We start from the raw sequence: 57,671 nt of genomic DNA on the forward strand, positions 1-57,671 counted from the left end.
GTTCAGCTGGGGCGGGATCTTCTGTGACCGTGAGGCCGCCCGCTTCCGCCGGGTCACCGACGCGGCCCCGCCCCCTTCCGTATGCCTGGCGGGCACTACTCGCCCATGGACTCCACCAGGCTCTTCGGCCGCATGTCGGTCCAGTTGGCCTCTATGTGGTCCAGGCAGGACTGCCGGTCGCCGGGGCCGTGCGCGACCTCCCAGCCCGCCGGCACCTCGGCGAAGCCGGGCCACAGGCTGTGCTGGCCCTCGTCGTTGACCAGCACCGAGTAGACGCCCTCGGGGTCTTCGAACGGATTGCTCATCGTGCGTTCTCCTCCTGTACGGGCCCGGTGCCGGGTCGTCCCGGCACCGGGTTTCTCTCCTGCCGCAGCGGCCGGCTACGGCACGTCGTTCCCACGTTCCCTTGTCGCGGCCCGGTCCACCAGGGCCTCCAGCGCCCGGAACCAGGTCTCGGCCAGGGCCTGGACCGCCTCCCGGGACAGCACGCCCTCCGGCCAGGACCAGTGGGCGGCCAGGACAGGGCCGTCCGGACGGTCCTCGGTCACGACGTTGACACTCAGCGCGTGGCCCTCCCGCATCGCCTCCTCCGAGCCGATGTCCGCGACGTCCTCCTCGGGAGCGTAGGACCAGTCGGTGGCCTCCGGGATGCCGAAGCGGCCCAGATAGTTGAACTCGATCTGCGGTGCGTCGAACGCCGCGAGCACCGGCGCCGTACGCGGGTTGAGATGCCGCAGCAGGCCGTAGCCGACGCCGTTCGCGGGCAGGGACCGCAGATGGCTCCGGACGCGGTCCACCGCCTCGTCGACGGCGGGACCGCCGGCCAGAGCGTCGTCCAGGTCGACCGCGCCCGGGTCCAGCCGGACCGGGAAGACGCTGGTGAACCAGCCGACCGTACGGGACAGATCGGCGTCCCCGGCCAGTTCCTCCTCACGGCCGTGCCCCTCCAGGTCCACCAGCACCGAGGAGTCCGCGTCCGAGCCGTCGCGGCGCCGCCAGTCGGCCACGGCCAGGCCGAGCCCCGCCAGCAGCACGTCGTTGACGGTCGCCCCGAAGGAGGCGGGTACGGCGGACAGCAGTGGCCCTGTGCGTTCCGTCGGCAGCCGCAGGGCCAGTTCCCGCATCGTGCCCGCCGTGTCATGGGCCGGGTCCAGGGGCCGGTCCAGGGGCAGCGGCGCGGCGCCTTCGAGCACCGAGGTCCAGACGGGCAGTTCCGCCTCCCGCGCCGGGTCCCGCGCCAGCTCGGTCAGCAGCCGCGACCAGCGGGCGAACGACGTCTCCACCGGGGCGAGGACAGCGGGCCTTCCGGCCGCCACGTCGTGCCAGGCGGCGGCCAGGTCCGGCAGCAGCACACGCCAGGAGACACCGTCGGTGACCAGGTGATGGCCCATCAGCAGCAGCCGCCCCGGCAGACCGCCGGCGTCGAACCACACCGCCCTGACCATGGCGCCGGTGTCCGGGTCCAGCGCGCTCCGGGCGGCGCGCGCCCGTGCCGCGATCGTCTCGCGCAGGGCGTCCCCGTCCAGTCCCGCGACATCGACCCGTTCGATCCAGGCGTCGGTGTCCACCGCGCCGACGGGCGGTACCTCCAGGGTCCAGTCGGCGGGATCCGTCCGGACGAGCCGGGCTCGCAGCATGTCGTGGCGGTCGGCCAGCGCCCGCAGTACGGCGGCCAGTCCGGGCCGGTCGAGTGCGGCCGGGGTCTGGACGAGCGCCGCCTGGTGGTAGCCGCCGAACGGCCCGCCGAGTTCCCGCAGCCAGTGCATGACCGGCGTCAGCGGGACGGTGCCGGTGCCGTCGTCCGGTGTACGCGGCGCCTTGGGGACCCCGGCCGTCTCCGCCACGACGGCGCTCAGCCCCGCCACCGTACGGTGCCTGAAGACCATGCGGGGCGTGATCCGTACATCCGCCGCCCGCGCCCTGCTGACCAGTTGCATCGCCACGATGCTGTCGCCGCCGAGGGTGAAGAAGTCGTCGTCGGCACCGACCCGCTCCAGACCCAGCACCTCGGCGAAGACCCCGCAGAGGGTCTTCTCTAGTGGTGTCCGGGGCGCGCGGGCCGAGGAGACCGCGGTGAAGTCGGGAGCGGGCAGAGCGTTGCGGTCGAGCTTGCCGTTGGCCAGCTCCGGCAGCCGGTCCAGCAGGACGACCGCCGCCGGCACCATGTAGTCCGGCAGGTGCTGGGCCACATGGTCCCGCAGCCGCGCCGCGTCGGGCGAACGGCCGGGAGCCGGTACGACATAGCCCACGAGCTGCTTGCGCGAGCCGTCCTGACGGACCGTCACCACGGTGTGCCCGGCGTCCGGATGGGCGGCCAGTGCCGTCTCGATCTCGGCGAGTTCGATACGGAAGCCACGGATCTTGACCTGGTCGTCGGCCCGGCCCAGATAGTCCAGCCGGCCGTCGGCGGTCCAGCGCGCCAGGTCGCCGGTCCGGTACAGGCGCGAGCCCGGCGCTCCGAACGGGTCGGCGACAAACCGCTCCGCGGTCAGAGCCGGGCGGCCGAGATAGCCGCGGGCCAGTCCGCCGCCCGCCAGATACAGCTCGCCCGTCACGCCGGGCGGCACGGGCCGCAGCCGGTCGTCGAGGACATAGGCCCGGGTGCCCGCGACCGGACGGCCGACCAGGGGGCGTTCGCTGTCACGTACTCGGGCCACCAGGGCGTCGACGGTCGACTCGGTCGGCCCGTACAGGTTGTACGCCTCGGTGCCGCGCAGCCGGCCGAGCCGCTCCCAGAGCGCCTGCGGGACGGCCTCGCCGCCGACTCCCACCACGGCCAGCGGGCTGCGGCCGTCCCGGACGAGTCCCGTCTCGGCCATCTGGGCGAAGAACGACGGCGTCACTTCGAGGAAGTCGAAGCCGTGCTCGACGACGGCCGCCGCCAGGAGTTCCGGATCACGCCTGGTCTCCTCGGACACCACATGCACACAGTGTCCGTCCAGCAGCCACAACTGAGGCTGCCAGGAGGCGTCGAAGGAGAACGACCAGGCGTGCCCCGCGCGCAGATGGCGTCTGCCCGTGGCCGCGACAGCCGGTTCGTACAGCGTCTCGCGATGGCTGTGGAAGAGATTGCCCACGGTCTCATGGGTGATCACCACGCCCTTGGGCCTGCCGGTGGAACCGGAGGTGTAGATCACATAGGCGGGATGGCGCGGAGTCAGCGCGGCCGTCCGGTCGCGGTCCGTGAGGGCGCGCGCTTCCGTCCCGGCCAGCCGGTCCGCCGTCTCGGCGGTGTCCGTCAGCAGGACCGGCACCGATGATCCGGGCAGCAGCGGAGCGAGGTCCCGGGTGGTGAGGATCAGTACCGGCCGGGCGTCGTCGAGCATCTCCGCGGTACGCCCCGCAGGGCCCTCGGGATCGACCGGGAGATAGGCGGCGCCCGCCTTCTGCACCGCGAGGATGGCCAGCAGGGTCCGTGCGGTACGCGGCAGTGCCAGGGCGACGATGCGCTCGGGTCCCGCGCCGTGTTCCACCAGCAGCCGGGCCAGCCGGTTGGACTCCGCGTCGAGTTCGGCGAAGGTCAGCTCCAGGGAGTCGGAGGCCACGGCCGGTGCCCCGGGCGACAGCCGTGCCTGGCGCTCGAACAGCGCGGGCACGGTGGCCGGCGCGGCCGTCAGCGGCCGGGAGTTCCACTCACGCAGAACTCGGCGGCGCTCCTCCTCGCCGAGGATCTCGATCCGGCCGATGGGCAGGTCCGGATCGGCGGCCACGGCACGCAGCACGCGCCGCAGGCGCCCGGCGATCGCCTCCGCCGTCGCCCGGTCGTACAGATCGGTGCTGTACTCCAGAACGCCGTGCACCCCGCCGCCGTCCGGCTCCTCCACGAAGTCGAAGGACAGGTCGAACTTGGCCGTGTCCTGGCCGAGTTCCTCCTGTCGGGACGTCAGTCCGGTCAGCACCGGGCCCGCCGGTCCGGCGGCCAGATAGACGACCATCACCTGGAACAGCGGGTGCCTGGCGAGCGAGCGCGGTGGGTTCAGCACCTCCACGAGCCGCTCGAAGGGCACGTCCTGGTGGTCGTAGGCGGCGAGATCGGTCTCCCTGACCCGGGCCAGCAGCTCACGGAAGGAGGGATCGCCCGAGGTGTCGGTGCGCAGCACCAGTGTGTTGAGGAAGAAACCGACCATGTCCTCCAGCGCCTCGTCGCCGCGCCCGGCGATGGGACTGCCGAGGGGGATGTCGGCGCCGGCGCCCAGCCTGGTCAGCAGCGTCGCCACGGCGGCCTGGACCAGCATGAACATGCTGACCTCGCCGCTTCGGGCCAGCTCGCGCAGGGACCGTGCCAGCTCCGGGTCCAGGGAGAGGTCGACGGTGCCGCCCCGGTAGCTGCTCTCCATCGGGCGCGGCCGGTCGGTGGGCAGCGCCAGTTCCTCGGGAAGGCCGGCCAGCGCCCCCCGCCAGAAGGCGATCTGCCGGGACACCGGGCTCCGCGGGTCCTTCTCGTCGCCCAGGACGTCGCGCTGCCACAGCGTGTAGTCGGCGTACTGCACGGGCAGCGGCGCCCAGTCCGGCGCGTGGCCCGCGACCCGCGCCGCGTAGGCGGTCGTCAGATCGCGCGTGAGCGGCAGGTCCGACCACTCGTCACCGGCGATGTGGTGCACCAGGACCACCAGTACGTGCTCGTCCTCGGCGAGCCGGAACACGGTGACCCGCAGCGGCGGTTCGCGGTCGAGGGCGAAGCCGTGGGCGGCGGCGCCGGCCAGCAGCCCGGCGAGGCTCTCCTCGTCGGCGGGCACGACCTCGACCGTGAGGTCGTACTCGGCCGGATCGAGCACCTTCTGGTAGGCCCGGCCCTCCTCCTCGGGGAAGACCGTGCGCAGCGTCTCGTGCCGCTCCGCCAGGTCACGCACGGCGGCGCGCAGCGCCTCCGGGTCGAGGGCGCCGGAGAGCCGCCAGACGGACGGGATGTTGTACGTGGCGCTCGGGCCCTCCACCTGGTGGAGCACCCAGAGCCGCTGCTGGGCCGAGGAGAGCGGGAGCCGTCGCGGCCTCGGCCGTGCCACCAGCGCGGGCCTCGGTTCCCCGGTCGCCTCCAGCCTGGTCACCAGCCGGGCCACGGTCGGCGCGTCGAACACCGCGCGCAGCGACACCTGCGCGCCAAGCGCGGAGCGGACCTTGGCGACCAGGCGCATGGCCAGCAGCGAGTGGCCGCCGAGCGCGAAGAAGTCGTCGTCGATGCCGACCCGTTCCACGCCGAGCACGTCGGCGAACTGCTCGCAGAGGATTTCCTCACGCGGGGTGCGTGGCCGCCTCCCGGACAGCGCGGCGGAGAAGTCCGGCGCCGGCAGCGCGGCCCGGTCCAGCTTGCCGCTGATGGTGCGGGGCAGCGACTCCACCGTCACAAAGGCCGCCGGGACCATGTGCTCCGGCAGCGCCGCCGCGGCGTGGGCCCGCAGCGCGGCCGGATCCGGGGTGTGTCCCGGCGCCGGCACGGCGTAGGCCACCAGCCGTGGGATCCCCGGCGTGTCCTCCCGTATGACGACGGCGGCGGCCGCCACCTCGGGACGTCCGGCCACCAGTGACTCGATCTCGCCCAGCTCGATACGGAAGCCGCGCAGCTTGACCTGGTCGTCCGCCCGGCCCAGGAACCGGAGGGTCCCGTCGGCGTTGCGGCGGGCCAGGTCGCCGGTACGGTACATCCGGCTGCCCGGAGCACCGAACGGGTCCGCGGTGAACCGCTGCGCGGTCAGTCCCGGCCGGTTGAGGTAGCCACGGGCGAGGCCCTCACCCGCGAGGTACAGCTCACCGGCCACCCCCACCGGGACCGGGCGGAGCGAGCCGTCCAGCACATGGGCGCGGATATTGCCGACGGGAGCCGCCCACCCGGGGTCGCCGCCGTGCCAGCCGTAGGCGTCCACGGCGCACTCGGTCGGTCCGTACAGGTCGTGCACCACCGTGTCCGGCAGGGCGCACAGCCGCTCCCACAGCGGCGCCGGAGTGGCCTCGCCGCCCACGGTGAGTACACCGGGCCGGTGGTGGCCGGGGTCCAGGAAGCCGTGGTGGATCAGTTCCCGCAGGTAGGTCGGGGTGAGGTCGACGTAGTCGATCCGGTGCTCGTCGAGATGGCCGAGCAGGGCCGCCGGGTCGGTCATGGTGGCCTCGTCGACCACATGCAGCTCATGGCCGGCGAGCAGCCACAGCAGCGGGTCCCAGGAGCCGTCGAAGCTGAACGACGCGGCGTGGACGGCGCGCAGCGCGGCGCCTCCCGCGGCCCGCTCGGCCGGTTCGATCAGGTCTTCCCGGTGGGAGGCGAACAGGTTGCTCAGGCCGCGGTGGGTGCCGACCACGCCCTTGGGCCTGCCCGTGGAGCCCGAGGTGAAGATGATGTAAGCGGCCGCGGCGGGGTTCGGCGCGGCCGGTGCGACGGGGACATGGTCGCCGGCCGGGTCCGTGAGGAGTGCCGGATCGTCCAGCAGCAGCGTCTCGTGGCCGGTGCTCGGCAGTTTCGCCGCGAGGCCGGTGGTGGTGAGCACGCACAGCGGCGCCGCGTCGGTGAGCATGAACTCCAGCCGGTCCGCCGGGTATTCCGGGTCGAGCGGCAGATAGGCCGCCCCCGAGGCTAGGACGCCGAGGATGGCGGGGACCATCTCGTGGCGGGGCAGCGCCAGGCCGACCACCGTCTCCGGCGCGGCGCCGCGCCGGCGCAGCAGCCCGGCGACGGCGTCCGCACGCGCGGACAGCTCGGCGAAGGTCAGCCGGGCACCGCCGGTGACCAGGGCGACCTGGTCGGGCCGGGCACGTACGGTCTCCGCGAACAGCTCGGGCACAGTGCGCCGTTCGACCGGGCGGTCCGTGTCGTTCCAGGTGGTCACGGCCGCTGTGGCCTCGGCGTCGGTGAGCACGCGCAGGGACCCCACCGGCCGGTCCGGTGCGGCGGCGACCTGTTCGAGCAGCGCCACCAGGCGCTCCACGAGCAGTCCGGCCGTCTCGGGGTCGGCCAGGTCCTCGGCGTACTCCAGGACCAGGGCGATGGGCCGGCCGGCGCCGTGGTCGACAAAGGTGAAGTCGAGGTCGAACTTGGCCGTGCCGGTGTCCATGTCGAACCACTCGGTCTCCAGCCCCAGCAGGTCGGGATCGCCGTCCGGCCGGTAGTGGTAGCCGAGCATCACCTGGAAGAGCGGGTTGCGGTCGGCCACCCGCGTGGGATTGACGGCTTCGACGACATGGTCGAAGGGCAGGTCCTGGTGCTCGAAGGCGGCCAGCGCGGCCTCCCGTACCCGGCCGAGCAGGTCGCCGAAGGTCGGATCGCCCGACAGATCGGTGCGCAGCACCAGAGTGTTGACGAAGAAACCGACCAGGTCGTCCGCCGCCGCGTCGGTGCGTCCCGCGATGGGCGCGCCCAGCGGGATGTCGTCCCCCGCGCCGAGCCGGTGCAGCAGGGTGGCGGTCGCGGCCTGGAACAGCATGAACATGCTGACGCCGCGCTCGCCGGACAGCTCGCGCAGGGCGCCGCCGGTCTCCGCCGGGAGTTCCACACGCACCGTGCCGCCACGGCCGGTGGCCCGCGCCGGGCGCGGCCGGTCCAGCGGCAGTGCCAGATCCTCGGGCATCCCGGCGAGGGTCTCGGTCCAGTAGGCGGCCTGGCGTTCGCCGACGTCCGCCAGCAGCCTCTCCTGCCAGAGCGTGTAGTCCGCGTACTGCACCGGCAGCGGCGTCCAGTCGGGCGCCCGGCCCGCCGAGCGCGCCGCGTAGGCGGCGTCGAGATCGGCGAGGAAGGGCCGGTCGGACCATTCGTCGGTGGTGATGTGGTGCAGCATCACGGCCACCACATGGTCGGTGGCGCCGATCCGCAGCACCTCGGCCCGCAGCGGGAGTTCGGCGCCGAGGTCGAACGGGCGCCGCTTGGCGGCCTCGATACGCTCCGGCAGCTCCTCTTCGGAGCAGTCCGTCACGGTGAACTCCGGATCGGCCTGGCCGGCCGGGACGATCCACTGGTACGGCTCGCCCTGGTGCTCCCGGAACCGGGTGCGCAGGGACTCGTGCCGTCCCGCCACGTCGCGCAGCGCGGTCCGCAGGGCTCCCAGGTCCAGCTCGCCGCGCAGCCGGAAGACCAGCGGGAAGTTGTAGGCGGCTCCGCCGCCGCTGAGCCGCTCCACCAGCCACAGCCGCCGCTGCGCCGCGGAGAGCGGAATCCGCTCGGGACGGACGGCGGCGGTCTCCAGCGCGGGCCGGGCGGTCCTGCCGCTGTCGGCCCTGAGCGCGAGCAGTGCCGGGGTCGGCGCCTCGAACAGGTCCCGGATGGCCAGCTCGGCGCCCAGCTCGGTGCGGGCGCGGCTGATCAGCCTGGTGGCGAGCAGCGAGTGCCCACCGAGGTCGAAGAAGCTGTCCTCGGCGCCGGCCCCGGGCAGCCCGAGCACCTCGGCGAAGAGCCGGCAGAGGGTCTCCTCCGTGGGCGTCTCGGGGCCGCGTCCGCTGCTGAGGGCGACGGCCGGTTCCGCGTCGGGGAGGGCGCGGACATCGAGCTTGCCGTTGTCGTTCATCGGCAGTCCCGGCAGCACCACGAAGGCGGCGGGCACCATGTAGTCGGGCAGGCGCCGGCCGAGGTCCTCGCGCAGGCGCTGGATCAGGGTGCTGGTGCCGCGTGTCGTCGCCGGCGTGTTGGCATGGCGGACGGGCGCCGCGCCGGTGTCGCCCGGCAGGTGGAGGCCCGCGGTGACGCGGAATCCGGAGCGGGGCGCGTCGCCGATGAACACGGCGTCATAGCCGCCGGGTTCGTCGGACCAGGTGGTGAGTACCCGGTAGCCGAGGCTCGCTCCCAGCTCACGCAGCGTGTCGGGCTCCACTCCCGAGGGCGCCGCGCCGGGTGCGCGGCCCGCGTCCAGGGCGCGCATGGCGGCCAGTTCGCGCGCCGTACGGGCGTCGGGGACACGCCGGAGGCGCAGCCGTTCCGTGCGCCGTTCGCGCAGGTGTGCGGTGGCGGCCTCGATCCCGGGCCAGTCGAGGGCCGGGACCTCGTCGAGGCGCGGCGCGTCGGCCGCCTCGCGGTAGAGCACGGCGTCGTACCGGTAGCGGGTCAGTTCGTTCTGGTGGCGCCCGGTCTTGGTGCGGAGATCGACACCGAAGCCCAGGGTGCTGAAGTAGTCCGGGTCGACGAGGAGTTCCTTCTCCAGGGCGAGGCCCCGGTCCACGGCCCGCCGGACGGTCTCCGGGTCCGCGCCGTCACCGGCCCTGGCAAGCTGGATGGCGGCCTGGAAGGGCCTGGCCAGGCGCAGGTTGCGGACGTCTCCGACGAACAGCGCGCCGCCGGGGACGAGCAGGTCCATCGCCCCGTTGATGACGTCGGTCAGATAACCGGCGCTGGGGAAGTACTGGATGACGGAGTTGATGACGACGGTGTCGAAGAATCCCTCGGGAAGTCCTGCGAGGTCATGGGCGGGCCGGGCGCGCAGTTCCACCTTGGCCGCCAGCTCCGGAGCGCGCTTCAGATCCTCGCCGATCTTGCGGATGACGGGCTCCGCGAAGTCGGTGGCCCAGTAGGCCTCGGCGTCCGGAGCCAGTTGGGCGAGCAGCAGGCCGGAGCCGACACCGATCTCCAGGATCCGGCGCGGGCGCAGCTCACGGATGCGTTCGACGGTCGCGGCCCGCCACTCGCGCATGTGCTCCAGCGGGATGGGGGCGCCGTCGTACGAGCTGTCCCACCCGGCGAAGTCCTCGGTGAAGACGGCGGTGCTGATCTCGGTGTACTCGGCGGAGTAGATCTCCTGCCACTCGCCGATCTGGTCGCGCTCGGCCGCCTCCCGCGCGGCGTCGGTGAGTTCGGCCGGGACGACATATCCGATCAGCCGGCGGGTGCCGGGCGCCCTCTGGTCCTCCCTGGCCAGCACGGCGGCCTGGGAGATCTCGGGGTGCTGGACGAGCGCGTTCTCGATCTCGCCGAGTTCGACGCGGTATCCACGCACCTTGACCTGGTCGTCGGTACGGCCGAGGAAGTCGAGATTGCCGTCGCCGCGCCGCCGTACCAGGTCCCCGGTGCGGTACATGCGCTCGCCGGGCTCTCCGAACGGGTCGGCCACAAACCGCTCCGCGGTGAGGCCCGGCCGGTCGAGGTAGCCGCGTGCGAGGCCGGTGCCGGAGATGTAGAGCTCGCCGGGGACGCCGTCGGGGACGGGGCGCAGCCAGGCGTCCAGGACGTGGGCCCTGGTGGCGCGGATCGGGCGGCCCACGGTCGGTGTCGGGCTGTCGTCCGTGCCGCCGCCGAGGGTGTTGATGGTGTATTCGGTGGGGCCGTAGAGGTTGTAGCCGTAGGTGCCCTCGGTGTCCCGCAGCCGGTTCCAGACGGTCTCGGTGACCGCTTCGCCGCCGAGCAGGACCAGGGGCGGACGGTGGCCCTCCAGCAGTCCTTCCTCGATGAGCAGATGGGCGTAGGTCGGCGTGACATTGACGACGTCGATGCGGTGGTCCTCGCAGTACGCCACCAGCGCCTCGGCGTCCCGGCGCAGCTCCTCGTCGCAGATGTGGACCTCATGGCCCTCGACGAGCCAGAGCAGCTCCTCCCAGGACATGTCGAAGGCGAAGGACACGGTGTGCGCGATGCGCAGCCGGCGGCCTCCGGCCGAGGCTATGGCGGGGGCGAAGATCTCCCTCTGGTGGTTGAGCTGCATGTTGGTCAGGCCGCGGTAGGGGGTGACGACCCCCTTGGGGCGGCCGGTGGAACCTGAGGTGTAGATGACGTACGCCGGGTGTTCCAGGCTGAACCGGAGGTCGGGCGGCCCGGCCGGCAGCCCGGCCAGTTCGGCGGCGGTCTCCGGGTCGTCCAGCAGGACGCGCGGGACCTCGCCCCGCAGGGTCCTCGACACCTCGGCCGTCGACACCAGCAGCAGCGGCCGGGCGTCCGCCAGCATCAGCGCGAGGCGGTCGGCCGGATAGTCGAGCTCCAGCGGCAGATAGGCGGCTCCTGTGCGCAGGACGGCGAAGAGCGCCACGACCATGTCGACGGAGCGCGGCAGTCCGAGCGCCACCACGCGCTCGGGACCGGCGCCGCGCGCGAGCAGCAGCCGGGCCAGGCGGTCGCAGCGGGCGTCGAGCTCCGCGTAGGTCAGCGACTGCGCGCCGAAGACGATCGCGGTCGCTTCCGGGGTACGGGACGCCTGGGCCGCCAGCATGTCGGCGACGGTCTCGTGCGGTACGGGCTCGCGGCTCGCCGCGTGTTCCCGTGCCAGGGCGCCGCGTTCGGCGGGCAGCATCGCGTCGAGACCGCCGACCGGGGCGGCCGGGTCCTCGGTGAGCCGGTCCAGCAGCAGGGTGAAGCGGGCCAGCAGTCCTTCGGCGTAGTCCCGGGCGATCAGATCGGGCCGGTGGGCGAGGGTGACCCGCACCTGGTGGCCGGGCGTGACGACGAGGTTGACCGGGTAGTGGGTGGCGTCGACATTGGCGACGGCCGTGGCGCCGTGCCGGTCGCGCAACTCGGCGAGCCGGTCCTCGGTGTCGGCGTTGCGCAGCACGAAGAGGGTGTCGAAGAGGCGGCGGTGGCCGGTCTCGGCCTGGAGGACACCGAGCCCGAGGTATTCGTGCGGCATCAGTTCGAGGCGTTCCGCCTGGATCCGGCGCAGCAGGGCCAGGACCGGCTCCGCCGGGTCGAAGTCGATGCGCGCGGGCACGGTGTTGAGGAACATGCCGATGACGTTCTCGACGTCGGGCACCTCGCTCGGCCGTCCTGCCACGGTGGTGCCGAAGACCACGTCGGTGCGGCCGGTCGCGCTCGCCAGGGCCAGCCCCCAGGCGGCGTTGAGCAGTGTGTTCAGGGTCAGGCCGTGCCGGCGCGCGGTGTCGCGCAGCCGTTCGCTCGCTGCGGCGGGGAGAGCGATGTCGAGGCTTTCCGGGATGACGGGTTCGAGGCCCCGGTCGGCGGCGGTCGGGACGAGCAGCGTGGGCTCGTCGAGACCGCTGAGCGCGACCCGCCAGGCGCTGGTGGCCTGCTCGGTGTCCTGTCGGTCCAGCCAGTCGAGGTAGCCGCGGTACGAGCCGGGGCGCGGCAGTCCCGCCGGGTCTCCGCCGCTCTCGTACAGGGCGAAGAGCTGGTCGAGGAAGAGCCAGGCCGACCAGCCGTCCCAGAGGATGAGGTGGCGGCCGATGACCAGCCGGTCGCCCCGCTCCTCGCCGAGGCGGACCAGCAGCATCCGGAAGAGCAGCGGCCGGGCGAGGTCGAACCGGCGGGTGCGTTCGGCGTCCATCAACGCCCGCAGCCGCTCGTCCTGTTCGTCGTCCGGCAGACCGGACAGGTCGACCTCGTCGAGCGGGATCTCGGGGTCGCGGACGATGAACTGGACGGGCTGGTGCAGTCCTTCGCTGGTGAATCCGGCGCGCAGGCTGGGGTTGCGGGCGAGCAGCGCCCGCGTGGCCGCGCGCAGCCGGCCGGCGTCGACCCGGGTGGCGAAATCGAAGGACTCATGGACGGTGTAGACGTCCAGTGCGCTGTTGTCGTACGTGGAGTGGAAGAACAGACCTTCCTGGAGCGGCGCGAGGGGCCAGATGTCCTCGACCGCGCCGGGGACGAGCCGTTCCACCCGGGCCGTCTCCTCGGGGGTGAGCCGGAAGGAGGAGGTCCCGGCGTCCTGCGGCTCCCGCTCCTGGTGCGTGGTCGCGACGGCGGCGAGCGCGGCGGGGCTGCGGTGCTCGAAGATGTCACGTGGGCTCAGGCCGAGGCCCGCGCGGCGGGCGCGGCTGGAGACACCGATGGAGCTGATGCTGTCGCCGCCGAGCAGGAAGAAGTCGTCGTCGACGGAGACGTCCGCCAGTTTCAGCACGGCCGCGAAGATCTCGGTCATCGTCTGTTCGCGGGCGTCGCGCGGGGCGCGGGCGGCGGCGCGTACGGCCTCCGGCGCGGGGAGCGCGTTCCGGTCCAGCTTGCCGCTGGGGGTGAGCGGCAGGGCGTCGAGGACGACATACGCGGCGGGCACCATGGGCGCGGGCAGGCCCTGGTCGAGCGCGGCCCGGAGCGTGGTGGCGTCGGGGTGCGCGTCCTTCGCGGGCACGACGTACGCCACGAGCGCGTTGTCCCGTACCGTGACGGCCGCCTGGGCGACGGACGCCTCGCGCACCAGCGCGGCCTCGATCTCGCCGGGCTCGATCCGGTTGCCGCGCAGCTTGATCTGCCGGTCCGTACGGCCCAGGTACTCGATCACCCCGTCGGCGCGGCGCCGCACCAGGTCACCGGTGCGGTACATCCGGCTGCCCGCCGGGCCGTACGGGTCGGCGGTGAACCGTGCCGCGGTCAGTGACGGGCGGGCGTGGTAGCCGCGGGCCAACTGGACACCGGCCAGGTACAGCTCGCCGGGGGTCCCGGCGGGGACGGGCCGCAGGCAGTCGTCGAGCACCCGGAGTTCCGTGTTCCACACCGGCCGCCCGATGGGCACGGTGGCGCCGGTCTCCCCGTCGTACGTGTGGTGGGTGACATCGACGGCGGCCTCGGTCGGACCGTACAGATTGTGCAGCGGCACACCGGTGAGCGCCTGCCAGCGGGCCGCCGCCGAGCCGGTCAGGGCCTCGCCGCTGCTGAAGACGTGGCGCAGGCTGGCTGCCCAGCGGGGATCGGCGGTGACCTCGTCGGCCGCCAGGAAGGCTTCGAGCATGGAGGGCACGAAGTGCATGGCGGTGACGCGCTGTTCGCGGACGAGGGCGGCGAGGTAGGACGGGTCCCGGTGGCCGTCGGGCTTGGCGAGGACGACGGCGGCGCCCTCGGTGAGCGGCCAGAAGAACTCCCAGACGGACACGTCGAAGCTGGCGGGTGTCTTCTGGAGCACGCGGTCGCCGGCCGTCAGGCCGTACTCGTCCCGCATCCACGCCAGCCTGTTGACGATGGCGCGGTGGGTGACGAGGACGCCCTTGGGGAGGCCGGTGGACCCGGAGGTGTAGATCAGGTACGCGGGGTCGTCGGGGTGCGGGGCGCGGCGGGTCCGTGCCTCGGGCCGGTGCCCGGCGGCGGGGGCTTCCCCGGCGCCGAGGACGAGTGTGCCGAGGCCCGCCACGGCGGGCAGCCCCGGGGCGGTATCCGCGGTGGTGACCACGACGGTGGCGCCGGAGTCGGTGAGCATATGGGTCACCCGGTCGGCCGGGTAGTCCATGTCGACCGGGAGGTAGGCGGCGCCGGACTTGAGGACGCCGAGCAGGGCGGTCATCAGCTCCGCCGAGCGCGGGACGGCGACCGCGACGATCCGCTCGGGACCGGCGCCGCGGTCGCGCAGCCGCGCGGCCAGGGACTCCGCGCGGGCGTCGAGTTCCGCGTAGGTGAGGCGCTCGTCGCCGAAGACCACGGCCGTGGCGTCCGGCGTACGGGCCACCCTTTCCTCGAAGGCGGCGGCGAGTGTGGTCCCGGGGACCTCACGCACGGCACCGGCGAGCCGGGCCTGCGTGAGCTCCGGCGGCGAGAGCAGCTCGATCCGGCCGGCCGGCCGCGCGGGGTCCTCGGCCAGTGCTTCCAGGATCCGGGTGAGACGGTCGGCGACCGCGCGTACGGCGGTGCCGTCCAGCCGGTCGGCGTGGTGCTTCAGACGCAGGTCGAGCCGTCGGCCCGGCTTCACGATCAGGGCCAGCGGATAGTGGACCGCGTCGTGGAACTCGTGTCCGGAGATCCGGACGGTGCCCGAGGGGTCGCGCAGGTCGGTGTCCGCCGGGTAGTTCTCGAACACGAGGAGTGTGTCGAAGAGTTCGCCGCTGCCCGCGAGTCCGGCGATCCGCTGGATCTCGGCCAGGCCGAGATGCTGGTGGCTGAGGAGCTGGGCCTGCTCGTCCTGGAGGCGGCCGAGCAGCGCCGAGAGCGGGTCGGCGGGGGCCCAGCGGAAACGGGTCGGCAGGGTGTTGATGAACAGGCCGACCATGGACTCGATGCCGTCGACCTCGCCGTCACGGCCGGAGACGGTGGTACCGAACACCACGTCCTCCCGGCCGGTCAGCCGTCCGAGCAGCAGGCCCCAGGCGGCCTGGACGACCGTGCCGAGGGTGACACCGTGCTCGCGCGCCCTGGCGGCGAGCCGGGCGGTGGTCCGCTCGGAGAGTTCGACCCGGATCTGCTCGGGGACGGGCGCGCCGGCTCCGGGCGGGCCGGCCAGCCGGGTCGGTTCGTCGAGACCGGCGAGGGCGGTCCGCCAGGCCGTGCGGGCGGCCTCGCGGTCCAGTCCGGACAGGTGCCGCAGATGGGCGCGGTACGGGGCGACCTCGGGCAGCGGCGCCGCCTGTCCTCCGTACAGGGCCATCAGCTCGCGGTGGAGCACGGGCAACGACCAGCCGTCCGCCACGATGTGATGGAACGTCAGCACGAGGACGGCGCTCTCGGCGCCCAGCCGCACGAACGCGCAGCGCAGCAGTGGCGGCCGGGCCAGGTCGAAGCGGTGGGCGCGCTCCTCGGCGGCGACGGCCTCGGCCTCCATGCCCCGCGCGGGCTCGTCCCGCGCGGACAGGTCGACCTCGCGCCAGGGCAGTGCCGTGGGGCCGGTGATGATCTGCACGGGCCGGCCGTCCGGGCGCTGCCGGAAGGCCGCGCGCAGCGGGGCATGCCGGTCGAGCAGTCCCTGCGCGGCGCGGCGCAGGGCTTCGCCGTCGACGGGTCCTGTCAGTTCGATGACCTGCTGGACCACATAGGCGTCGCCGTCCTGGCCGCCGACGAGGGCATGGAAGAAGAACCCTTCCTGGAGCGGGCTGAGCGGCAGCGTCTCCTCGACCGTGAGCGGGTCCGTGCCCTGGATCTCGGCGAGTTCGTCCGCCGTGAGCGCGATGAGCGGGGTGTCGCCCGTCGTGGCGGCGGCCCCGTCGCCGTCCATGGCGACGGCCGCGAGCGCGGCGACCGTGCGGTGCCGGAAGACATCGCGCGGAGTGAGCCTGATCCCGGCCCTGCGCGCCCTGACCAGCAGTTGGATCGCGGTGATGCTGTCGCCGCCGAGGGCGAGGAAGTCGTCGTCGATGGTGACCGACCGCAGCCCGAGCACGTTGGCGTAGAGGCCGCAGAGCAGTTCCTCGCGCGGGTCACGCGGAGCCCGGCCGGAGCTGAGCGCCCCGTAGTCGGGTGCGGGGAGCGCCCTCTCGTCGAGCTTGCCGCTGGGGGTGACCGGCAGCCGGTCCACGGGCACGAAGGCCGATGGCACCATGTATTCCGGCAGCCACTCGTCGGCGTGTGCCCGGAGGGTCTTCATCAGCGCGGTGATGTCGCGGAAGGGCGCGGGCCGGTTGGCGTACGGGAACACCCGGCCCGGCCGGTAGGGCGCGGAGGCCGGTCCCTCGCCCTCGGAGAACACGACGTCGAGGGCGCCGTCGTCGGCGTGGCCGTTCCAGGTGACGGCGACCCGGTAGCCGTGTTCGGCACCGAGGCGGTGGAGGTCCTCGGGGTCGGCTCCGCCGAGATCGGGGCTGCTGCTGTCCTCCAGGGCGCGCAGCGCGCCGAGGTCGTCGGTGAGACGGGCGTTGGGCACACCGGTGACCCGCAGCCGTGCGGGCCGTCCGGCGAGCAGGTCCGTCACCTCGCTGAGTCCGCCGAGGCCGGACCAGCGTGCTTCGCGCTCGTCCGGTGCCGCCGGGATGTCGCGACCGCCGGGCGCCGTGGACGTGTCGCCGTCCCGCGGCGCCGGTCGGGTCGTGCGAAGGACCACGTCGTAGCGGTAGCGGCTGAGCTCGTTGTGGTACGTGGCGCGCTTGACGAGCACATCGGCGTCGAAGTCTCCGAGCGCCGCGAAGAAGTCGGGATCGAGCAGCAGCTCGCCCTCCCAGCTCACGGACCGCTCGACGGCGGCGCGCAGGGCGCTCTTGTCGGCCCTCTCGTGGTCGAGCGCGGCCCGGCCGGTCTCCACGGCGGCGCGCAGGCAGCGCAGCAGCCGGAGATTGCGCAGGTCGCCGACGAAGACACTGCCGCCGGGGGCGAGCAGTCCCGAGACCTTGCGCAGCACATCGGCGAGGTAGCCCGCGCTCGGGAAGTACTGGGCGACGGAGTTGATGACGACGGTGTCGAAGAACCCTTCCGGCAGGCCGTCGATGTCGTGGGCGGGCTGGGCGCGCAGCTCGACGCGGCCGGCCAGTCCCGGCACGGCGTCCACCTGCGCGCGCAGCGCCCGTACCGCCTCGTGCGAGACGTCCGTGCCCCAGTAGGCGTCGCTGTCGGGCGCGATCCGGGAGAGGATGAGCCCGCTGCCGACACCGATCTCCAGAACGCGGCGGCCACCCAGGCCACGGATGCGGTCGACCGTGGCGTCGCGCCACTCGCGCATCTCCTCGACGGGGATGGGCCGGCCGTCGTACATGCTGTTCCAGCCGGCGAAGTTCTCCTGGAAGCCCTCGGATCCGGCGGCGCTGTAGAGGAGTTCGTGGAGGTCCTTCCACTCCTCGACCCGCTCGGTCTCGTCCTGGCCGGGTCCGGCGTCGAGCGAGGGGACGACATACGCGGCGAGCCGCCGGTCACCGGGCCGGTCCTCGCGGGCCACCACCGCGACCTGCCCGACGGCGGGATGGCGGCGCAGTACGGACTCGATCTCGCCGGGTTCCACCCGGAAGCCGCGGATCTTGATCTGGGTGTCGGCGCGGCCGAGGAACTCCAGCCGCCCGTCCGCCTTCCAGCGCACCAGGTCGCCGGTGCGGTAGAGCCGCTCGCCCGGGGCGCCGAAGGGGTCGGCGACAAACCGCTCGGCGGTGAGGCCGGGCCGGCCGAGGTAGCCGCGGGCCAGGCCCTCGCCGCCGAGATACAGCTCACCGGGGACGCCCGCGGGCACCGGCTTCAGCCGCGCGTCGAGGACATGGGCGCGGGTGCCGGGGTCGGGGACACCGATGGGGACGATCGTGCCGGCCGGGGTGGCCGGGTCGCAGAGGCCCAGGGTGGAGTTGGTGGTCGCCTCGGTCGGGCCGTACGCGTTGAACATCATCCGGCCGCGCGCGTAGCGCCCCACCAGCTCGGGCGAGACACGCTCGGTTCCGGCCAGCAGTGTGGCGGTGGGCGGCAGCAGGACATCGTCGGGCATGGCCGCGAGCAGGGCCGGCGGCAGGATCATAAAGGTGATGCCCTGGGCGTTGGCGTAGTCCGCGAGCGGCGCGCCGGGCACCCGCAGTTCGGCCGGGACGACGACCAGACGGCCACCGGAGAGCAGGCCGAGGCAGAGGTCCCAGAAGGCCACGTCGAAGCTGGGCGAGGCGAACTGCAGCACCCGGCTGTGCGGGCCGACACCGAAGCGTTCGCTCTGGGTCGCGACGAGCTTGGCGACACCGGTGTGGGAGAGGACAACGCCCTTGGGCCGGCCGGTGGAGCCGGACGTGTAGATGACGTACGCGGCGTTCAGGACGGTGAGCGGGGCGCCGCGGTCGGCGTCGGTCGGGTCGTGGGCGGGGCGCCCGGCCAGCTCGGCGGCGGTCTCCGGCAGGTCGAGCACGATCCGGGCCGTGCCGTCCCGCGACGGAACGCCGTCCATGGTGTCCGACATGGTGACAAGGCAGACCGGATCGGCGTCGGCCAGCATGTACGCGATCCGGTCGGCCGGATAGTCCGGGTCGACCGGCAGATAGGCGGCGCCGGACTTCAGCACGGCGACCTCGGCGACGATCATCTCGGCGGAGCGCGGCAGGGCGAGGGCCACCACCCGCTCGGGACCGGCGCCCCGGGCGATCAGGGTATGGGCGAGGCGGTTGGCCCGCTCGTCCAGTTCGGCATAGGTGAGCCGCTCGTCCCCGAAGACGAGCGCGACCGCGTCGGGGCGCTCGCCGACGCGCTCGGCGAACATGGCGGGCCAGGTGGCGGGCGGCACGGTATGGCCGGTCGCGTTCCATTCGACGAGCAGCCGGTGGTTCTCCTCCGGGCCCGTCAGTTCCAGCGCGGCCACCGGCACGCCGGGGCGGGCGAGTCCGTCCGCCAGCAGGGTCTCGTAGTGGCCGAGCAGCCGGTCGACGGTGGCTTCCTCGAAGAGGTCCGGGCAGTACGTCGCCCGTATGCCCTCGGAGGTCAGCTCCAGCGCCAGGTCGAGGGAGCCGGTTTCCTGGCCGGCGGCGGAGTCCGTGCCGGGGGCCGTGTCGAAGGCCGTGTTGAAGAACAGCCCGCCGCCGCGCGTCGGGTCGGGGCTCAGTTCGGCGGCCAGGGCGGCCGGCGGCACGCGGTGTGCCCTCGCCGCCTCCAGCGCCTCGGTCACCCGCCGCACCAACTCGCTGAAGGACGGCTCGCCGCCGAGGTCGACGCGCAGGGGCAGCGCGCCATGGCCGACCGTGATGACCGGTGCGCCGCCGTAGCGGTGCAGCAGCGCGAAGTAGGCGGCGATCAGCTCCTGGTCCGTCGCGCCCCTGGTGTCCCGGACCGTACGGCTGCTCCGGACGCGCTCGCGCCCGGACGGCGCCGGCGGGTAGGGGTGGTCGGTCGGCAGCACCGTCTCCGGAGAGAGAGGCGCGAGCAAGTGCCGCCAGTAATCCACAACTTCTTCGATCCCGGACACGGTGGCCGCGCCTCCCCAGCAGTTCGGTCCCGGCTCTGTGGAGCCGGAGTCGCCGACATACTAAGGTAAGGGTTACCTAATCCAATAGGGGCCACCTGTTCGAGATCACGCATCGGCCCTGGACTACATTTAAGGTCTGCCTCACCTAAGGATGTTGACGTGGAGAAAGCTCGGTGACCCGGGCGAGAGCTCCCCGCGCGGTGCTTCTCGTGGTACTGCCCGGCGCCGTTCTTCTCGCTCTGTGCCTGCTGTCGATCGCGCTGGGCGCCGTGCGCATACCGCTCGGCCAGGTCGTCGAAACGCTGTTCGGCCACGCGCCGAACACCAGGATCGAGAATGTGATCTGGTCCGTGCGCATACCCAGGACCGCGCTCGGTCTGGCGGCGGGCGCGGCCCTCGGGCTCTCGGGCTCGCTCATGCAGGCACTGACCCGCAACCCCCTGGCCGACCCCGGCATGCTGGGGGTCAGCGCCGGCGCGGCCTTCGCCATCGCACTGTCCGTGGGGGTCTTCGGACTCGGTTCGCTCTACGGTTACATCTGGTTCGCCTTCGCCGGCGCCCTGGGCGCCAGCGTCCTGGCCTATGTGCTCGGCGGGCTCGGCCGGTCCGGTGTCACCCCGGTCAAGCTCGCGCTGGCCGGAGTCGCCATCACCTCAATGCTGACCTCGCTGACCAGCGGTATCGCTCTGACCGACCCGGAAGCGCTCAACCGCTACCGCTTCTGGGGCGCCGGATCGCTCTCCGGCCAGAGCACGGACGCCCTTCTCCAGGTGCTGCCCTTCCTCGCTGTCGGCGCCGTACTGGCGCTGGCCACCACACCCGCGCTCAACAGCCTCGCGCTCGGTGACGACGTGGCGTCCTCGCTGGGACTGCGGCTCGGGCTGATACGTGTCCAGGGCGTCGCGGCCGTGACCCTTCTCACCGGTGGCGCGGTGGCCGTGATCGGCCCCGTGGTCTTCGTCGGGCTGGTGGTTCCGCACATCGCGCGGATCCTCACCCAGGCCGCCGGTATCGGCCCCGACCACCGGTGGCTGCTGCCCCTGTCCGCCGTGCTCGCTCCGGCCCTGCTGCTCATCGCCGATATCGCCGGGCGCGTCATCGCACCGCCGGTCGAGATCCAGGCGGGCGTTCTTGTCGCCTTTGTCGGCGGCCCGTTCTTCATCGCGATGGTCCGCCGCCGCCGACTCGCGGAGTTGTGAAAATGACCAGTCAGACCAGTCCGACCGGTCAGCGGGGTCTGCTCGCCGCCCCTACGTCCGGGCGCCTCACCTTCCGGTTCGGCACGCCGCCCGTCTCCGGTGTGCTCAGGCCCCGGCTGCTCGCCGTCTGCCTCACCCTGGCCGTCGCGACCCTCCTCGTGTTCTGCGTGGGGATCTCCGTCGGGGACATCCCTCTGAGCATCACCGATGTGGTGCGCGCGCTGGCCGGCACCGGCGACCCCGGCACCCAGCTCATCGTCCGGGAACTGCGGCTGCCCCGGGCGCTGGCCGGGCTGCTCGTCGGGATCGCCTTCGGCATCTCGGGCGCGCTCTTCCAGACCATGACGCTCAATCCGCTGGCCAGCCCGGACATGATCGGCATCACTCAGGGCGCGGGCGCGGCGGTCGTCGCCGGCATGGTCCTCGGCTGGGACGCCGGCCCGAGCACACAGGTGCTCGGCCTGTCCGGGGCGCTGCTCGCCGCGCTGCTCGTGTATGTGCTGGCGTGGAAACGCGGCACCACCGGCTACCGGATCGTGCTGGTCGGCATCGGCATCTCCTGGATCTGCACCAGCGCCACCGACTATCTGATGGCGCACGGCGCCCAGTTCGAGGCGCAGGCGGCGCTCGGCTGGCTCACCGGCAACCTCAACGGCCGCGGCTGGGGCCAGGTCGGCCCGCTGGCCACGGCGATGGCCGTACTCGTGCCCGCCGCACTCCTGCTCGGCCGCTGGATCCGCACCCTGCAACTCGGCGACGATGTCGCCACGAGCCTGGGCACCCCGGTGCAGCCGGTCCGGCTGGCCACGCTGCTCACCGGTGTCGGTCTGGTGGCCTTCGGCACCGCCGCGGCGGGGCCCGTCGCCTTCGTGGCGCTCGCCGCGCCTCAGATCGCCAAGCGGCTGGCCAGTACGGCCTGGCCGCCGCCGGTGGCTTCCGGGCTGACCGGGGCGCTCGCCGTGCTGTCCGCCGATCTGATCGCCCGGAAGCTGATCCCGGGCACGGAGCTTCCGGTGGGTGTCGTCACCGGAGTCCTCGGCGCTCCCGTCCTGCTCTGGCTGCTCGTCCGTGCCAACCGCGTCGGCTCAGGAGGCTGAACACATGTCATCGAACTCCGTGGACCCCGGCTACCCCGACCTGCGGGCCGAGGGCGTGCGGCTGGCGTACGACAACCGCGTCGTCGTCGAGGACCTCGACGTCGCCATCCCCCCGGGACGGATCACCGCGATCGTCGGTGCCAACGCGTGCGGCAAGTCCACGCTGCTGCGGGCGCTCGCGCGGCTGCTGACTCCGCGCGCCGGTTCCGTACAGCTCGACGGGCGCTCACTCCAGTCCGTACCGACCAGGGAACTGGCCCAGCGGCTCGGCATCCTGCCGCAGGCGCCGGTCGCGCCGGAGGGCCTGACCGTCATCGACCTGGTCGGCCGGGGCCGTTCACCGCATCAGACGTGGTGGCGGCAGTGGTCCAGGGGCGACGAGGAGGCCGTGGCGGACGCGCTGCGCGCCACCTCGATGACGGAGCTGGCCCACCGTCCGGTGGACGAACTCTCCGGCGGCCAGCGCCAGCGCGCCTGGATCGCCATGGCCGTGGCCCAGGGGACCCCGGTCCTGCTGCTCGACGAGCCGACGACCTACCTCGACATGGCCCACCAGATCGATGTACTCGATCTGATCACGGACCTCAACCGGCACGAGAAGCGCACCGTCGTCATGGTCCTGCACGACCTCAACCAGGCGTGCCGTTACGCCGATCACGTCATCGCGATGAAGGCCGGCGCGATCGTCGCGCAGGGGCCGCCCGGCGAGGTGATCACGGCCCCGACGGTGGAAGAGGTCTTCGGGCTGCGCTGCCAGGTCGCCACCGACCCGGTCAGCGGCACGCCGATGATCATCCCGGTCAGCCGTCATCATCCCGCCGGCGATCCGGTCGCGGTCACGGGGACGGCGACCTGACCGGGGTCCTCCGCCGCACCGGCCCGGCCGGGAGGGCGCGTCCGTGACGCCGCGCTCCCGGCCGGGCGAGTGGTCGGCGCGAGCGCGGCCGGCTACCCAGCCGTACCCGTCCGGCGGCGCACCGCCCTCACGGACGGCCGGTCAGATAGCCGCCCATGGTACGGAAGTAGTCCGTGGCGGCGTGCTCGACACCGTCCTCCGTGCGCAGCCGCTTGATCACCAGCCCCCGGCACCGGCCGGTGCGCGCCTCGGCGCCCGCGACGATGACCACACCGTCGTCCTCCCGGATGAAGATGCGTCCGGGAGTGCCGCCGTAACGCGCCCGGGAGACGGCGGCGGAGACGATCCGTATGCGCTCTCCCCGGTGATGGGTGAAGGCGTTGGGATACGGGTCGCACTGGGCGCGTACCAGCCGCTCCAGGTCCTCGGCGGGCCAGGTCCAGTCGATCCTGCTGTCCTCGACGGACCGCTTGTGGAAGAAGCTCGCCCGGGAGCGGTCCTGCTTGGTCCACTCGGCCGTGCCCGACTCGATCTTCTCCAGGGCCTCCCGCACGATCGGGCCGATGAGATCGACCGTCTTGTGGAAGAGGTCGGTGGCGGTGTCGGCCGGTCCGACCGGCACGGAGCGCTGGAGCACGATGTCACCCATGTCGAGGTCGCCGTCCATGCGGTGGGCGGTGACGCCGACCTCCGGCTCGCCGTTGATCAGCGCCCAGATGAGCGGTGAGAAGCCGGCGTAGGAGGGCAGCAGCGCGTCGTGCACATTGAGCGTGCCGTGCGGCGGGAAGTCGAAGATCTCCGGCGGCAGCCAGGTCCGCCAGTTGTTCGCCACGATGATGTCGGGTGCCGCCTCCCGCAGCGCCTGGAGCAGTTCCTCGTCGCCGGGGCGGTTGCGCAGCAGCACGGGGACGCCGTGCTTCTCGGCCAGTTCGGCCACCGAGTCGTCCCAGATCTTCTCGTAGACGTGATCACTCTTGGGGTGCGTCACCACCAAGACCACTTCGTGCTCGGAGTCCAGCAAAGCCTGCAGCGTGCGATGGCCCCAGGTCTGGTAGCCGAACATGACGACCCGCATGGTGAATCCTCCTCAGACATTGCAAGGTAAGCCTTACCTTATCTAATATGTGGCTGCCGAGGGAGGCGATGACGCGGTGAACACACTGCACAGTGAGCCGGACACCATTTACGACGTCTTGGGGATCGGCTTCGGGCCGTCAAACCTGGCGCTCGCGATAGCGATTCAGGAGCGGAACGAACAAGTACCCCCCGACGAACGGATCCACGCCGGATTCCTTGAGAAGCAACCGCGTTTCGGCTGGCACCGGGGCATGCTCATCGACGACGCCACCATGCAGGTGTCGTTCCTCAAGGACCTTGTCACGATGCGGGATCCCACGAGCGATTTCAGCTTCCTGTGCTACCTGCGGGAGCAGGGCAGGCTGGTGGACTTCCTCAACCAGAAGACGCTGTTCCCGCTGCGTATCGAGTTCCACGACTATTTCGAGTGGGCCGCGGCCCGGGTGGACACGCTCGTGGAGTACTCCGCGGAGGTCGTCTCGGTGGAACCGGTGACGGTGGAGGGCGAGGTGCGGTGGTTCGAGGTGGTCAGCCGGGACCCGGCGGACGCCGAGCGGCTGATCGTACGCCGCGCGCACAATGTCTGTGTGGCCACCGGCATGGAGCCCCATCTGCCGCCCGGAACGGTGCTGTCCGACCGGGTCTGGCACAACAGCGAGCTGATGCCCCGCGTGGCGGAGCTGGCCGGCCGGAACGCCCCGGTGCGCCGGGCCGTGGTGCTCGGCGCCGGACAGAGCGCCGCGGAGGCGGTCGACTATCTGCACCGCAGCTTCCCGGACGCCGAGATCTGCTCGGTCTTCTCCAAGTACGGCTACACACCCGCCGACGACAGCCCCTTCGCCAACCGGATCTTCGATCCCGAGGCCGTGGACATCTACTACAACGCGCCGCGCGGCGTGAAGCAGTCGCTCTTCGACTACCACCGCTCCACCAACTACTCCGTGGTGGACATGGAGCTGATCGAGGCCCTCTCCAGGACCATGTACCAAGAGAAGGTCCAGGGACAGCAGCGGCTGCGCATGCTGAACGTCTCCCGGATCCGCGAGGTCGAACCGCGCGAGGACGGGCTGGACATCACGGTGGAGTACCTGCCGACCGGCGAACGGGAGGTACTCGGCGCCGATCTGCTGGTCCACGCGACGGGCTACCGTCCGCAGGACATCGGGGAGCGCCTCGGCGGAGTGGGCAAGCTGTGCCTGCGCGACGAGGAGGACGCGATACTCGTCGGACGCGACCACCGGGTCGTCACGGCCCCGCATGTGGTGGCCGGCGTCTACCTGCAAGGGGGCACCGAGCACACCCACGGCATCACCTCGACACTGCTGTCCAACACCGCTGTGCGGGCCGGCGAGATCCATGAGTCGCTTGTCGCGACACGTGCGGCGAACGCCCCGGTGGCGGCGCCGAGCGCGGTGTGAGAGCGAGGCCGCCCCCGCCCGGGGGCGGCCCAGGGCATCCCCCGGTCCTGACCGCGAACGGCGCCGCCGCGCCCGGAGACCGGACGCGGCGGCTGTTGGCCGGTGTAATGGACGGACAGGGATCAGAAGGTGAGTTTCCAGCTGTCGATGTAGCCGGTGTCCAGGCTGTAGAGGTCCTGCACGCGGAGCGTCCAGGTGCCGTCGGCCGGGACGGCGGAGGCGTCGACGGTGTAGGTCTCGTGCACATCGTCGGCGCTGTCGCTGTTGGAGCTCTTCAGCCGCCGGACGGTGCCGTCGGATCCGACCAGGTCGATCTGGAGGTCACCGCGCCAGGTGTGCACGATGTCGACCGTGACCTGGAGGTCGCTCGGGGCGTTGCCCTCCCGCCCGGTGACGACGAGCGGGGACTCGGCGGGAGCGCCGCCGCCGTCAGGGATCCGTACGTCGAAGGGGTTGACGAAGAAGTCGCCTCCGGACGGGATCACGTTCCAGTCGAAGGCCGCCGTGGTCGCGTCCCCCTGGGTCGTCTTCACGGTGACGGTCGCCGTGAAGTCACCGGCCGCGGTCGGGCTACCAGAGATCCGACCGGTGGTGGCGTCGATCGACACGCCGCTGGGCAGGCCGGTGGCGGAGTAGGTCAGGCCGCCGGGACGGCTGGTCGCCGCGGTGACCGTCAGGGCGGCCGGCTGGCCTACGGCACCCTCCTGGTCGGACAGCGCGCTCAGTGCGATGTGGTTGACGAAGCGGTCGCCGACGTTGACGGCGGCCCAGGTGTTGCCGACGGTCTCGTACGCCTCGCTGGACTTGCCGAACAGGTCGGCCGCCGCCTGGAGGGTGGCGGTGCGGGCGTCCGCGTAGGTGGTGTTGGTCGTCATGTAGAGGGTCAGCGCCCGGTACCAGACGTTGAAGGCGTTGTGCAGACCGAGTCCGGGAACCGGCTTGTCGTCATAGGTGGGGCTGTCGTAGGCCACACCGTTGATGGTCTTCTGTCCGCTGCCCTGGGAGAGCAGGTAGAAGAAGTGGTTCGCCACACCTGAGGAGAAGTGCGGGTCGAGTCCCTCGGTCTCCGTCGACCAGTAGTCCTGGGAGATGCCGTCCTTGGAGGGCTCGTCCATGTAGCGCAGCGGGGTGCCGTCGCCATTGATGTCGATCAGCTCGCCGACCTCGTAGTCGGGGACGTCGTTCGGGTTGTTGGCGAAGAACTCCACGGCGGCGGCCATGATGTCGCTGGTGGCCTCGTTCAGCCCGCCGGACTCGCCGTTGTAGTAGTAGAGGTCCGCGGTGGAGAAGGTGACCCCATGGGTCATCTCATGGGCGGCGACATCGAGAGCGGTCAGCGGGTTGGCGTCGTTCGCGCCGTCGCCGTAGGTCATGCAGAAGCACTCGTCGTCCCAGAAGGCGTTGACATATCCGCGGCCGTAGTGGACGCGGGAGTACGCGCCCACACCGTCGTTGGCTATGCCGTTGCGGCCGAACTGGTCGTGGTAGAAGTCCCAGGTCTTCTGCGCGCCGTAGGCGGCGTCCACGGCCGCCGTCTGGCGGTTGGCGTGCGTGCCGTCGCCCCAGACGTCATCGGCGTCGGTGAGGAGCGTTCCGGTGCCGGAGCCGCCTCCGTTGAGGTCGTACGTCTTGTGGCCGCCGCGCTGGGGGTCGGTGAGCTCGTAGACGTCACCGTTGCGGACGGAGCCGAGCTGGACCTCGCCGCTGAACTGGCCCTTGCCGATGCCCGCGTGGGTACGGTCGAACTCCTGGAGCTTCTTGCCGTTCCTGGCGTCGGTGATCACATGCAGTTCGCTGGGGGTGCCGTCCTCGCGCACACCCTCGACGACGGACTCCCAGGCCAGCGTGGACGAGTCGTCGTCCGCCCAGACGACCAACTGCGGCGCGCCCTCGGGGGTGGCCTTGTCGGTCCCCTCCTCGGCCGCGACGGACAGAGCCGACTTCTTCGCGGCGGCGGCCGTGACGGTGGCCTTGGTCGTCGGTACGGAGATCGCCGCGTCCGCGGCCCTGGTGACGGTACGGTCGCCGGCGCGGTCGTGGACCACCAGGTCGCCGCCCAGGACGGGAAGTCCGGCGAAGGTCCGCGTGTACCGGGTGTGCACGGTGCCGTCGGCGTCCTTGACGACGTCCTTGGGGACCAGCTTCTCCTTGTCGCCCAGCTTCAGGAAGCGGGCGGTGGCGGTCCCGGCGTCGGCCGCGGACCTGAGCATCTTCTGCCGCTGCGCGGAGGAGAGCTGGAGGGCCTCGGCGCCGGGTCTGAGTGCGGCCACCACCGGCCGGAGCGTCCGATCCTGGTCGGCCGGGCGGGCGACGGCGGCCGTGGCGGGGAGGACCGAGACGAAGAGCGCGGCCACCGTGGCGGCGGTCGCCACCACACGTCCGTGGCGGCCGCCGGTGCGCCGGGAGGGATGGGGATCGTGAGGTGAAGTGGCCCTGTTGGTACGGGAAATACTCGTCACGCGTGTACTCCTTCTGTCCGGTCGTGGGTGACGGCCGGCTGGAACGGGGGTGCCGGAGACTGGACATGCCCTCCGGCAAGGAGATGTGCGATACGACGCCCGCGCGGTGTGTAGATCGTTTCAGCGGACGATCTCTTTGTCAGCTAAGTGCGAAGCGTTGTCCGAAACTCGGTCGCCGGTTCGAAGCCGACCGGTGCTCCGCACCGGGATCACATGGGCCTTTACACAGCGGCAACACAGAGACTTTTCAGTCACATTGACCGCTTCCCTCACTCGATTTCGCACGCGCGGCCACGGCGCCGGTCCTTCTTCCGGTCTCCTGGAGTGCCCGCAGCGGGCGCGGTTGACGGGTCGGGGCCACGTGGTGGTCCGGACCCGTCCATACGGCGGCCATCCAGCGGCCCGTTAATGATTCACGGCTGTGCACCGCATCCGAGGCCCCTGGAAGGAGCCCTGTACGTGATCGACAACGAGGACCACAGACCGGCGGCGCGCCTGGCCCGGCGGCGTTTTCTGACGGTGACCGGCGCCGCGACGGCGCTGGCGTTCGCGACCGGCCTGCCGGGTGGCGCGAGCGCCGGCGCCGCCGTCGCCGGCCTCCCCGACGACCCGTTCACACTCGGTGTCGCCTCGGGTGATCCGCTGCCGCACGCGGTGGTGATCTGGACCAGGCTGGCCCCGCGTCCGTACGAGCCCCTGGGCGGTATGCCGTACCAGCCGGTGCCGGTGGAGTGGCAGGTCGCCGCCGACGAGCGGTTCCGGCACGTGGTGCGCTCCGGAAAGACCGTCGCGCGGCCTGAGTACAGCTACAGCGTGCACGTCGACGTGCGCGGGCTGGAACCGGGCCGGCACTACTGGTACCGCTTCAGGGCGGACAAGCACCTCAGCCTGGCCGGCCGCACCAGGACGGCTCCCGCGCCGGGCCGCCGGGTCGACCGGCTCACCTTCGCGGTCGCCTCCTGCCAGTCGTGGCCGGACGGCTACTACACCGCGCACTCCCATCTCGCCGACGAGAATGTCGACGCGGTGGTGTTCCTCGGCGACTACATCTACGAGTACGGCATCTCGACCTCCGGCGGCCTGCGCGATCTGGCGGACCCGGTGCCCAGTCAGTTCCGTACCGAGGCCGACACACTCGACCGCTACCGGCTGCAGTACGCCCTCTACAAGTCGGATCCCGATCTGCGGGCCGCGCACCAGAACGCCCCGTGGATTCCGGTCTGGGACGACCACGAGGTCCAGGACAACTACGCGAACCTCATATCCAGGACCAACGCCCCGGTCGAGGACTTCCTCGTCCGGCGGGCGAGCGCCTACCGGGCGTACTGGGAGCACATGCCACTGCGCTCGCCGGCGCCGCAGGGCCCCGACTACATGCTGTACCGCCGCTTCACCTTCGGCCGTCTCGCCGAACTGAACGTGCTGGACACCCGTCAGTACCGCTCCGACCAGGCGTCGGGCGACGGCTGGAAGACCGACTCCGAGGCCCGTCGCGACCCCGCGCGCGCCTTCGCGGGGGCCCAGCAGCAGCAGTGGCTGCTGAACGGCATACGGCGCTCCCCCGCGACCTGGAACCTGCTCGCCAACCAGGTGGTGATGAGCCGGATGGACCAGGATCCGACCGACGGGTCGCTCTACAACATGGATGCCTGGGACGGCTACGCGGCCGAGCAGAAGCAGACGCTGGACGGACTGGCCGCGCTGCGCGGGCGCAACCCCGTGGTGCTCACCGGCGATGTGCACGCCGCGTACGCCATGGACATGAAGCGGGACTTCACCGACCCGGCCTCCGAGACCTTCGGGGTGGAACTGGTCACGACGTCGATCAGCAGCGGCGGGAACGGTACCGATGTCTCCGCCGTCGGGCAGAAATTCTACGACGCGAATCCGCATCTCAAGCTCGTCAATGAACGGCGCGGCTATCTGGTGGTCAGCCTGACCCAGCGCGAACTGCGGGCGGACTACCGGGCGGTGCCCTATGTCGACAGGACCGGAGCGCCCGTCTCCACCATCAAGTCGTTCACCGTCGAGGCCGGCGAACCCGGCCTGAACCCGGTATGAGGAGAAGGTCATGCTGAGCACTCTGAAGATCATGCTGAGCACTCTCCGGAGCCGGGGGGCGGATCCGGCCCGCCGCCGCTCCCTCGCCGTCACCGTCGCGGCCGTCGTCCTGGTGGTACTCGGCGGCGCCGTACCGGCGATCGCCGCCAGGCCCGCCGCGTCCCCCCTGACTCTCGCCACCGATGTCGGTCAGGTCACGGTGAACCCGGTGCCCTGCGCGAACCAGGGCTTCCAACTGCTCTTCGGCAACGCGGGCCGCAAGGACGTCTACGCCGACGCCTTCATCGAGGCACCGGAGCCGCTGCGGCTGTCCCGGTCCCTGGTCTCCAGCTATCTGCCCGCCGGTTACACGCTCAAGGTGGCGATCGCGGTGAGCGCGCCGCGTGACACCCCGCCCGGCCGCTACACGATCACCCTCACCGCCGGCGACCAGCGGCTGTCACTGCCGGTCGATGTCGAGCCGGCGCCGGTGGACGACAGCGGCGACCTGGCCCGGTACGTGGAGGTCTCGGCCTCCTCGGAGAACCTGCCCAACTACCCGGCCTGCGGGGCCGTCGACGGTGACCGTGACTCCACCCACTGGGGAACGACCACCGGCTGGAACGACTCGACGAAGGGCAGCTTCCCTGACTGGCTGCGGGTGACGTTCGACAAGCCGGAGACGGTCGGCCGGGTGGACCTCTACACACTGGACTCCGCCAAGTACCCGGCGGACCGTTATGGCCTGCGGGACTGGGACGTACAGGCCCTGGTCGGTGACGGCTGGAAGACCGTGGCGCAGGTGCGGGGCAATCTCGCGGGCCAGGTCAGTTCGGTCTTCGCACCGCTGACCGCGAGCGCGGTCCGGGTGGTCACACAGTCCAGCAATGAGGGCGTCACCTACTCCCGGGTCGTGGAACTGGAGGTCTACGCCTCCTGAGGCGGCTCCCCCGGCGGCGTACGGTGCGGCTCCGAAGGGCCCGCGACATACGCTCGCCGGGGGTGTCTCGACTTCTAGCCGGCGTGGGCCGCCGGATCGTCCGCCCGCGCGCTGTCCTCCAGGGCCCTTTCCAGCCACTGGCGCAGGGCGGGCGCGGGCGCGGCTCCGGCCTGGCGCGCGACGGTGGAACCGTGGTGCAGGACCACCAGCGTGGGCACGGCCTGGATCTGGAAGCGCCGGGCCAGCGCCGGTGATCTGTCGATGTCGACCTTGACCAGCTTGATCCGGCCGGCCAGTTCGGTGGCGACCTGTTCGAGCGCGGGGCTGACCATCCGGCAGGGACCGCACCAGGTGGCCCAGAAGTCGACCAGGACGGGGAGCTTGGCCTCTTCCGCTACGGCGGCGAAGTCGTCGTCGCCGGCCTCGGCGATCCAGGGCAGCGGGGCCCGGCAGTTACCGCAGTTGGGCCGGCCGTGCGCGGCCGCGGGCACGCGGTTGGCCTTGCCGCAGTTGGTGCAGCGGACCGTGGTGGTGTTCACAGCGGCTCCTCCGGTTCGTCCTGGAAGGTGACGATCAGCTCGCCGTCCCTGGCGTCCACCAGAATAGTGACGCCCTCGGTGACCTCACCGCCGAGCAGCGCGCGGCCGATCTTCGTCTCGACCTCGTGCGAGATGAAGCGGCGCAGTGGCCTGGCTCCGTAGACCGGATCGTAGCCCTCGGCGGCGATCAGGTGGCGGGCCTCCTCGGTGAGGACGAGGGAGACGCGCTGCTCGGCGAGGCGGCGGCGCAGCTCGTCGAGGAGAAGATCCACGATGCGTTCGATCTGTGCGATGCCGAGCGGGTGGAAGAGCACGACGTCGTCGACACGGTTGAGGAACTCGGGCCGGAAATGGCTGTTGAGTTCGCCCATCACCAGGTCGCGCACCTCGGGTTTGATCTCGCCTGCGGCGGTGGCGTCCTGGAGCAGATACGGGGAGCCGAGGTTGGAGGTCATGATGATGACGGTGTTGCGGAAGTCGACGGTGCGTCCCTGGGAGTCGGTGATCCGGCCGTCGTCCAGGACCTGGAGCAGTGTGTTGAAGACATCGGCGTGGGCCTTCTCGATCTCGTCGAAGAGGACGACGGAGTAGGGCTTGCGGCGCACGGCCTCGGTGAGCTGGCCGCCCTCCTCGTAGCCGATGTATCCGGGAGGCGCTCCCACCAGACGGCTGACGGTGTGCCTCTCCTGGTACTCGCTCATGTCGAGGCGGATCATGCTGCTCTCGCTGTCGAAGAGCGCGGCGGCGAGGGTCTTGGCGAGTTCCGTCTTTCCGACGCCGGTCGGGCCGAGGAAGATGAAAGAGCCGATCGGCCGGCGCGGGTCGCGCACCCCTGAGCGGGCCCGGATCACCGCGTCGGCGACAAGCTGGACGGCCTCGTCCTGTCCGACGACCCGCTCGCGCAGGATCTCGTCCAGGCGCAGCAGTTTCTGCCGCTCGCCCTCCTGGAGGCGGGAGACGGGGACGCCGGTCCAGGCGGAGACGATCTCCGCGATCTCGTCGGCCGTGACGACCTCGCGCAGCAGCCTGGTCTCGCCCTGTTTGCCGGCGAGTTGCTCCTCCTCGGCGGCGAGGCGGCGTTCGAGTTCGCTGATGGTGCCGTAGCGGAGCTGGGCCGCACGGTTGAGGTCGTAGGCGCGTTCGGCCTGCTCCGCCTCCTGCCGGGCGCGTTCCAGTTCCTGGCGCAGTTCCTGGACGCGGCGGATGGCCTGGCGTTCGGCCTCCCACTGGGCGTGCTTGGCGTCCACCTCTGAGCGCAGGTCGGCGAGTTCGCGGCGCAGGTCCTCCAGACGGGCCCGGCTGGCGGGGTCCGTCTCCTCGCTGAGGGCCGCGTCCTCGATCTCCAGCCGGGTGGCCCTGCGGGTGAGTTCGTCGAGCTCGGCGGGCATGGAGTCGATCTCGGTACGCAGCCGTGCGCACGCCTCGTCCACCAGGTCGATGGCCTTGTCGGGGAGGAAGCGGTCGCTGATGTAGCGATGGCTGAGGGTGGCGGCGGCGACCAGCGCGCTGTCCTGGATCTTGACACCGTGGAAAACCTCCAGGCGCTCGCGTATGCCCCGCAGGATGGAGATGGCGTCCTCGACGCTCGGCTCCTCCACCAGGACGGTCTGGAAGCGGCGTTCGAGTGCGGCATCGGACTCGATGCGCTTGCGGTACTCCGCCAGCGTGGTGGCACCGATCATGTGCAGCTCGCCCCGGGCCAGCATCGGCTTGAGCATGTTGCCGGCGTCCATGGCGCCCTCGGCGGCACCGGCGCCGACGACGGTGTGCAGCTCGTCCACGAAGAGCAGGATCCGGCCCTCGGCTCCCTTGACGTCGGCCAGCACGGCCTTGAGCCGTTCCTCGAACTCCCCGCGATACTTCGCACCGGCGACCAGGGAGCCCAGGTCGAGGGAGAAGACGGTCTTGTCCCGCAGCCCTTCCGGGACATCACCGCGCACGATCCGCTGGGCGAGACCTTCGACGATGGCGGTCTTGCCGACACCGGGCTCGCCGATCAGCACGGGGTTGTTCTTGGTCTTCCGGCTGAGGATCTGGATCACCCGGCGGATCTCGGCGTCCCTGCCGATCACCGGGTCGAGGCGGCCGGTCCTGGCCTCCACCACCAGGTCGCGGCCGTACTTCTCCAGCGCCTCGTAGGCGGCCTCCGGATTGGCGGAGGTGACCCGCTGGTTGCCGCGCACCTGGGTGAGCGCGGTCAGAAAGGCGTCCTTGGTGACGCCCTGCTCCGCCAGCCGGCGGCCGGCCGCGGTGGCCGGACCCTCGTCGATCAGCGCGAGCACGAGGTGTTCGGTCGAGACATATTCGTCCTTGAGCCGCTTGGCCTCCTGTTCGGCGGTGTCGAGCAGCCGGGCGAGGCGCTGGGTGACCATCACCTGGCCGGGCGCGGCACCGGGGCCCGTGGTGCGCGGGCGCTTGGCGAGGTCCGCCTCGACGGAAGCGCGCAACGCCGCCGGGTCGGCGCCCGCCTGGCCTAGCAGCCGGTCCGTCAGACCGTCCGGCTGGTCGAGCAGGGCCAGCAGCAGATGTTCGCCGTCGACCTCGTTCTGGCCCAGCCGTACCGCCACGCTCTGCGCTTCCTGGAGAGCTTCCTGGGATTTCTGGGTGAGGCGGTTCATGTCCATGAGGTTCGCTCCTTGGCGGCCCGTTCACTCTGGCGCAGGGCCTTCTCCAGCCGGTCGATACGGTCCAGCAGATCGAGGACGAGGCCGATGGCGGCGTAGTTGAGGGGCAGTCCTGTGCGCAGCCGCTGCACCCGGGCGATGGCCGCCGGGGCGGCGGTACGGAACCACAGCCGCCCGGCGTCGTCCCGCCGGGCGTCCACCAGCCCGAGCGCGACAAAGCGGCGGACCAGTTCCGGCTGCAGGCCGCTGCTGCGGGCGACACTGTCCAGGGTCAGCGGGTAGGGATCGGCCCGGTAGACCAGTGCGAGCGGATAGCGGGCGCGCGGGTTTCGCTGTCCGACGCCGTCGGCGGGAGGACGCTGATGGGGCGTTCTCATGTCCTGCCTCCTCGGATCGAAAACCGATGGACTCTCATGTCTGCTTCCTCGGGTCGAAGGCCGAGACGGCGGCCAGCTCCTCGAACAGCTCTCGTTCGCGCGGGCCGGGCGAAGGAGGCACCATCACCTTGATCTCGGCGTAGAGGTCGCCGGGAGAACCCTTGGGATGGGGCATTCCCTCACCGCGCAGCCGCAGCCGGCGGCCGGTCGAGCTGCCCGGCGGCACCTGGACCGTGGCGGTCCCACCGGGACCGGTGACCGGGACGGCCGCGCCGAGCACGGCCTCCCACGGAGCGACGGGGAGATCGACGTGGATGTCGCGGCCCGAGAGGCGGTACCGGTCGTGCGGCGCGATCCGGACGACCAGATAGAGGTCGCCCGCGGCGCCCCGGCCGCGCCCCCGGCCGCCCTGCCCGGCGAGCCTGATCCGCTGACCGTCGATCACGCCGGCCGGGATGTTCACGTCGTAGCCGCGTTCTCCGCCCGGCCCGCCGAGGGTGATCTTCCGCCGGCCGCCCCGGTACGCCTCCTCCACGGTGAGTGTGATCTCGGCCTGCTGGTCGGCGCCGGGAACCGGGCCGCCACCCCGGCCCGCCCGGCCGCCGAAGAGGTCACCGAAGAGATCCTCGAAGTCGACGCCGGAGGTGTCGAAACCGCCTTCCGTCCAGCCCCCGGGCCCTTCTCCGGCGGCGCGCCCCCGGAAGGGCCCTCCGCCGTACGCGCCGCCGCCGAAGCCCTGGGCGGCGACGCGTTCGTCGTAGTCCTCGGGGATCTGCCGGAAGTCGGCGCCGAAGCGGTCGTAGCGCTTCCGGGTCTCCGGGTCGGAGAGCACGCTGTATGCCTCGTTGATCTCCTTGAAGCGGTCCTCGGCGGCCGGGTCGCGGTTCACGTCCGGATGGTGGCGGCGGGCGAGGGTCCGGAACGCCTGCTGGATCTCGGCCGCGTCGGCGGTGCGTGGGACGCCGAGCACCTCGTAGTAGTCGCGGGCCATGGCGGACTCATTCCTGCTTGCGGCTGACCGTCACGGCGGCCGGCCGGAGCTGGCGGCCGGGGTCGCCGTAGCCGGGGCGCACCACCTCGACAACGGTGCCCGGGGCGGTGTCCGGATCGTCGACGACGGAGATCACGTCGTGCAGCGCGGGGTCGAACGGGACGCCGGTCTCCTCGTGACGCGGATAGCCGAGGTTTCTCAGCACCTCGACGGCCTGGTCGCGGACCGCGCGCACGCCCTGGACGATCGCCCCGGGGTCGGCGCCCGCGTGGGCGAGCGCCAGTTCGAGGTTGTCGAGGACGGGCAGCCAGGCGGCCGCGGCTCTGGCCCGTTCGGCCTCCAGTTCACGGGGCCGGTCGCGGGCATGACGCTTGCGGAGGTTGTCCAGGTCGGCGAGGGCTCGCCGCCACCGGTCTTCCAGCTCCTCGGTCTCCGCCGCCGCGGGCTGCTCGGCCGCCGGGCGGCCGGGCGTTTCCTCTCCCGGTGGCTCCGCCGGCGGCGCCTCTCCCGGCGCGGGGGCCTGGTCGTGTTCCGACATGACGCCACCTCAGCCCCGGTCGAATTCGGCGTCGATGACATCGTCGTCGGGGCCCTGGGTCCCGCCCTGGGCGGCGCCGCCGGACGCCGGCCCCTGGGGATCGCCGGGCTGCGCCGATTCGGTGGAGTGGGCGGCCAGCGAGGCGAAGACCTGCTGGAGTTCCGAGGTCAGAGCGCGGGCGCGGTCCACCGGCGCGTCGTCCTTGACGGCGGTGCGCGCCTCCTCGATCAGAAGCTGGGCGCGGGCGCGCTCGTGCTCGGGCGCGGCGTCGCCGAGTTCCTCAAGCCGGCGTTCGACCTGGTAGGCGACCGCGTCCAGTTCATTGCGGGCGTCGACGGCCTCGCGCAGCGCCTGGTCGGAACTGCGATTGCGCTCGGCCTCGGCTATCATCCGCTCCACCTCGGCCGGGTCGAGGTTGGAGCCTTCGCTGATGGTGATCGACTGTTCGGCACCGGTGTCCTTGTCCTTGGCGCCGACCTTGAGAATGCCATTGGCGTCGATGTCGAAGGTGACCTCGATCTGGGTCTCGCCGCGCCGCGCGGGCCGGATGTTCTCCAGCCGGAAGCGGCCCAGTACCCGGTTGTCGGCGGCCAGTTCGCGTTCGCCCTGGAGCACCACGATGTCCACGGCGCTCTGGTTGTCCTCGGCGGTGGAGAAGACCTCGGAGCGGCGGGCCGGAATGGTGGTGTTCCGTTCGATGATCTTGGTCATCACGCCCCCCGCGGTCTCCACGCCCAGCGACAGCGGGGTGACGTCGAGCAGCAGGACGTCCTTGACCTCGCCCTTGAGCACACCGGCCTGGACGGCGGCGCCCAGCGCCACCACCTCGTCCGGGTTGACGCTCATATTGGGGTCCTTGCCGCCGGTCAGGCGCCGTACCAGTGCCTGCACCGCGGGGATACGGGTCGAGCCGCCGACGAGAATGACCTCGTCGATGTCGTTGTCGGTGACCTTCGCGTCGTCCATCGCCTGCCTGACCGGTTCCAGGCAGCGCTCCACGAGATCGGCTGTGATCTGCTCGAAGGTGGAGCGGCGGACCGTCTCGGTGAGGTGCTTGGGCCCCGAGGCGTCCGCGGTGACAAACGGCAGACTCACCTGGGTCTGGGTCACGGAGCTGAGCTCGGTCTTGGCCTTCTCCGCCGCCTCGAACAGTCGCTGCAGTGCCTGCGGGTCCTTGCGGAGGTCGATGCCCTCGGTCTTCTGGAAGCCGTCCGCCAGGTGGTCCACCAGCCGGCGGTCGAAGTCGTCGCCACCCAGATGGGAGTCGCCGGCCGTGGAGCGCACCTCCACCACACCGTCGCCGACGTCCAGGATGCTGACGTCGAACGTACCGCCGCCCAGGTCGAAGACCAGGACGGACTCGTGGCCCTTCTTGTCCAGCCCGTAGGCCAGGGCCGCCGCCGTCGGCTCGTTGATGATCCGCAGGACCTCCAGGCCGGCGATCTTCCCGGCGTCCTTGGTCGCCTGCCGCTGCGCGTCGTTGAAGTAGGCGGGCACGGTGATGACAGCCTCGGTCACCCGCTCCCCCAGCGATTTCCCGGCGTCCTCGGCGAGCTTGCGCAGCACCAGCGCGCTGATCTCCTCGGGCGCGTACTGCTTGCCGTGCACCTCGAAGCGGGCCACCCCGCCCGGCCCCTCGACCACGTCGAAGGAGACCGCCTTGGCCTCTTCGGAGACTTCGTCGTAGCGGCGGCCGATGAAGCGCTTGGCCGAGGTGATGGTGCCCTTCGGGTTGAGGATCGACTGTCTCCGGGCAAGCTGCCCGACCAGGCGCTCACCGTTCTCCGAGAACGCGACCACCGAGGGTGTGGTCCTGGCCCCCTCCGCGTTGGGAATCACGGCGGGCTCTCCGCCCTCCCAGACCGCGATCACCGAGTTGGTGGTGCCGAGGTCGATACCGACTGCCTTCGCCATGACAAGCTCCTCCGTCGCGACACGGACCGGACGGCGCGGCCTCGGCGGTGTCCGCCCGGACTCGCACCCACACTCGCTCTCCAGCGTCGTCCGCCGGCTCCCGCGGAACCTCGCCCTGACAAGACCAACCGGCAATGGCCTCCCGGTCCCGGAGGACGGTCGCCCACCGGGCGGGCCGGGCCCTGCCGCGTAAAATGGGAGGCGGAGCTGCGGTAACGAGCGCCGGAGGGACCCTTATGGATGTTGCTCCCTTCACCGCCCTCCTGCCTTTTCCACCGGTTCCACCGGCCCCGCGGCCGGATGTCACTCCGTCCACTCTTCTCCGGCTCACGACGGCGATGTTCGACGGAGCCGATGCGTACGAGGTGGTGCGGGCCGCGGCGGCCGCGATCGCGACGATCGGACCGTTCACCACCGAAGCCGCCCAGGTGGCACAAGAGGACCTGCCGCAGCGCGGCCTCCTGCGGGACGCGCCGCCCTTGGCCGCGGGCCGTCCGGAGCGGCAGGTCTCTGCCCCGGACGGTCACGACGCCTCCTGGACACGCGCCCTCGCCCTGCGCCACGGGGACCACTGCCTCGGTCATCTCGTCATCAGAGCCGACACCGCGCCCACGGCGGAGGAGGCGGCACTGGCCGACCTGATCGCCCGGCAGGCCGGTATCGCCCTGGCGCATCTCGCCCGCCACCGGGCCGGACGCCGCGGCACCGAGCACCCAGGCCCGGAGACCGGCGAGGTCCCGGACGGCTTCAGCGGCGCCGACGCGGCCGTACTGGAGCGCCGGAGAGCCTTCAGCCAGGCGCTTTCCCGCGTCGCGGCGTCCGGCAGCGGTGAGGAGGGGATCCTCCGGATGCTGCACGGCCATACGGGGCTCCCGGCGCTGACCGAGGACCTCTTCGGCAATCCGCGGGCCCGGGCGGGCCCCGTCCTTCCCGGGCCGCCGGCCCGGTGCCGCGACGAGGCGCTGTGGAGCACCCGTCGTCAGCCGGGCGTCCTGCGTGACGGGGAACGGCTGGTCGCGCCCATCGAGATGGCAGGCGAACTGCTCGGTCTGGTCGCCCTGGCCGACCCGGACCGACGGGCGACCGAGGCCGACGCCTCCGCCCTCGAAGAGGCCGGCCTGGTCCTGGCACCGGAACTCTCCCACGAGCGTGTGCTGATCGCGCTGGAGCCACAACTGCGTCATGACCTTGTCGAGAAGCTGATCTCGGGCCGGGTGACCGAGGACGTGTTCGCCCGCGCGGCGGCCTTCGGCCACGATCTGCGCCGGCCGAACCGTGTCGTCCTGCTCCAGTGGCCCGGCGCCGACGACCAGGCGACGGTGGGCGAGGCGGTCGGCCGGGCCGCCGAGCGTCTGCGGCTGGATGTACTCGTCGGCAGCGAGCGGGAGCGGACGGTCGTCCTGGTGGCGGGGCTGGAGTCGGGCGACGTACTGTACCGGGCGGTCTCCGAACACCTCGGCACGCCGGACGGGTCCGTCGGAGTGGGGGGCCGCTGCGACGGCCCGGGGGAACTGCCGCACTCCTACGAAGAGGCCCTCCGCGCCCTGACGGTACGGCGCGGGTCCCACGACCCGCACGGCAGCACCGACTTCGAGGAGCTGGGCCTGTACCGCATGATGGGCACCGGCAACGGCGAGCGGGAAGCGGATCGCTTTGTCCGGGAGTGGCTGGGCGCGCTGCTGGAGTACGACGCGCGCCACCACACCCATCTGGTCACCACGCTCTCGCGGTATCTGGAGAGCGGCGGCAGTTATGACGCGGCCTCGGGCCTCCTCCGCATCCACCGCAGCACCCTGCGCTACCGGCTCCAGCGGATCCGCGAGATCACCGGGCACGACCTGGGTGTGGTGGAAACGCGGCTCAATCTGCATGTGGCCACCCGGATCCACCATGTCCTCGCGGAGCCCCCGTGACATGGCCGGGGGCCCGGAGACGTAACCACCGGCGCAGAACGCCCCCACCGTCCGCCACCGCGCCGGACGCGTCGCGGGGCGGCGCACCGGCGCGCGCTCACCAACGAACGGCCCGGGCCGTGCTCCGCTCGCGCCGTCCGTGACGCCGTGCGCCCTGTCCTGCGGTAGCAAGCACCGCGACATTGAGGCAGTCGACGTGTGTCCGGCACGCGTCCTGCGTCCCTGGCTGTCCGGGCGGATCGAAGACCTTGTCACCGCCTTCCGCCAGGACGGCACCGGGCCATGGAGCTGTACGTCCCACGTCCCGGCCGCGACCGCCCGCTTGTTCCCCCAGCCTTCGCACCACTGAGCCCCGACAGGAGCCCCATGGCAGAGCGAGAATTCCGCGCCGGTCAGTCCGCGGCGGGATCGTCCGAGTCCGAGGAGATGCTGTTCGGCGGTCCGCTGCGCTATGACCTGGGCTGGAACACGCATGAGGACGCGTTCCTCGATCTGACCTTACGGTCCATGCTCGTCAGGCTGCCGCGTCTGATCGGGACGACAGCACGGCTGGCCTGGGAGGCGGACAGACGTGCCCTGTCTCTGGTGACTTTCGCCGAGGTGGGCCGGGGCATCTGCCAGGCGGCCGGCCTGATCGCCGTCAACCAGGTCCTGGCCCAGCTCCTGGCCGACGGGACCACCACCGAGCGGCTGACCGGCGCCGCCCCCTCGCTGGCCGTCGCCGGGGGAACGGCCCTGGTGGGCGCCGTCCTGCGGGCCCTGTCCACGGCGGGTACCGGCAGGCTGGAGCCGAAGGTCGAGCGGGTCGCCACCGAGCGGTATCTGTCGCACACCGCGAGGGTCGAGCTGGAGGCCGTCGAGGACGACGAGTTCCACAAGCTCCTCGACAGCGCCCAGTACGGTGCCGGCTCGGCCCGGCGCATGGTGAATTACGGACAGAACGTCGTCAGCGCGCTGCTGTCGCTGATCGCCGCCGCCGGGGTCCTCGCGGTGCTGCATCCGGTGCTGCTGCCGCTGCTCGTCGCGATGACACTGCCCAGCGCGTGGGCCGCGCTGACGGTGGCCCGCCGCCGGTATCTGTCGTTCCAGGCGTGGGTGCAGCATTCACGGGCCGGCCATCTCATCAGCCAGATGCTGATCTCCACCGATGCCGCCGCCGAGATCCGTGTCCACAACGTCGGGCCCTTCCTGCTGCACCACTTCCGGGCGATGTCGCAGTCGCAGGAGGCGGAACAGGGGAGGCTGGCCGGGCTCGCGGCCCGCACCGGCCTGATCGCCGCCGGGTGGACCGGGCTCGCGACGGCCGCCGCGTACGCCGCCCTCGGCGGGCTGCTGTGGACCGGGGCCATGGCGCTGTCCGTCGGCGGTACCGCCGTGCTCGCCATCCGCACCGGCTCGTCCAGCCTCGACAGCCTGGTGCTCCAGGTGAACCACATGCACGAGGAGGGGCTGTTCGTGGGAGACCTGAACCGGCTGTGCGAGGAGGCCGTCCACCGGGCGATCCCGGTCGGTGGCCTGCCGCTGCCCCAGGCGCCCACGGCGATCACCTTCGAGGACGTGGTCTTCACCTATCAGGGCAAGGAGGCCAAGCGGGCGCTGGACGGAGTCAGCCTGACCATCCCGACCGGCAAGATCGTCGCGCTCGTCGGTGAGAACGGAAGCGGCAAGAGCACCCTGATCAAGGTCCTGTGCGGGCTCTACCGGCCGGACTCCGGACGCGTCCGGTGGGACGACGTGGACGCGGCCTCGGCGGACCGGCAGGATCTGGTCTCGCGCGTGGCGGTGGTGGGCCAGGACTTCTACCGCTGGCCGTTCACCGCGGCCGCGAACATCAGCATCGGCCGGCCCGATGTGCCGGTCAGCCGGGAGCGACTCGACCAGGCGGTCGGGTACGCGGGCGCCGAGGGCTTGATCGCCGAGCTGCCACGGGGCTGGAAGACGCTTCTCGCCCGTGGCTACAAGGGCGGCCACCAGCTCTCCGGAGGCCAGTGGCAGCGCCTCGGACTCGGCCGTGCCCATTACCGGGGCGGGGAGATCCTCATTGTCGACGAGCCGACGTCCGCCCTCGACGCCAAAGCGGAACAGCAGCTCTTCGAACAGATCCGCCGCCTCGCCGACGCCGGGCAGACCGTCATCCTGATCACGCACCGGCTCGGAAGTGTGCGGGCGGCGGACCTGATCCATGTCCTCGACCGGGGACGTGTCGTGGAGAGCGGGACCTTCGCAGAGCTGCTGTCCGACGACACCGAAGGTCCGAAAGCCTTCCGCGACCTCTACCGGATCCAGGCGGCCCAGTACGCCGTCGTGGCGCCGGTGGTACCCGCTCAGAACGGCCGCCCGCCCGTACCCGGCCACACAGCGACCGGCCGGCCGTGAACCGGCCCCCGCGTGAGCGTCTGCGGTACAGTCTGGGGGTCCTGTTGTCTCCGATAGAGGTGGACGTTGCGCATCTGAGGTTCGCGATCATCGCGCGGTACGGCATTCGCCGTAGTCCGTCACGTCGTAAGCCGGCTTTCCGCCGCTCGTGACTCCGCGTGGATGCGACCTCGGTGCCTGAGCCGTCCCTCGCTCCCGGAGGGCCACACCTCTCTCTCGGTTCGGTCGCCGCGTGGTGCTCGCATACGAAGCCCCCCATCCGCCGCGCATGCGACTGCGAGAATCATCATGGCCAACGCCAACACCCCCAGCGCCTCCCTGACCTGCTCCGCCCTGTCATTCCAGTGGTCGGACGGCACACCGGTCTTCGACGGGCTCTCTCTCAGCATCGGCCGGGGCCGCACCGGCCTGGTCGGCGCCAATGGCACCGGCAAGTCCACCCTGCTGCGACTGCTGGCCGGGCTGCTGCGCCCCTCCGGAGGGTCGGTGACCGTCGGCGGCAGCCTCGCCCACCTGCCGCAGAACATCACACTCGACACCGCACTCCGCGTCGACCAGGCCCTGGGCATCGCCGAGCGGCGTGCCGCGCTGCGCGCCATCGAGGCCGGAGACGTGAGGGACGAGCACTTCGGGACGGTCGGCGACGACTGGGACGTCGAAGAGCGGGCCCTCGCGACCCTGGGTTCGCTCGGACTCGGCGACGTGGAGCTGGACCGCACCGTGGGGCAGATGTCCGGCGGGGAGACCGTACTGCTGCGCCTGGCCGCGCTGCTGCTGGAGCGCCCCGACGTCCTGCTGCTCGACGAACCCACCAACAACCTCGACCTGTTCGCGCGCCGCAGGCTCTACGAGGCGGTCGATTCCTGGCGTTCCGGTGTGCTGGTCGTGGTCAGCCACGACCGTGACCTGCTGGAGCGTGTGGACCGCATCGCCGAGCTGCGGTCCGGATCGGTGAGCTGGTACGGAGGTGGCTGGTCCGCCTACGAGGAAGCTCTGGCCACCCAGCAGGAGGCCGCCGGGCGGATGCTCCGGGCCGCCGAGGCCGATGTGCGGCGGCAGAAGCGCGAGTTGGAGGAGACCCAGATCAAAGTGGCCCGCCGGCAGCGGCACAGCAAGAAGATGGACGCCCAGCGGCGGGCCCCGCGCATCGTCGCGGGGGAACGCAAACGGTCCGCGCAGGAGTCGGCGGACAAGCTCCGCGGTGTGCACGAGGACCGTCTCCATGAGTCGCGCGAGCGGCTCGACGAGGCCGCGGAGGCGGTCCACAACGACGCCGAGATCCGGGTGAGTCTCCCCCACACCGCCGTCCCGGCGGGGCGTACGGTCTTGAGCCTGCACGGGCTGCGGCCCCGGTTCGGCAAGCTGCGCGAAGGAAACCTCCATGTGCACGGGCCCGAACGCATCGCGCTGGTCGGGCGCAACGGAGCCGGTAAGACCACCCTGCTGCGCACTCTGACCGGGGAACTCGCGCCACTGTCCGGCGAGGCCAGGACCTTCGTGCCGCTGCGGTTCCTGCCACAGCGCCTGGACGTACTGGACGACGAACTGAGCGTCGCGGCGAACGTGGCCCGTAAGGCTCCCGGGATCACCGACAACCACATCCGCTCACAGCTCGCACGATTCCTGTTCAAGGGAGCACGCGCCGAACAGCCGGCGGGCACCCTCTCGGGCGGAGAGCGCTTCAGGGCCGCCCTCGCGGCGACGATGCTCGCCGCACCGGCCCCGCAGCTACTGATGCTGGACGAGCCGACCAACAACCTCGACATGGCCGGCGTCCGGCAGTTGACGAGCGCGCTCGACTCCTACGAGGGCGCGCTCCTGATCGCCGGTCATGACTTGGCCTTCCTCGAATCGGTGGGCATCACCCGCTGGCTGCTCCTCGCGGAGGAGCTCCAGGAGACCAGCGCCGAGGAGGTCCGCGACCTGCTCGAAGCGTCAGAGGCGGGCTGAGAGTCCGGCGGTCCCGCCGGTCTTCGGACGCCGCGCCGCGCGGGTCGGCGGCTCGTCGCGGATCTTGAAGGGAACCGGACGACGGCAGCGCGACGTCCCATGCCGTGCTGTCGTCGTCCGCCGCTGGAGGTGCACCGTATGCTGGCCGCTCTGGGCCTGCTCTTCGCCGCCGTGCCGCTGATCGCCTGGGGAATGGTGACGCGGACCCGGGTGATCGGGTCGGTGTGCGGCGCCGTCCTACTGGCCTGTGCCGGTCTGCTGATCGCCGTACAACACGGCTGGGTGGCGGCGCACACGGTCGACGCGCATGCGCTCTACGCGCTCTGCACGGCGCTGCTTGTCGCTCTCGGCGGAAGTCTGGAGCGGCGGCAGGAGGGGCGCGCGCCCGCTGAGTGGGTTCATCGGCGGAACGGGGCCGTCGGCCTCCTGGGGACGCAGACCGCACTCACTCTCTGCGGCTGCCTGCTGTACGTGGCGCTCGCCGGCGCGTCGGTGCCGTCCGCCCGCGCGGTCCCCCCGCTTCCGCCCGGCCTCACGGTGCTCGCGCAGCACAATGGCTGCGGCTCGGGCAACTGTTATCGCTTGCTGGAGATCGGCAGTACGAGCCGGCTCTCCCGGGCGGAAATCGTCCGGAAGCTCGACCGTCCGCACGAGACCTGCCGCCCCAACGGCTGGCTGCTGGACCGGCGGGACCTGTGTGTCGGAGTCGACGACTCCGGTGACCAGGTCCGGCTCTATGTCACCCTCAGCGATCTGATGGACTGACCCGACCCGCGAGTGAAGGATTCCGTCCCATGGCGACGTACGTATTGATCCATGCGGCGGCGGTCGATTCCTGGTACTGGGGGCCGCTGTCCGCCGAGCTGCGCAGCCGGGGCCATGACGTCGTCGCACCGGATCTACCGTGCGACGACGAGTCGGCCGGACTGGCGGAATACACGGACACCGTCGTCGAGGCGATCGGCGCACACACCGATCTCGTCGTCGTCGCCCACTCGTTCGGCGGTTTCACCGGCCCGCTGGTGTGCGACCGAGTGCCGGCGGACCTGCTCGTGATGCTCCAGGCCCAGGTGCCGGCGCCGGGCGAGTCACCGGGGCAGTGGTGGGGCAACTCCGGTTATGGCCCGGCGCGGGTGGAGGCCGACCGCCGCAGGGGTGTCGCGGATGGCGTGGCGGAGGACACCCTCTCCCTCGTTCTGCATGACACTCCGGCCGACGTGGCCGCCGAGTTCATGGCGGAACACCAGCGCCACCAGGCGCCGACTCCCTTCGGCGAGCCGTGGCCGCTGGACGCGTGGCCGGACGTACCGACCACGTTCCTGCTGTCGTCCGGCGACCGCTTCTTCCCGCCCGAGTTCATGCGGAAGATGGTCGCCGAGCGCCTCGGTTTCCAGCCGGACGAGATGCCCGGCGATCACTGCCCCATGCTCGGCCGTCCGGAGGAACTGGCCGACCGCCTGGAGGCGTACCGCGCCGGACTGTGAGCGGGGCCCTGGGCTCGCGTGCCCCGGCACCGCGCCTCGCGGCGTTGCCGGTGGAGGAGGGAGCCGACGCTGGCTCCCTCCTCCACCTTAAGACCCACGGCGCCAGACCCCGCTCCCCGATCCAAACGAAAGACCCTGGTCCGGGCGGCGTCTCACCGCGTTCCGGTGCCCGCCGCGGGTGCCGGATCCGGCGACGGTCCCGGCGGGAGCGGCATGGGGCTGTAGCGCTCCTGGACGGCCACCGGGACCTCGCTGTCCGCCGGCGTGATGATCAGGAAGCGTTCGCGGGCGCGGGACCTCGCCGCCTCCGTCGGGGTCAGCACCTCGCGCAACAGCCCGATCGCCTGGCTGACCTGCGCGCCCGCCACATTCGTGGTGAACATGGTGAGCACCTCCTTCCGCCCGAACGGCGCGGCCCTGTTCTGGGTGAGCCAGAGCTTGTAGTTCTTGCCCGGTTCCAGGCCCGTCGCGGCGACTTGGAGCAGGTCCAGCGCCCCGAGCGCGTTCACGGAGACGGTGGCGTGCGCCCGCCCGCCGCTGCCCTTGGGCGCGCTCAGCGTGAGGTGACCGGCATGGCCCGCGACACCGAGTGGCTGGAGGTTGGCCGTACCAGTGCCGGCCGGCACGGCCCGGGGGACGTAGAGCAACTGCTGTGGCTGCTGGCCGACGGGGATGGTGGCGATCACCGTGTTGCTCAGGGTGTCGATGGCGATGACGGCGTCCTGGTTCTCCAGCCCGACGTAGACGCGTGTGCCGTCGCCGGACACCCAGATCCCGTGCGGCAGGTCGCCGGTCGGGATGGTGGCCACCAACGTCGGCACCCTGCCGCGCCGGTAGACCTTCACCTTGTTCTCCCCGCCCACCGTCACATAACCGAACTTCCCCTTGGCGTTGTCGACGAGGGTGACGTGATTGGTGATCGGTCCGCTGTCGATCGTCGAGAGGATGCGGAACGGCGGGTGGGCGCTCATCACCTGGGTCTTGCCGGAGTCCTTCAGCGTGAACCAGACCTCGGTGCCGTCCCGGCTCACGGCCAGGTTGGGCGAGAAGGGACTGGCCTGGGGAACGCGGGCCACCACGCGGTACGTCCGGGTGTCCACCACGTTCACCTCCGGAGTGAAGCTGGAGGGTACGAAGGCGTACCTGCCGTCCGGCCGGAACAGCACCATTCCGGGCCCGTTCGCCGTCTTCACCCGGCGCTTCTCCCTCATTTTCACGGGGTCGATCACCGAGACGTACGCCTCCCCGCGTACGGTCGCCCAGAGTTCCTTGCCGTCGGGCGTGAAGAACGTCTCGTGCGGCGAACGCCCCACATACACAACGCCCTTGACCTTGTTCGTCGCCGTGTCGATCAGTGTGACCGAGTTGGATCCGATGGAGACGACGGCGAGGGTCCTGTGGTCCGGCGAGAATCCCCCACCGTGCACGAGCAGTTGATTCTTGTACAGCGGGCTGAGCGCACCCGGGACGGGGTCACCGAGGCGGATCGTGCCGAGGAGCCTGTTGGCGGCGGGGTCGATGACGGAGACGGTGTTCGACGTCTGGTCGGAGGTGTACACCCGGTCCTGGCCCGATATCGGGATCACCTCTTCCGCACCCGTCCCGGCCTTCCGGTCGGAGGATTCCTCACGCGGCCGTATCGGCTCGTGCGGCGCGGGGTGCCGGCCGTGTGACGGCTTCGCCGGCATCCGGCTCCTGAGCACGCCGATCTCCTGCTGCTGCGTGACGATGATCTCGTGGGCCAGCCGCCGCAGGACGGGGTCCTTGCCGTGCTCCAGGACCGCCTTGGCCATATCGACGGCCGCCTGGTGGTGCGGCATCATCAGGGCCGCGAAATCATGATCGGCGTTGCCGGTCATGGGCGACTTCGCCATGGCGTCCATCATGGCTTTCATGCTCTCGTCCATTTTGCGCGCGAACGGTCCCTGGCCGCTCGCGTGGGTCGGGTGGTCATGCCTCGATGCCGCCGTCCGCTGTCCTTCGGACAGACACGCGACCAGGCTCAGAGCGAGGCATCCGGCTGTTCCGGTCGCGCCCAGCCGACGAAGTGCGCTGGCTTTCATCCGGTCACTCTCTTCCCACCCGGCACGGCCGGGTCGACATGGCTGACGTCCCGGACCGTGGCTCCGCCTCGGCGGCCGCCCGTCACGGATGGCTCCCGGTATCGGATTCGGGCGTGGTCCACACGGGAGCCCGACCGAAGTCCCCACTGGGTGGTGCGCCCCAGTCTTCTCAGCCGACGGACGGATGTCGTCCCCAGCCATGCAGTCGAGTGAATGGCAAGTCCCGCTGAGCCAGGCCCCCTTCACCCTGTCGGCGGCCAGGTGACGGCCGTTCGCGGGACGGGTCCGGAGCCGGCGCGGTCGGACCGTGTCGTACGGGAAGGGGCGCCGGGCGCTTGTCAGCCGTTCACCGGTGGGCGTCGGCGAGAGAGACACTTGCCGCCTCGCCGGTCGCGAGGCCGGTACGGCGCCTGTCACCACGGTCGAGAAACCCCGCCACCAGCGCGACCACCAGGCCGACGACGGCGAGAACGGCGCCGATCACGGCACAGGACATCCATCCCTGTCCGGAGGCGATCGCCGCGCCGCCGAGCCATACACCACCGGCGTTGGCCAGGTTGAACGCCGAGTGGTTGGAGGCTGCGGAGAGCGTGGGCGCGTCGGAGGCGGAGCGGATGACCATCATCTGCAGGGGCGCCGTCATCAGGAAGCCGACGGCGCCGAGCAGAACCACCATGATCAGGGCCAGCCAGACGATGTGGGCGGTGAAGGAGAACGCGACCAGGACGACGGCCAGTCCGCCCAGACTGGCATGGACGGTGGGGCGGGCCGCGCGGTCGGTCAGCGGACCGGCCGCCGCCACTCCGATCGTCATGCCGACACCGCACAGCGCCAGTACCCACATCACCGAGGACTCCCCCAGCCCCATCACCTGGGTGGTGATGGAGGCCAGATAGGCGTAGGTGGCGAAGACTCCGGCGAAGCCGAAAATGGCGGTGGCCAGTCCCAGCAGTACCTGGCGGTTACGGAAGGCCCGCAGTTCACGGCGCAGACTCTGCTGCGGCTGGACCGGCTCGTAGGGAATGAGCGCGGCCAGCGCGGCGACGGCCACCACACCGATGCCGGTGACCACCAGGAAGGTGGCACGCCAGCCGAGATCCTGGCCGAGCAGGGTGGCGGCGGGGACTCCGACGATGTTGGCGAGGGTCAGACCCAGCAGAATGGTGGCGACCGCCCGTCCCTCACGCCCCTTGCGGACGAGTCGGGTGGCGACGACCGATCCGGCGCCGAAGAAGGCACCGTGGGGCAGTCCGGAGATGAAGCGCCCGGCCATCAGCCGGCCGAAGTCCGGGGCGAGCGCGGAGAGCAGGTTGCCCGCCACAAAAATGCCCATCAGCATCACCAGCAGCCATTTGCGCGGCATGCGGACGCCGACGACTGCCAGGAGCGGGGCGCCGATCACCACGCCGAGCGCATAGGACGAGACCAGGTTTCCGGCGGTGGGCACCGTGATGTGCAGATCCGCCGCGACGTCGGGCAGCAGGCCCATGATGACGAACTCGGTGGTGCCGATACCAAAAGCGCTGATGGTCAGCGCGAGGAGTGCCAGAGGCATGGAAGGGGGCCATTCGGTGAGATGACTGCGGCGGGAGGGGCTGGAGGAGCGACGACGGCCGAGGCCGGTACCGGCCGCCCGCCCGGACCGGCCGAGGGCACGTGCGTCCGCCGGCTCGGCCGCCGGTGGCCCGGCGGGGCCGCCGACGGCTGCCGTCGCGGCGCTCCCTCACCGGTCCCCGGCAGGTTTGACGGGCACGGGTCAGCCCATGCTGAGGCGTCCGCCTGCCACTTCCAGGACCACTCCGGTGATGTAGCTGGAGCGGCGGGAGGCGAGGAAGACGACCGCCTCGGCCACCTCCTCGGGCTCGGCGATGCGCCTCATGGCCGTGGTGTCGGCGATTTTCCTGAGAGTGTCGGCGTCCATGTCATCGGTGCCCGGGGTCCGGGTGGGGCCGGGCGCGACCGCGTTCACCCGTACGCCCTTGTCCGCGTACTCGGCGGCCCAGACCTCGGTGAGCTGTTCCAGCGCGGCCTTGGAGGCGGAGTACATGCCGGTGCCCGTGGTCGTGACGGCGGCGGCCAGGGTGCTGATGTTCACGATGGATCCGTACCCGCGCTCGACCATGCCGGGGGCCAGCGAACGGACCAGCAGGTAGGGGGCCTTGGTGTTGAGATCCATATGGAGGTCGAACAGTTCGTCCGTCATGTCGGAGGTGGGCAGGAACTTGTAGATGCCCGCGTTGTTGATCAGGACGTCGACCGCACCTGACTCCTCGGCCAGGCGCAGCACGTCCTCGGTCTTGCTCAGATCGGCCTGGACGAAACGCGCCGTACCGCCGGCGGCTTCGATCTCGGCGACGACCTCATGGCCGCGCTGGGCATCGCGGCCGTGCACCACGACCTCGGCTCCCTCCTGTGCGAGCTGTACGGCCACGGCCCGGCCGATGCCGGCCGTGGCTCCGGTGACGAGGGCGGTCAGTCCGGACATTGCCATGTCGTTCCCATCGGATAGCGAGCCGAGTGCGACCCGGCTCAAGCGTGGATCCTTCTCGGTCCAGCCGGAGGCGGCTGGGCTCGGAGACCAGTGACTGCTCGGGGACCGGTCTCCCCGCCCGCCAGTCGGGCGACCGCCTCGATGAAGCCGCCTCGCGACGACGCACCGCGCCGGACGCCCAGGCGGGTTCGCGAGGATCGACCGGACAGCACCCAGAGGCTCGGCTGAACGAGGGAAGGGTCGTTCTCCCGTCGCTGGAATGTCAATTCCAACCGCTGGACGGCGCTCGCGCACTTCGGCGGAGGGTCAAGGACCCTCCGGCCGGGGCAAGGCCGGAGAGGTGAGGCGTGCCGGATCGTCAGGCGGCGAAACTGCGGATGTGGTCCAGGACGGCGTCCAGAGCGGCGGCGAGGTGCTCGGGATCACGGTGGATCTGCGTCAGCAGCACACCGCCCTGCAGTGCCGCGAGCAACGCGGCGGACAGCCTGTCGGGATCGGCCTCCGCACGCATTTCTCCGCGCTCACGCATTCTGTGCAGGCCGGAGCGAATGGGCTCCTGCCAGCGGGTGAAGGCGGCGGCCAGATACGCACGGGCCTCGGGGCTGGACTCGACCAGCTCGCTCGCCAGCGCGCCGAGTTCGCAGCCCCCCGCGCAGCCGTTCTCGATCTGCAGACTGACCCTCTGATCACGCCATGCCTTCAGGGCGTCGAAGGAGTCCAGGTGGTCGAGGAAGGGCTGCTGGCGCTCGAAGGCCGCTTCGGCCTGGAAGGCGACGACGGCACGGACCAGGCCCCCTTTGTCGCCGAAGTAGTGGTAGAGCTGGGAGGCGCTGACGCCGGCGGTCTCCAATACGTCCTCGACGGTGGTGCGCGCGGCGCCGCGCTCGGCCATCAGATCGGCGGCCGCCCGGACGATGCGGTTCTTGGTGGCCTGTCCCTGCGCGGTCAGACGGGGTGCCGACACCGGCTTGCGAGCGGTCCTGGACATGGTGCTCAGGCTACGCGCCCCCGGACGCGGCCAGGTCCTGTCGCGGTAACAACCGGACCCGCCGGACGGACCGGGCGGCCTCGTCGCACAGCACGGGCCGGTCGGCCGCCCGCGCTCACGGCTCCCCCGCCCGGCCCGGGATCCGACTGACCCGGGAGGTCCGTCGCGAGGAGGACCGGGAATACGACGTCGGGTGGCACAGGGATAATCCTGTGCCACCCGACGCTTCCGCGTTGTGTGTTCGTCCTACACATACGGCGTAGCCGTCAGGCAGACGGCCGTTGCCCGTCAGCTCTTCGCGAGCGAGCAGGCGTTCTGCGCGACAGCCGGCGGGACGGCTGAGACGTTGGTGAGCAGAAGACGGCACAGCAGGGAGTCCAGCGGCAGACCGGTGCCACCGACCGTGCAGGCCAGATTGGTGTCTGTGGTCGAATAGCCGTTCTCGGCGAGGTAGGACGTGCAGTCACTGGGTGCCGCCTGCGCGGTCGGCGCGGCGAGCACCAGTCCGCCGAGAGCGGCCGCGACAGCGACCATCACAGCGACCACTCGGGAACGTACGGTACGGAACATGATTCCTCCTGAGGGTGAGCGCTCATCGCCTCTCCGCAGTCCGTGCGAAAAGGGATTCCAAGGCGCATTGCATTGAATTCCCTCCATTCCCGACCGGGCAATCAGTTCGGTAACTGTTCTAAATTGCGATGCGAATGTAATGAGACACCGACATCCACTCATTCCTGTCATATCGGTTGTTTTCTTCAGACCCCTCGAAACACAAGAGCCCCACCAGCCCCAATGACCTCGTGGCCTCACACGCTTCTGACGGAAAGGGAAAACAAACGCATACGCGCTTGGCATATTCGAGCACCGATTTACGCGCGATAGATGCACAGAGATGGCCTGAAAGCGCTGTAACGCACGCAACAGACAAGGCGTCCAGGCCACCCGGACGGCCGATTCACGCAAAGACAGCAGGCAGGAGTGCTCACCGGGCCGTCCCGCCCGGGAGACCCACGAGGCCGGCCCCTGCCCTGCCTGTTGTCACCGGCCTGTCGTCACCGGTTCAGAGACCCAGATCGCTCAGCCCCGGGTGATCATCGGGGCGGCGGCCGAGCGGCCAGTGGTATTTACGCTCTGATTCCTTGATCGGCAGGTCGTTGATGCACGCGAAACGCGCTCGCATGAGTCCGTTCTCGTCAAACTCCCAGTTCTCGTTCCCGTAGGAACGGAACCAGTTCCCGGAGTCGTCGTGACATTCATAAGCAAATCGGACCGCGATTCGATTTCCGTCGAACGCCCAGAGTTCCTTGATCAGCCGGTACTCCAGTTCCCGCTGCCACTTGCGCGTGAGGAACGCGACGATTTCCTCCCGGCCATTGATGAACTCGGCGCGGTTGCGCCAGCGCGAGTCCGGTGAATAGGCGAGGGACACCTGCTCGGGATTACGGGTGTTCCAGCCGTCTTCGGCGCCGCGGACCTTCTGAAGGGCGCTCTCGCGGTCGAACGGCGGGAGTGGGGGTTTGGTCATGTTCGTCTCCTGAGTCGTGCCCGCCGGGAGCGAAAAAGGCTGCCCTGCCCGGCGTACGGAAGGTGTTGATCACTTGACCCGGAGGCATGCTATATCCGCTCCGCGCCGTTTCAGCGGTTCCCGACACGGGCCCGGCCTGAGGCGCGCACGGGTGTCGACTGGGCGCGCGCCTCGATCCGTACGGTCCGGGGGCGGGCCTCCGTGAGCTGGGCCGCGTTCCGGGAAGGTTCCGCGCCTCACGGCCGAGGTCCCGATGGGCGCGGAAGCCGTGTCGCGCACCGCGGTTGGGAGTTCACGGCGAAGGCCGTGACCGGCCGAGCAGCCGCCTTCGGCCGCTCAAGGTCCGGCCGGCAGTCCGAGGGGGGCAGCCTCCTCGTCCGCCCGTGAACCGGGACGGATGATCCCGGCCGCACAGGCGGCGACCACACAGAAGGCGACCGGCAGGAAGAACGCGACATTGAGCGGGACGAAGTGCGTGAGCGGTCCGATGACTCCGGGCCCGGCGAGCATGCCGAGATAGCCGAGCCCGGCCACCCGGGAGACATTGGCTCCCGCGTTGTCCTGGTCCGCGTGGCCCGCGGCGCTGAAGAGCTGAGGAATACAGCCGGACAGGCCGATGCCGAAGACGGTCCAGCCGATCAGTGCCAGCGGGATCCAGGGAGCGAGCGCCGCCGCCGTGAGGCCGAGGGCGGCCAGCGCGGCGCCATGGCGGACCACGGCCACCGGACCGAAGCGCGCCGCCACCCGGTCGGTGAGCAGCCGGCCGATCGTCATGGCGGTGGCGAAGGCGCCGTAGGCGAGCGCCGCGGTGGACGCGGAGGCATCGAGAATGTCGCGCAGACCGAGCACGCTCCAGTCGTTGGCGACGCCTTCGCAGAGCATCAGCATCAGGGCGAGGGCGGCCAGTGCCCAGATACGCGTCGGGGTCCTCCGTCGCGCCCCGCCGGACGGAACCGCCTCGGGGCTCTTCCCGCCGCCGGTGGGTTCCGGCCGCAGCAGTGCCGGAGCGGCGAGCGCGGTCACCACGAAGCCGAGGACACTCACCCCGGCAAGGGTCGCGGCCGGGCTCCAGTCCCAGCTCAGTGTGCGCGCGGCGATCAGCGCCGCCAGCACCCCGCCGACCGAGAACAGCGCGTGGAACGCCGACATGACGGGCCGCGCGTACCCGCGCTCGACCTGCACGGCATGGGTGTTCATGCTGACGTCCAGACAGCCGTTGCCAAAACCGAGCACCAGCAGAGCCGCGCCCAGCGCCACCGGGCCTTCCGCCAGGCCCGGGAGCACCACCGCGGCGCTGCACAGCACCGCGCTCGCGGGCACCACCTTGCGGGCGCCGTAGCGGTCGGCGAGCGGGCCGACCACCTGCATGCCGGCGAAGGCGCCGGCGCCGAGCAGCAGGAGGAGCCAGCCGAGCACGGCATGGCTGATGCCCGCGCGCTGCTCCACGGCCGGGATATGGACGATCCACATCCCCAGGACAAAGCCGTTGAGGGTAAAGAAGGCGAAGGTGGCCTGCCGGGCGGCCCGTAGAGGGTTCTTCATGGTTTCGAACGTATCAAACACGATTCATGTTCGATAGCTTGCCTATTGCTCACCTTTCCTGTTCACTTCACGCTGTGGCGAGCACAGACCGGCTGAGGCAGATCACCGAATCCGTACGCGAGCGCGGGCAGCAGAGCGTGGCGGAGCTGGCCGCGCGCACCGGCGCCTCCGAGATGACCATCCGGCGCGACCTGGAGACACTGGCCGACCAGGGCGTACTGGAGCGCTACCGGGGCGGCGCCCGGAGCCTGCTGTTGCGCGGCGAGGAGCCTCCATTTGCGCTCCGGGCGGGGGAAGGGCTCGACGCCAAGCGCCGGATCGCCGCCGAGGTCGCCGGGCTGATCAGCGACGGCGAGTCGGTCGTCCTCGACAGCGGCACCACCTGCCTCGAGGTGGCCCGCGTCCTCAGAGACCGGCGCCTGACCGTGATGCCGCTCTCCCTGCACGCCGCCAACGCGCTCACCGGCGGGGAACGGCTGCGACTGCTGCTGCCGGGCGGGGAGCCACGTCCGGGTGAACTGGCCCTGACCGGGCCACTGACCGAGGCGTCGCTGGCCGCTTTGCGCTTCGACACCGCCGTCGTCGGCTGCTGCGGGCTGACCGCCGCGGACGGCCTGACCGCCTACGACCTGGCCGACGCGGCGATCAAACGCGCCGCCATCGCCTCGGCCCGTCGTGTCATCGCCGTCGCGGAGACGGCCAAGTTCTCCCGTACGGCCCTGGCCTTTGTCGCACCGGCCTCCGCCCTCGACGCGGTCGTGACCGAGGAGGACGCGCCGCGCGAAGAGCTGGACGCGATGGCGGCATCCGGCGTGACCGTTCGAAGGGTGTGAGCGCGGGCGGCCTCATCGGTAGGTGGGGGCCGGCCGATCCGAACGACGCCGCACAGCCGCCGTCAGCCGTCCTCACCCTCCAGCTCGAACGTGAAGTAGACACTCAGCGTGTAGGGCTGGTCTTCGTCGTGTGCGAAATCCCAGGAGACGTCCACCAGGAAGATGTTGTGTTCCCGCACCCACTCATAGGCTTTCTTGAAGGCTTCCGCGGCGGTGGTGGCGGGGAACAGCTTCCTCGCCATGGGATGCACCTGACTCTCCGCATCCGAGTCGTCGAAACCCTCCGGAACGTCCAGGCAGAGGTCGGGATCGAGTTCCATGGACGGCGCCCTTCCAGTCGGTTGCCGGTACGCGTCGACAGAGGCGGATCCTCCGAAGACGACGCCCGGTAAGACCGGGGCGCACCTGGAAGGGTTGCTTCCGCCGGCCGCGCCGCCAGAGTTCTCGTGCGTGCCTCCGGCGCCCGCGCCGCCCCGGGATCAGTTGGCCGGCCGCGGGCGCTCACCGGCCGGAGCGAGCCGCCTCACTCGGATTCGGGGCCGTCCGTCTCGTACGTCCTGGTCCAGGTCGCTCCGCACAGGCAGCGGGAGTGCTCGACCAGCTCTCCCGCCTCGGACACACCCACGCCGTGATGCAGGCGGACATGTACGTGCTCACTCATGGGGGACTACTTTCGACTCACGGATTCCGGCTCTCGGGCAGATCGCCCCGATCGTCACCCCATGCCCTTGATGGGAGCAATGATCCGAGTCACACCCAGGGCGGCGGTACGACGCGATGTGCCGCGAGTCACCCGCGCACCTCGTCCGGTGGCGGGGGCGTCCCACCCCCCTCACCACCCGGCGGCCCACTTCCACACCAGAACCCAGCCCCTGAGCAGGGGCGGCCGGTAAGCAGGCGGCGCGTCGGCGGCCGGCCCCATCCTGGTGGGACCCGCCCGCAGAAACGCGCCCCCACCGGAGACCGGCGGACGCGCCGTCATGTCCGTGTCCCTCGACGGCCGCGCGTCCCTGATCCTGACCGGGACAGCACGCCCGGTCCGCACGGCCGAAGCCCGACCGCCGCGCCGGGCGTCGTAGTCGGCGCGCGAGGCGGGGTCGCGCAGTGTCTCGTAGGCGGCCGTCACATCCGCGAACCGCTCACCGGACTCGGACCGGTCCGGGCTGACGTCGGGGTGGAATGTCCGCACCAGTCCCCGATAGGCGGCGGTGATCTCCGCGGCCGACGCGCTGGGCTCCACGCCCAGCACCGCGTAGTGATCGCTCCTGCCGCCGGGATCCGCCCGTCCTGCCATCTCCGCTCACCTCACCGGTGATCGAAACCGTACACATCCAGATGGAGTGATATCTCAAAGGTACTCACGCCGGGGTGCGACGGTCACGGGCGAAGAGGCACACGACGGGACCCGGCGCAGCGCCCCTCGCGCCGGGTCCCGATGCCCACGTTTTCAGCCGTGAATCTCCTTGGGAGCACTCTCGCCACTGACCGAGATCTTGCGGGGCTTGGCCTGTTCGGCGATCGGAATACGCAGGCTGAGGACACCGGCGTCGTAGGTCGCCTCAATGCGCTCCGTGTCCAGCGTGTCGCTGAGGAAGAGCTGGCGGCTGAACGATCCGACCGGCCGCTCCGCGATCAGGATCTCCGCGTTCTCACCGGCACTCGGAGTGCGCTCTGCCTTGACCGTCAGCACGTTCTGCTCGACACCGAGGTCGATGGATTCCGGTGTCACACCGGGCAGGTCCAGTTCCACGACGAAGGTCTCGCCGTCCCGGAAGGCATCCATGGGCATGGCCGTCGGCCTCGCGGCGGTGCCCAGGACCTGTTGTGTCAGCCGGTCCAGCTCGCGGAAGGGATCGGTTCGCATGAGCATCGTTGATCACTCCTTCTTCGGAATTTCCTGGATACAGAAGGCATAGGGCGCCGCCCAAATATCAATGGTTCGACGCGAAAAACTTGACACTTTCACACTCAACTTTCCCGCAAGGGCAAGGACATCCCGCCCCGGCCCGGAAGCCAGGGACTCCCCCTATCAGCTCACCGCCGAACCGCGGTCCGCGCCACCCGGGCAGCCATGGCGGACCGGCGGACCGCCGGCTCCGCGACATCACACCCCGTCAGACACCCGAGGACCGCGCCACGCCACCCCTGGCGATCAGAGCCGCGCCGACCCGGCCGGACAGCGGGCCGCCAGGGGCCCCACCCCCTCGGTTGATAACGACCATCATTTTCATATAGCGTCGCCGACAACAACCCGGAGGTCCCCATGGCAGTCCCGAAGCGGAAGATGTCCCGCAGCAACACCCGTCACCGTCGCGCGCAGTGGAAGGCCACAACTCCCCAGCTCGTACCGGTCACGGTCGACGGCGCCGTCCACCAGGTGCCGCAGCGGCTGGTGAAGGCTTACGAGCGCGGTCTCCTGCGCCCCGAGAGCTGAGCGTCATGACGCAGGACCTGCTGCCCGTCACCGTCCTTTCCGGATTCCTCGGAGCCGGCAAGACCACCCTGCTCAACCATGTCCTCGGAAACCGCGAGGGACTGCGGGTCGCGGTGATCGTGAATGACATGAGCGAGATCAACATCGATGCGGCGCTGGTGCGCGGCGGAGAGGCGGCGCTGTCGCGTACCGAGGAACGCCTGGTCGAGATGACCAATGGATGCATCTGCTGCACTCTCCGCGACGATCTGCTGGAAGAGGTGGACCGGCTCGCTCGCGAAGGACGCTTCGACTACCTGCTGATCGAATCGAGCGGCATTTCCGAACCGATGCCCGTCGCGGCGACCTTCTCCTTCCCGCGCGACGACGGGGCGACGCTGGGCGATCTCGCGCGGCTCGACACGATGGTCACCGTGGTCGACGCGGCGAATTTCCTCCCTGAACTGGAGGGCGGTGACGGGCTCGCCGAGCGCGGGCTCGACCAGTACGAGGACGACGAACGCACCGTCAGCGACCTGCTGATGGACCAGATCGAGTTCGCCGATGTCATCGTGCTGAACAAGCTGGATCTCGTCGACACGCGAGGGCGGGAGCAACTGAGCGCCGCGCTCACCCGCCTCA

At 71.1% G+C, this 57,671-nt stretch carries 35 protein-coding genes and 1 pseudogene (1 of these 36 running past the window's edge); 15 read left to right on the forward strand and 21 right to left on the reverse strand.

What is annotated here, in order from left to right; genetic code table 11:
• Positions 1-61 (forward strand): annotated as a pseudogene (locus ABZ707_RS29660) (DUF6421 family protein); the annotation flags it as partial.
• 34 nt (positions 62-95) lie between these two features.
• On the opposite strand, the gene ABZ707_RS29665 reads toward ABZ707_RS29660, so the two are convergent.
• Both ABZ707_RS29665 and ABZ707_RS29670 read right to left on the reverse strand, forming a co-directional pair.
• Complete coding sequence (locus tag ABZ707_RS29665) at positions 96-305, reverse strand: MbtH family protein (RefSeq protein WP_360180762.1); 210 nt, start codon at positions 303-305, stop codon at positions 96-98.
• 75 nt (positions 306-380) lie between these two features.
• Positions 381-19,382, reverse strand: coding sequence for an amino acid adenylation domain-containing protein (locus ABZ707_RS29670; protein WP_360180764.1), 19,002 nt, complete (start codon positions 19,380-19,382; stop codon positions 381-383).
• Positions 19,383-19,555: 173 nt separating this feature from the next.
• On the opposite strand from ABZ707_RS29670, the gene ABZ707_RS29675 reads away from it, so the two are divergent.
• Genes ABZ707_RS29675 through ABZ707_RS29685 form a run of 3 tightly spaced genes read left to right on the forward strand, consistent with a single transcriptional unit; the run spans position 19,556 to position 22,534 of the window.
• Positions 19,556-20,581 (forward strand): iron chelate uptake ABC transporter family permease subunit, encoded by a 1,026-nt coding sequence (locus tag ABZ707_RS29675; protein ID WP_360180766.1) that lies wholly within the window; start codon positions 19,556-19,558, stop codon positions 20,579-20,581.
• 2 nt (positions 20,582-20,583) lie between these two features.
• Complete coding sequence (locus ABZ707_RS29680) at positions 20,584-21,678, forward strand: iron chelate uptake ABC transporter family permease subunit (protein ID WP_360180768.1); 1,095 nt, start codon at positions 20,584-20,586, stop codon at positions 21,676-21,678.
• 4 nt (positions 21,679-21,682) lie between these two features.
• Entirely contained in the window at positions 21,683-22,534 is an 852-nt protein-coding gene (locus tag ABZ707_RS29685) for an ABC transporter ATP-binding protein (RefSeq protein ID WP_360180770.1), read from the forward strand.
• A 127-nt stretch (positions 22,535-22,661) separates the two neighbouring features.
• Here the strand turns inward: ABZ707_RS29685 and ABZ707_RS29690 are convergent, their stop codons facing one another.
• Positions 22,662-23,609, reverse strand: coding sequence for a methionyl-tRNA formyltransferase (locus ABZ707_RS29690; RefSeq protein ID WP_360180772.1), 948 nt, complete (start codon positions 23,607-23,609; stop codon positions 22,662-22,664).
• Positions 23,610-23,685: 76 nt separating this feature from the next.
• Here ABZ707_RS29690 and ABZ707_RS29695 point away from each other — a divergent pair, with 76 nt between their 5' ends.
• Positions 23,686-25,029: a SidA/IucD/PvdA family monooxygenase gene (locus ABZ707_RS29695; protein ID WP_360180775.1), complete on the forward strand. Its 1,344-nt coding sequence runs from the start codon at positions 23,686-23,688 to the stop codon at positions 25,027-25,029.
• Positions 25,030-25,151: 122 nt separating this feature from the next.
• On the opposite strand, the gene ABZ707_RS29700 is transcribed toward ABZ707_RS29695, so the two are convergent.
• Positions 25,152-27,488: a M4 family metallopeptidase gene (locus tag ABZ707_RS29700; RefSeq protein ID WP_360180777.1), complete on the reverse strand. Its 2,337-nt coding sequence runs from the start codon at positions 27,486-27,488 to the stop codon at positions 25,152-25,154.
• 459 nt (positions 27,489-27,947) lie between these two features.
• On the opposite strand from ABZ707_RS29700, the gene ABZ707_RS29705 reads away from it, so the two are divergent.
• Both ABZ707_RS29705 and ABZ707_RS29710 read left to right on the forward strand, forming a co-directional pair.
• The gene (locus ABZ707_RS29705; RefSeq protein WP_360180779.1) at positions 27,948-29,549 is read left to right on the forward strand and encodes an alkaline phosphatase D family protein; all 1,602 of its coding nucleotides are present in this window, start codon (positions 27,948-27,950) and stop codon (positions 29,547-29,549) included.
• A 10-nt stretch (positions 29,550-29,559) separates the two neighbouring features.
• Positions 29,560-30,468, forward strand: coding sequence for a discoidin domain-containing protein (locus ABZ707_RS29710; protein ID WP_360180781.1), 909 nt, complete (start codon positions 29,560-29,562; stop codon positions 30,466-30,468).
• 74 nt (positions 30,469-30,542) lie between these two features.
• Here ABZ707_RS29710 and trxA read toward each other — a convergent pair whose 3' ends face one another.
• Genes trxA through dnaK form a run of 6 tightly spaced genes read right to left on the reverse strand, consistent with a single transcriptional unit; the run spans position 30,543 to position 37,451 of the window.
• Positions 30,543-31,007, reverse strand: a complete 465-nt coding sequence (trxA, locus tag ABZ707_RS29715) for a thioredoxin (protein WP_360180783.1) — start codon at positions 31,005-31,007, stop codon at positions 30,543-30,545.
• On the reverse strand, positions 31,004-33,631 hold the full coding sequence (gene clpB / locus ABZ707_RS29720; RefSeq protein WP_360180785.1) for an ATP-dependent chaperone ClpB: 2,628 nt from the start codon (positions 33,629-33,631) through the stop codon (positions 31,004-31,006). The genes trxA and clpB overlap by 4 nt, the downstream gene beginning before the upstream one ends.
• Positions 33,622-34,008, reverse strand: a complete 387-nt coding sequence (locus tag ABZ707_RS29725) for a chaperone modulator CbpM (protein WP_360180787.1) — start codon at positions 34,006-34,008, stop codon at positions 33,622-33,624. Before ABZ707_RS29725 ends, clpB begins: the two co-directional genes overlap by 10 nt.
• Positions 34,009-34,042: 34 nt before the next feature.
• Entirely contained in the window at positions 34,043-34,999 is a 957-nt protein-coding gene (locus tag ABZ707_RS29730) for a J domain-containing protein (RefSeq protein ID WP_360180789.1), read from the reverse strand.
• 7 nt (positions 35,000-35,006) lie between these two features.
• Positions 35,007-35,537, reverse strand: a complete 531-nt coding sequence (locus ABZ707_RS29735) for a nucleotide exchange factor GrpE (RefSeq protein WP_360180791.1) — start codon at positions 35,535-35,537, stop codon at positions 35,007-35,009.
• A gap of 9 nt (positions 35,538-35,546) precedes the next feature.
• Positions 35,547-37,451, reverse strand: a complete 1,905-nt coding sequence (dnaK, locus tag ABZ707_RS29740) for a molecular chaperone DnaK (protein WP_360180793.1) — start codon at positions 37,449-37,451, stop codon at positions 35,547-35,549.
• Positions 37,452-37,789: 338 nt separating this feature from the next.
• Here dnaK and ABZ707_RS29745 point away from each other — a divergent pair, with 338 nt between their 5' ends.
• The 5 genes from ABZ707_RS29745 (at position 37,790) to ABZ707_RS29765 (ending at position 45,174) form a co-directional block, all read left to right on the forward strand.
• Positions 37,790-39,364, forward strand: a complete 1,575-nt coding sequence (locus ABZ707_RS29745; protein WP_360180795.1) for a helix-turn-helix domain-containing protein — start codon at positions 37,790-37,792, stop codon at positions 39,362-39,364.
• 366 nt (positions 39,365-39,730) lie between these two features.
• Positions 39,731-41,740, forward strand: a complete 2,010-nt coding sequence (locus ABZ707_RS29750) for an ABC transporter ATP-binding protein (RefSeq protein WP_360180797.1) — start codon at positions 39,731-39,733, stop codon at positions 41,738-41,740.
• A gap of 288 nt (positions 41,741-42,028) precedes the next feature.
• Positions 42,029-43,690: an ATP-binding cassette domain-containing protein gene (locus ABZ707_RS29755; RefSeq protein ID WP_360180799.1), complete on the forward strand. Its 1,662-nt coding sequence runs from the start codon at positions 42,029-42,031 to the stop codon at positions 43,688-43,690.
• A 138-nt stretch (positions 43,691-43,828) separates the two neighbouring features.
• Positions 43,829-44,455 (forward strand): hypothetical protein, encoded by a 627-nt coding sequence (locus ABZ707_RS29760; RefSeq protein WP_360180801.1) that lies wholly within the window; start codon positions 43,829-43,831, stop codon positions 44,453-44,455.
• 29 nt (positions 44,456-44,484) lie between these two features.
• Positions 44,485-45,174: an alpha/beta hydrolase gene (locus ABZ707_RS29765; RefSeq protein WP_360180803.1), complete on the forward strand. Its 690-nt coding sequence runs from the start codon at positions 44,485-44,487 to the stop codon at positions 45,172-45,174.
• Positions 45,175-45,326: 152 nt separating this feature from the next.
• Here ABZ707_RS29765 and ABZ707_RS29770 read toward each other — a convergent pair whose 3' ends face one another.
• The 7 genes from ABZ707_RS29770 to ABZ707_RS29800 form a co-directional block, all read right to left on the reverse strand.
• The gene (locus ABZ707_RS29770; protein WP_360180806.1) at positions 45,327-47,438 is read right to left on the reverse strand and encodes a DUF305 domain-containing protein; all 2,112 of its coding nucleotides are present in this window, start codon (positions 47,436-47,438) and stop codon (positions 45,327-45,329) included.
• Between the two features lie 145 nt (positions 47,439-47,583).
• Positions 47,584-48,792 carry an MFS transporter gene (locus tag ABZ707_RS29775; protein WP_360180808.1) on the reverse strand — a complete coding sequence of 403 codons (1,209 nt, stop codon included), beginning with the start codon at positions 48,790-48,792 and terminating at the stop codon, positions 47,584-47,586.
• A 201-nt stretch (positions 48,793-48,993) separates the two neighbouring features.
• On the reverse strand, positions 48,994-49,722 hold the full coding sequence (locus ABZ707_RS29780) for an SDR family oxidoreductase (protein ID WP_360180810.1): 729 nt from the start codon (positions 49,720-49,722) through the stop codon (positions 48,994-48,996).
• A gap of 364 nt (positions 49,723-50,086) precedes the next feature.
• Positions 50,087-50,716: a TetR family transcriptional regulator gene (locus ABZ707_RS29785; RefSeq protein ID WP_360180812.1), complete on the reverse strand. Its 630-nt coding sequence runs from the start codon at positions 50,714-50,716 to the stop codon at positions 50,087-50,089.
• Between the two features lie 288 nt (positions 50,717-51,004).
• Positions 51,005-51,286 carry a hypothetical protein gene (locus ABZ707_RS29790; protein ID WP_360180814.1) on the reverse strand — a complete coding sequence of 94 codons (282 nt, stop codon included), beginning with the start codon at positions 51,284-51,286 and terminating at the stop codon, positions 51,005-51,007.
• Positions 51,287-51,776: 490 nt separating this feature from the next.
• Positions 51,777-52,241 carry a nuclear transport factor 2 family protein gene (locus ABZ707_RS29795; RefSeq protein ID WP_360180816.1) on the reverse strand — a complete coding sequence of 155 codons (465 nt, stop codon included), beginning with the start codon at positions 52,239-52,241 and terminating at the stop codon, positions 51,777-51,779.
• A 336-nt stretch (positions 52,242-52,577) separates the two neighbouring features.
• Positions 52,578-53,783, reverse strand: coding sequence for an MFS transporter (locus ABZ707_RS29800; RefSeq protein ID WP_360180818.1), 1,206 nt, complete (start codon positions 53,781-53,783; stop codon positions 52,578-52,580).
• 74 nt (positions 53,784-53,857) lie between these two features.
• Between ABZ707_RS29800 and ABZ707_RS29805 the strand changes: the two genes are divergently transcribed.
• The gene (locus tag ABZ707_RS29805) at positions 53,858-54,616 is read left to right on the forward strand and encodes a DeoR/GlpR family DNA-binding transcription regulator (RefSeq protein WP_360180820.1); all 759 of its coding nucleotides are present in this window, start codon (positions 53,858-53,860) and stop codon (positions 54,614-54,616) included.
• A 62-nt stretch (positions 54,617-54,678) separates the two neighbouring features.
• Here the strand turns inward: ABZ707_RS29805 and ABZ707_RS29810 are convergent, their stop codons facing one another.
• From ABZ707_RS29810 to ABZ707_RS29825, 4 genes are all read right to left on the reverse strand, one after another.
• Entirely contained in the window at positions 54,679-54,936 is a 258-nt protein-coding gene (locus ABZ707_RS29810; RefSeq protein WP_360180822.1) for a hypothetical protein, read from the reverse strand.
• A gap of 203 nt (positions 54,937-55,139) precedes the next feature.
• Positions 55,140-55,277: a hypothetical protein gene (locus ABZ707_RS29815; RefSeq protein ID WP_360180824.1), complete on the reverse strand. Its 138-nt coding sequence runs from the start codon at positions 55,275-55,277 to the stop codon at positions 55,140-55,142.
• A 171-nt stretch (positions 55,278-55,448) separates the two neighbouring features.
• A complete protein-coding gene (locus ABZ707_RS29820) occupies positions 55,449-55,910 on the reverse strand; it encodes a J domain-containing protein (protein ID WP_360180826.1) in 462 nt (153 codons plus the stop codon).
• A gap of 153 nt (positions 55,911-56,063) precedes the next feature.
• A complete protein-coding gene (locus ABZ707_RS29825) occupies positions 56,064-56,486 on the reverse strand; it encodes an Hsp20/alpha crystallin family protein (protein ID WP_360180828.1) in 423 nt (140 codons plus the stop codon).
• A 393-nt stretch (positions 56,487-56,879) separates the two neighbouring features.
• Here ABZ707_RS29825 and rpmF point away from each other — a divergent pair, with 393 nt between their 5' ends.
• Together rpmF and ABZ707_RS29835 are read left to right on the forward strand one after the other, a co-directional pair.
• Positions 56,880-57,050, forward strand: coding sequence for a 50S ribosomal protein L32 (gene rpmF, locus ABZ707_RS29830; RefSeq protein ID WP_360180830.1), 171 nt, complete (start codon positions 56,880-56,882; stop codon positions 57,048-57,050).
• 5 nt (positions 57,051-57,055) lie between these two features.
• Positions 57,056-57,671: the 5' portion of a GTP-binding protein gene (locus ABZ707_RS29835; RefSeq protein ID WP_360180832.1), read on the forward strand. 575 nt of this gene lie beyond the right edge of the window; only the first 616 of its 1,191 coding nucleotides appear in the window; it begins with the start codon at positions 57,056-57,058; its stop codon lies off the right edge, out of view.

This window comes from Streptomyces sp. NPDC006923 (assembly GCF_040635655.1).
Classification (GTDB): domain Bacteria; phylum Actinomycetota; class Actinomycetes; order Streptomycetales; family Streptomycetaceae; genus Streptomyces.

What these genes read in the sequence shown, in the direction of transcription:
- ABZ707_RS29770 (WP_360180806.1), bottom strand. Translation starts at nt 47,438, where the DNA reads ATGGCTGGGGACGACATCCGTCCGTCGGCTGAGAAGACTGGGGCGCAC.
- ABZ707_RS29800 (WP_360180818.1), bottom strand. Translation starts at nt 53,783, where the DNA reads ATGAAGAACCCTCTACGGGCCGCCCGGCAGGCCACCTTCGCCTTCTTT.
- ABZ707_RS29760 (WP_360180801.1), top strand. Translation starts at nt 43,829, where the DNA reads ATGCTGGCCGCTCTGGGCCTGCTCTTCGCCGCCGTGCCGCTGATCGCC.
- ABZ707_RS29755 (WP_360180799.1), top strand. Translation starts at nt 42,029, where the DNA reads ATGGCCAACGCCAACACCCCCAGCGCCTCCCTGACCTGCTCCGCCCTG.
- ABZ707_RS29730 (WP_360180789.1), bottom strand. Translation starts at nt 34,999, where the DNA reads ATGGCCCGCGACTACTACGAGGTGCTCGGCGTCCCACGCACCGCCGAC.
- ABZ707_RS29725 (WP_360180787.1), bottom strand. Translation starts at nt 34,008, where the DNA reads ATGAGAACGCCCCATCAGCGTCCTCCCGCCGACGGCGTCGGACAGCGA.
- rpmF (WP_360180830.1), top strand. Translation starts at nt 56,880, where the DNA reads ATGGCAGTCCCGAAGCGGAAGATGTCCCGCAGCAACACCCGTCACCGT.
- ABZ707_RS29765 (WP_360180803.1), top strand. Translation starts at nt 44,485, where the DNA reads ATGGCGACGTACGTATTGATCCATGCGGCGGCGGTCGATTCCTGGTAC.
- ABZ707_RS29815 (WP_360180824.1), bottom strand. Translation starts at nt 55,277, where the DNA reads ATGAGTGAGCACGTACATGTCCGCCTGCATCACGGCGTGGGTGTGTCC.
- ABZ707_RS29825 (WP_360180828.1), bottom strand. Translation starts at nt 56,486, where the DNA reads ATGCTCATGCGAACCGATCCCTTCCGCGAGCTGGACCGGCTGACACAA.
- ABZ707_RS29710 (WP_360180781.1), top strand. Translation starts at nt 29,560, where the DNA reads ATGCTGAGCACTCTGAAGATCATGCTGAGCACTCTCCGGAGCCGGGGG.
- ABZ707_RS29680 (WP_360180768.1), top strand. Translation starts at nt 20,584, where the DNA reads ATGACCAGTCAGACCAGTCCGACCGGTCAGCGGGGTCTGCTCGCCGCC.
- ABZ707_RS29750 (WP_360180797.1), top strand. Translation starts at nt 39,731, where the DNA reads ATGGCAGAGCGAGAATTCCGCGCCGGTCAGTCCGCGGCGGGATCGTCC.
- ABZ707_RS29690 (WP_360180772.1), bottom strand. Translation starts at nt 23,609, where the DNA reads ATGCGGGTCGTCATGTTCGGCTACCAGACCTGGGGCCATCGCACGCTG.
- ABZ707_RS29790 (WP_360180814.1), bottom strand. Translation starts at nt 51,286, where the DNA reads ATGTTCCGTACCGTACGTTCCCGAGTGGTCGCTGTGATGGTCGCTGTC.
- ABZ707_RS29810 (WP_360180822.1), bottom strand. Translation starts at nt 54,936, where the DNA reads ATGGAACTCGATCCCGACCTCTGCCTGGACGTTCCGGAGGGTTTCGAC.
- dnaK (WP_360180793.1), bottom strand. Translation starts at nt 37,451, where the DNA reads ATGGCGAAGGCAGTCGGTATCGACCTCGGCACCACCAACTCGGTGATC.
- ABZ707_RS29785 (WP_360180812.1), bottom strand. Translation starts at nt 50,716, where the DNA reads ATGTCCAGGACCGCTCGCAAGCCGGTGTCGGCACCCCGTCTGACCGCG.
- ABZ707_RS29745 (WP_360180795.1), top strand. Translation starts at nt 37,790, where the DNA reads ATGTTCGACGGAGCCGATGCGTACGAGGTGGTGCGGGCCGCGGCGGCC.
- ABZ707_RS29775 (WP_360180808.1), bottom strand. Translation starts at nt 48,792, where the DNA reads ATGCCTCTGGCACTCCTCGCGCTGACCATCAGCGCTTTTGGTATCGGC.
- ABZ707_RS29780 (WP_360180810.1), bottom strand. Translation starts at nt 49,722, where the DNA reads ATGTCCGGACTGACCGCCCTCGTCACCGGAGCCACGGCCGGCATCGGC.
- ABZ707_RS29820 (WP_360180826.1), bottom strand. Translation starts at nt 55,910, where the DNA reads ATGGCAGGACGGGCGGATCCCGGCGGCAGGAGCGATCACTACGCGGTG.
- ABZ707_RS29685 (WP_360180770.1), top strand. Translation starts at nt 21,683, where the DNA reads ATGTCATCGAACTCCGTGGACCCCGGCTACCCCGACCTGCGGGCCGAG.
- ABZ707_RS29795 (WP_360180816.1), bottom strand. Translation starts at nt 52,241, where the DNA reads ATGACCAAACCCCCACTCCCGCCGTTCGACCGCGAGAGCGCCCTTCAG.
- clpB (WP_360180785.1), bottom strand. Translation starts at nt 33,631, where the DNA reads ATGGACATGAACCGCCTCACCCAGAAATCCCAGGAAGCTCTCCAGGAA.
- ABZ707_RS29665 (WP_360180762.1), bottom strand. Translation starts at nt 305, where the DNA reads ATGAGCAATCCGTTCGAAGACCCCGAGGGCGTCTACTCGGTGCTGGTC.
- ABZ707_RS29735 (WP_360180791.1), bottom strand. Translation starts at nt 35,537, where the DNA reads ATGTCGGAACACGACCAGGCCCCCGCGCCGGGAGAGGCGCCGCCGGCG.